The following is a 55,464-nucleotide window of genomic DNA, read 5'->3' as shown; positions in this document are numbered from 1 at the left end:
GCGAAATATTGTTGTCGTTATGACCAATATGCGACTAGAATCCGCGCTAAATCACAACCTCATATCGAGCTTCGTTCGAGTCACTATTTTTAAACTGCTTCACAAAATTGTGAGGCAGTTTTTAGTTGTAGGAAAGGTTACAAGCATGCCTAAAAGCCAAAACATCAACCAACGAATGTCTATCGTGGCATTAGCTTGGCCAATTCTTGTCGAAATTTTGCTACGGACGGCTTTAGGAACCAGTGACGTGTTCATGCTGAGTGGCTACTCAGACAAAGCCGTATCCGCTGTTGGTGTGATCACGCAGATTACCTTCTTTTTAATCATCGTTTCGACGTTTGTCAGTAGCGGTACGGGGATTTTGATTGCCCAATACAATGGCGCTGGACGCGAGCAAGAGTCAGTGAGCGTTGGTGTTGCGAGTATTGCGTTGTCTGTGCTCGTCGGTGTGCTATTGAGTGTGATTGCCGTGCTTGGTGCGATATATCTACTCCCGTATTACGGCTTGGAAGCGCAAGTCGAGCAGTACGCTCATGAATATCTGCTGATAAGCGGTGCGATGACGTTTAACGTTACGATTGGCGTTGTTTTTACAACTATTCTGCGTAGTCATGGTTATTCACGTTCCCCAATGGTGGTGAATTTGATCTCGGGTGTGTTCAACATCATTGGTAACTATATTGCGCTTTACCAGCCATTTGGTTTACCTGTGTATGGCGTGCAAGGCGTGGCAATAGCAACCGTCGTCAGCCAAGTCATCGGTACGTTAATGTTATGGTTTATTCTCGCGCGCAGCAGCATTGAGCTACCAATGTCGACCATGAAACAAGTGCCCGCAGAGATTTACAAAAAGATCTTAAAAATCGGCGGTATGAACGCGGGTGAAGTGCTGTCTTACAACGTGGCGCAAATCTGCATTGTGTACTTTGTGGTGCAAATGGGGACGGCATCGTTAGCGGCTTTCACTTATGCGCAAAACATTGCCCGTTTCTCGTTTGCTTTCGCGTTGGCAATTGGTCAGGCAGCGCAAATTCAAACTGGTTACTACATCGGTAAAGGTTGGGTGAGCAGCATTTTAAAACGCGTACAAATCTACTTCTTAGTGGGATTTGTGGCATCAACGGCGGCAACCACACTGATTTACCTGTTTAGAGAAGAGATTCTGCGCGTATTTACCGATCAACCAGAGATACTCGCATTGGCAGGTTCGTTAGTCATGGGCTCAATTTTGCTCGAGGCCGGACGTGTGTTTAACCTGATTTTTATCGCGGGGCTCAAAGGCGCGGGTGACATCAAGTTCCCAGTGCAAATGGGGATTTTGAGTATGTGGGGACTAGGCGTGCTTTTCTCTTACATCTTTGGCATCCACTTGGGTTATGGCGTTTTAGGGGCTTGGATGGCAATCGCACTCGATGAATGGGTACGTGGTATCATCATGGCAAGGCGTTGGCGCTCTCAGGTGTGGACCAAGTTTAAGGTGAGCTAACGGTTTTCGGTATCGCGCATCACGCTTATTCTGTTGTTAGAAAACAAAAAAAGGCACTGATAGTCAGTGCCTTTTTGTTATTTAAAATCGGGAAGACGTTAGAATTCGCACTCAGCTTGGAACACCATACGCTCTTTGCTGTATGGATGATCCAGCTCTAGCATCTCAGCATGCAGGTGTAAGCGATTCGATTTTTCGCCGTATAAACCATCACCAACCATCGGCATGTTTAACCCCATGTGATGAGCACTGTGTACACGTAGTTGGTGAGTTCGCCCGGTTTTCGGATACATGTATACCTTGCTGCGTCCATCTTTGACTTCAATCAGTTGCCAGTAGGTTTCTGCATGTTTCCCGTGTTCAAAACACACCAGTTGACGTGGGCGGTCGTCTGGGTCACCACGCATTGGCAGTGAAATTTCCCCTTCAGGCTCGTTTAATACGCCTTCGAGCAGTGCCATATAACGTTTTTGTACGCCGCGAGCCATAAACTGTTTTTGCAGACTTTTGTTCGCGCGCTTAGTTAAGGCAAACACCAAAATGCCAGAGGTCGCCATGTCGAGACGATGAATCACAAACGGCCCTTCCACATCAGGGTACATCGCTTGTAGGCGCGTATAAGTAGAGTCCTTGATAGTTTTACCAGGCACTGAAAGTAAGCCCGAGGGCTTGTTGACGACGACCATAGCGTCGTCTTGGTAGATTATCTCTAGCTCTTTGTCTTCTGCCCAATTCTCCGCCAATGGGTTAGGTTCGACATCCAGCCCTTGCATCATATGGCCCAAAATCGGCTGACATTTGCTGTTGCACGATGGGTAGAATTTTTTGTGTTGGCGAACCTCAGACTTTGGCGACACACCCCACCAAAATTCTGCCAGCGCCAGCGGTTTGAATCCGTATTTAAACGCGTACTGGAGCAGTTTTGGCGCAGCACATTCCCCTGCACCTGCTGGTGGTACTGGGTTTGTGGTGTCCGCAAAAATGTCCACCAAGTCGCGTGTTTTGCCATGGTTGTTTAGAAAGCGGTATTGTTTATGCAATTTGTGCTGCAAAGCGTTGGAGAGCGTTTTGCGCTGTTCTTTCAGATGAGCAAGTTGCTGCTCTAACTCGGCCAAGCGCGCCTCTTTGATTGCAAGCTTTTCATCCCACGCTTGCTTTAAGTATTTGAGAACGTTTTTCTCGGCGACACTTTGCTTACCCAACTCATCCAATAAGATTTTGAGGTCATCGGCATTGAGTGTTTGCTCGCCCTGTTGACGCTGTCGTTTGCGTGCGGCGCGGCCGTCAATCATCACTTGGCGCTGTGTTTGCTCTTCTTGTTGATAAGCGGCTCGGTCGGCTTGTATTTGCGCTTTAAGATCTGCCAATTCCGGATTCGCGGCACAGGTTTTGTACTCCGCATTGGCGGCGTTGATGGCATCCGTTTCTGCGCGGAAGAAACCTTCATCGGTCAGCATGTCATACACAGGAGGGACAAACCCTGGAATCAAGTTTTGGTCAGCAATTTTGCCAGAAAACGCACTTAAAAATCCGAGTTCGCCTTGAGGGTTTTCTACCAGCAATACGCCAAACATTTTGCCTCGCCCCGTTTCTTCATTAACCAAACCAAAATCGTGTTCGAAGTCGGTTTGCGCTAATAAGTGCTGTTGCAATTGCTTTGCGGCCATAACGCAAAGAGGATGTGGCGTGTAGTAGAACGGAAACGTAAACTGCGTTGGCAATTCATAGTCAGAAGTATCAGCAGTAAAACGAGTAAAACAATGTTCAGGCGAGTGCATGGTGGGTATCCGCGCGAGTAAAAAATCGAGCGAGGATTGTACCTGTTTGAGTCAGGATTGCCATGTCGGTGTTGGCACTCGCTCTTGGATTAAGAACAAGAGCGAGTGGGGAAGAGCTTATTGCAGTTTTTGTAATGCAAGCTTCCACTGTGCCGGTTTGTCGTAGTAGGTCGAGTGCGGCAAGGTCAAGTACTCGCCATTTACTTCTGCAATCAGGGTTGGATAACCACCAACGTGTAACTGTCGCATCAATTGTCGGCTAGAGCGAATTCTCTCATCTAGTTCGGCTTCGCTTAACGCCATGTTTTGCTCCCACGCATCACTTGTTAAACCTAGCGATTCTGCAATGGCTTTGAGCGTCGATGCTTCATTCACTTTTAACCCGAGCTGATAATGCGCAGATTGGATGGCCTTTAGCATGTGCCATGGATTCAGCCCCATTTTCTCCGCACTCAAGATCGCTTGTGTGGGTAGATAAGAATCAAGAACAAACGCATCTTCGCTTTTCACGCGTTGTAGATATGCTTCACCAAACGTTGCTCCGGTTTCGGTTGCGATACGAGCGTCACTGTTGATGATGTGCTGACGAAATTCAGGTTCAATCGCGCGTTTCTCAATCATACCGCCGGGATGAAGCTCTACCTTAAATTGAGAGGTGTCCATCAAGGCTTCGATGAGTGGTGATGCCCCGTAGCACCAACCACACATGGGATCGAAGAAGTAATGCACGGTTACCATGACATTTCACCAGTATGCACTTTCGCACCGATTTCTAGCGCGATTGGCAATTGAGCTTCTGGGTATTTCGCAGACATGGTGTCAATGAGTTGAACGCTGTTATTGCTGTGTTTTTTCGCTTGCTGAAAATCCTGCAAGTATTGTTGCGAGTAGCGAATGGTGTCTGCGTTCAGCTTTGTGCCTGCTTTCATGTGACCAGGAATGACCACTTGAGGTTTAAGCGCAAGCATCTCGCTAAGTTGCTGCTCCCAAGCATTGATGGCGGTCTGGTCAGCGGCATCTGCCATCCACAAATGTACGTTTGAGTACACGGCTACGTTACCTAGAATCGCTTTGTTATCTGGAATCCATAGGTAAGGGCGGTGTGCTGATGTGCCATGGTTACCACGAATTTCAATCTTATGACCTTCTAGCTCCAATGATGCTTTATCGTACGCGACAGGGATCACTGGTTTTACCGGTGCGTTTGCGCCAAGCTTTGGTCCCCAGTACGCCAGCTTTCCAGCCAATTTCTCTTTAATAATTTTTTGAACCGCAGGCGTTGTGATGATCTGCGCATCAGGGAACTGTTGGTGTAAGGCCTCTGCGCCAAAGTAGTAGTCTGGGTCCGCTTGGCTGATAAAAATGGTTTTAAGCGTTTTGCCTGAGTCCAGCACTTTAGCGGCAATGCGCATCGCGTCAGCTTTGGTGAAGCCAGTGTCGATAACCATGGCGTCAGTCTCACCGTATACCAAGGTTGAGTTTACGTGGAAGCTGTTACCGTCGGCGTTGTAAACCTCAAGAGTAAGGGGAGAGTGGTTTGCCGCTAGAACAGGGCTTGCCATTAAAATGGATGCAGCAATCAAAGTGAATTTTTTCATAATAAGCTCCTAAAGAATTTGGGGCCAAGCGACCATGGCTTGGGAACGGGAGCTATATTAGGAAATTGATACGCTCGGAAAAATACACAATAATGTGCATCACTATTTCTTATTTCGAGCAAATGTATGGATAGAGTAACGGCAGCAAAAGTGTTTGTGGATGTGGTGTATTCTGGCAGTTTTACCGCGACCGCAGAGCGGTTAGACATGTCTCGGCCAATGGTGACTCGTTATGTAGAGGCTATGGAGAACTGGCTGCAAACTCGTTTGTTACACCGCACCACGCGCAAGGTGTCCCTCACCACCGCAGGGGAGCGCAGCTTGCCTCAGATTGAGCGCTGGTTAAAACAGGCCGATACATTAACGTCGAACATTGCCGCTGATGGTGAGCTGTCCGGAAAAATCCGTCTTGCGTCTAGTACTTCATTTGGATTCTCACAGTTGATCCCCGTAGTAAACAGTTTTATGCAAAAGCACCCCAAAGTGCATATCGACATAGATCTGCAAGATTCAGTGAGTGATCTAACCGAACAACGTATCGATCTGGCGATCCGAATTGCGTCAGATCCCGATCCTTCTTTGATTGGTAAGCCGATTGCGGTGTGCGAATCGGTGTTGGTAGCATCACCGCAATATTTACAAACTCACCACGCGATCGCGCATCCGCGAGATTTATCTTCACACGACTGTTTGGGATACAAAAACTTTGAGCGTCACGTATGGCATTTGTCTCAGGGCGACCAGTTCGAATCGGTGGGAATTGAGTGTCGCCTAACCAGCAATGAGGCCACGGCGTTATTGCATGGCGCTTTACAAGGCATGGGTATTTCGATGTTGCCAACTTACTTGAGCAATATCTATCTCAAATCGGGTCAGCTTGAGTCGGTGTTGCCGGATTGGAAGCCAAATGATCTCAACATTTACGCGCTGTATTCATCACGTAAACACTTGTCTCCTGCGGTGAGAGCTTTCATCGATCACAGTGAAGGTTACTTTAAACAGCATCCTTGGTAATAGCGAAAGGCGTCGTCATCCCGACTTGAGATTCATACAAGATCCTGTACCTTACATGGATATATTTTCGCAGCGTCATTTAGAGTTTTAGTTAATGTCACAAGTTTGCATCAAATTTATTGCTTCCGATATGGATGGCACATTGCTTGACCAGTACGGTCGTTTGGATCCAGAGTTTTTCGATCTGTTTTTGCAACTGGAAGAGCAAGGCATTTTGTTCTCCGCTGCGTCTGGTCGTCAGTATTACAGCCTGCGAGACACGTTCGCGCCAATCAAAGACAGACTGTTGTATGTGGCTGAAAACGGCACCTTGGTGATGTACCAAGACAAAGAGCTCTACAGTTGTACCATTCCTAAAGCGGAAGTGTTGGAGATTGTGAAAGCGGCTCGTGAAATTGACGGAGCGAACATCGTATTGTGTGGCAAGCGCTCGGCGTACATCGAAACGCATGATCAGCAATCGCTGGAAGAATTTCAAAAGTACTACCACCGCTGTGAATATGTGCCGGATTTGCTTGAGGTCGAAGACGAGTTTATTAAGGTAGCAATTTGTCACTTTGACGGTTCGGAAGAGCTCCTGTTCCCGACCATGAACGCAAAGTTTGGCGCAACGCATAAAGTCGTGGTGAGTGCAAAAATCTGGCTGGATGTGATGAATGCCGAGGCCTCTAAAGGTGCGGCCATTCAGCATCTTCAAGAGACGATGAATTTTACTCCGGCAGAAACTATGACGTTTGGTGACTACCTCAATGACCTCGAAATGCTGCAAGTCAGTGAGCATTCGTACGCGGTTGCCAACGCGCACGAAGAGATTAAGAAAATTGCTCGTTATTCTGCGCCAAGCAACCAAGAGGCTGGGGTACTCAAAGTGATTAAAGAGAAAGTATTAGCGAAGTAACGCTCATTCTTTCGATGTTATTTTCTTCTTCACGTAAAAAGCCCCGCAGTGTATGCGGGGCTTTGTTTTTTTTGTGTGTGTGGTGGGAGGGGGTAGTAAGGTTCCCGTTTTAGCGTACGTACTTGGCGGTTGCACTGACTAAAAAGTGTTGCAATTTCCCGTCTGATTTTGGCACCCACAAGTCGTTATGATAATGGTAAATACGGCCATTGACGGTCACAGACAAGGTATTATCACCCGTTTTCTCCATGCGAATAAACTGATCCGAAGTGACCAAAAACGGCTCTTGCTCTTCAATGCTCTGGCCCGTTGCCAATACGAAGTAGCCGAATCGGTTGCCAGCATCCGGATCGGTTGAGTAGATTCGATGTCCAACGAGGCTGTAGTCGTCGTTGAGTGCCTGCTCAAGCGTTTTTTGCCCGATGGTTTCGTGCGATGGAATAAATACCCAAGCCAACACACCTGCCGCAATGACTGCCAGTAGAAGCAGTACTTGCATGAACTTTCTCATCATATATACCGTTTAACGTTGAAATTTCATTTTGTACATGCGCTTATCCGCTATGCTGATAAGAAAGTCAACATTGTCACTGTCTTTAGGGTATTGCGCTAAGCCCATGCTTGTTGAAAGTGTTGAGACTTTATCGGAGTTTAATATTTGTGCATCAAAGACGGTATTTATCTGCTCACGTACGTTCTCTTCATTGAGATGTTCACCTTCAAGGATAACCGCGAACTCATCTCCTCCCATGCGATAAACAGTAAAATCATTGAGTGCCATAGAATTAAGCCGCCTAGCGATTTCCCGCAGTACAGTGTCGCCAACTTGGTGTCCGTGTGTGTCGTTGACTTCTTTAAAACCATTTAAATCTAGAATCCAGAGAGAAAAGGGCCTTTTTTCTTGAGTAAATTTGTTTAGGGTTATGAATAGTGCATTGCGGTTCCCTAGGTTCGTCAAAGGGTCACTTAGCGCCAATTTTCTATGAAAATGGGATTCACGATAAAAGAAATAAGTTAGAGAGATAATCGACAAAACGAACGTCGCAAACAACATATATTGTGCTTGCATTAAGCGCTGGGTTTGACCTTTTTGTGCTTCATAAGCTTTACTGCTTAGGCGGAAGTTTTGATTAACGAAGTCTATTAAGCCTAAATATAGTGTTTGAGTTGAACGATAAAATGCAGCAGCAGCTTGGCTGTCACCTGTTCTAGCTTCTACTAGTTGTTTTTCTAGCTCTTTGAACTCTTCAAAAAGATTAATGAAGTAAAGGTGCATGTTGTTCCGAGAAAAGAACTTATTGGCTTTCGTGCTACTGGTCAATAAGTCAAAGCGACTCCACGCTAACTCGTATTGAAGCTCTGCACCATCAATATTCAATACGTTTTCATCTAACCGTCTGGCCTCGCCGACAAGTTCTGATAGTTCTTTGGAGAGTTGGAATAAAAACCAAGTCGCTTGTTTTTGTTCGTTATTAAAATTTTGTGAGAGTGAACGTGTTTGCTGTAAAAGCACGACATTCGCGAGAAGCAAAGAAACGGCAAACACCACCAGCAGCATTTTGCTGGTGGTAGAATATTGCAATATTCTTTGTTTCTTAGAATAGGGTTCTGATAACTTCATTCTTATTATTTTTCTTTTATTTCATTTACTTGCCATACCATTTGCGCATGATATTTATTGTAGTTTAGCTCTGGATAGAGATTGAGTGGATATATCACCCAGAAAGGGCCTTTATTCCTGACTTTTATGTAATTCTGATCTTGTTGATAAGCCAGTATTGGTTGATATCGAAGAATATCTTGTCGGGACAATGTCGAGTGATAGTCGTTTAAGCTGCTGATATCAACCTGCTCTGGTACCTTTCCGTAGACGTGTGTAAGAAGCGTGCTGAGTTTAACGCCTAAAAACTCTGACGAGGCAGGAAGCCAAGGCAATGTCATCGTGTAGCTAGTGGTAGGTAAAGCTTGGATCTCTTCCAGTTCCAGTATGACACTAGGCTGCTGGCTACTACTAAATACGATCGTATTTGCAGACAAGAATGGCGCAACAAAAAACAGACCTAGCGCGACTATCTTTTTCATCATATGCCCTTTTGAGTTTTATTCTTTTTTCTTAGCTAGGACAAAGGTGCTAGCGGTAATTTATTTATAATTATAGAGCCAACCGGATGAGATTTTATAATACGTTATGTTTCAAAAATAACTGTCGGTTTACGTCACGTCAAGGTTATTAAGTTGCTTCTTAATTAAAAGCTCAGAGTCTTGGGATGATAGTAGAGTTTCGTAATGATTTCGCGGTATTTAATTGGTTTTTAGTGCAACTTTGTTTCATTTTTAATAAAGATACTGTGTCGGAAATGAGAATTTAATAAGGCGAGAAATGGACGTCGAATTTGTTCTTAAGTTACATTATTTTACATATTTAAATCATCGATATTCAGATATGTATTTGTTAGTACGTAAAGAAAATAAAGTCACCTAGTTTTGGTGACTTTATTTTTTATTTCATGAGCTTACTTAAGTTAACTATGCAAACAAATATTTTGCATGGAAGTTGAGGTGCTCTTCAATAAAGCTTGAGATGAAGTAATAGCTATGGTCATAGCCTGGTTGCATTCTCAAGGTTAGGTTTGAATCGTGTATTTTTGCCGCAGCAATCAGCGCTTCCGGTCTAAGCTGCTCATTTAAGAAGCCATCAGCATCACCTTGATCAACCAAAATTGGTAATGGTGATTGTTGTTGTTTTAGAAGTTCACTTGCATCGTATTGCTTCCAGCTTTCAAGCTCCTTGCCTAAGTAAGCAGTAAAGGCTTTTTGTCCCCAAGGGCATTGCATTGGGTTACTGATTGGACTGAACGCTGAAATAGAACGGTACTGTTCTGAATTTTTCAGACCAATGGTGAGCGCTCCGTGGCCGCCCATGCTGTGACCCGAAATCGACTTCACGTCAGAGACAGGGAAGTTACTTTCGATGATCGCAGGCAACTCCTCAGTCACATAGTCGTACATGCAGTAATGCAATGACCAAGGTGCTTGCGTCGCATTAAGGTAAAAGCCAGCTCCTTTTCCTAGGTCATAGCTTTCGTCGTCAGCGATACCTTCGCCTCTCGGACTTGTGTCTGGTGCAATGATCGCAATGCCAAGCTCGGCCGCCATACGAAATGCGCCCGCTTTCTGCATAAAGTTTTCATCGGTACACGTTAAACCAGAGAGCCAGTATAGCGCGGGTACGGGATTCGATTTCGTTGCGTTAGGTGGCAAGAATATCGCGAAGCGCATGGTGCAGTTTAGGGCATTGGATTCGTGTGTATATTGCTTGTGCCAACCGCCAAACACTTTGGCTTGGCTTACATTTTCAATGGTCATGAATAAACTCTCTAATTAGCAGAAGGAATTCAGGCTCCCCAAAAGGAGAGCCTGAGGCAGCATTATTGATCCATATGGATAACTGTTCGGATGCTCTTACCTTCATGCATCAGATCAAACGCTTTGTTGACGTCTGCTAATCCCATTGTGTGGGTAATGAACTCCTGTAAGCCGAATTCACCAGCCATGTAACGGTTCACGATTTCTGGAAGCTCAGAGCGACCTTTAACGCCACCGAAAGCGCTGCCACGCCATACACGACCAGTTACCAGTTGGAATGGACGAGTTGAGATCTCTTGACCTGCACCAGCAACACCAATGATGACTGACTCACCCCAACCTTTGTGACAGCACTCAAGTGCTTGGCGCATCACGTTTACGTTACCGATACATTCGAATGAGTAGTCAACACCACCGTCTGTCATTTCAACAATCACTTCTTGAATTGGCTTGTCGAATTTTTGTGGGTTGATTACGTCAGTTGCACCAAGTTGTTTCGCTAGGTCGAATTTGCTTTCGTTGATGTCTACACCGATGATGCGGCTGGCACCAGCCATGCGAGCACCGATGATTGCAGAAAGACCGATACCGCCGAGACCAAAGATTGCCACTGTGTCGCCTTTTTCAACTTTAGCTGTGTTTAATACCGCACCCATACCAGTGGTTACGCCACAACCTAGAAGACAAACTTCTTCAAGTGGTGCTTCTTTGTTTACTTTCGCTAGTGAGATTTCTGGAAGAACCGTGTACTCAGAGAAAGTAGAACAACCCATGTAGTGGAAGATAGTTTCGCCGTTGATAGAGAATCGGCTTGTGCCATCTGGCATTAGGCCTTTACCTTGCGTTTCACGAACGGCCTGACATAGGTTCGTTTTGCCAGATTTACAGAACTTACACTCACCACATTCAGCAGTGTAAAGTGGGATAACGTGGTCGCCAACTTCAACGCTTGTTACGCCTTCGCCAACCATTTCAACGATACCGCCACCTTCGTGACCAAGGATTGAAGGGAAGATACCTTCTGGATCGTCACCTGATAGTGTGAATGCGTCAGTGTGACAAACACCAGTTGCTACGATGCGTACTAGCACTTCGCCGGCTTTTGGAAGTTGTACATCAACTTCTTCCATTTTAAGCGGCTCCCCTGCAGCCCAAGCGACCATTGCTTTTGATTTTATGTGAGTTTGACCAGGTTTGATTTCAAGCGACATTGGATGTTTCCTTTATATTTTCAGTATATGGAGTGACGTAATAAGCGTAGTTAAGGTTTGCTTACCGCGCTGCGTCGTTTTGTTGGTGCTCATTTTAGGTGTTTCAGTAAAAATGATAATCCGTCCATTTTGAAAATGATTTTTACATATGCGTAATAATGATAAGGTGAGCGTGTAAAAAGAGTGCGATGCCTCCTTAAAGCGGAAGGGAAATGGAAAAGGTGATTGACCTGAAGTTAGATAGAGGAGCTAAAGTAGAAAGCAGTCAAACCATCAGCTAAGTAAGAGTGATTATGAATAAGACGGATCTGAGTGCCTATTTAACCAAGCTAGGCTTGCCTAGTGAATTGCCCGCCGATTTGGAGTCATTGCACAGAGTTCACGTGGCGCAGCATCGTTGCCTGCCGTTTGAGAATTTTGACATCGCATCTCAGCGAGGCGTCTCTGTTGAGATTGAAGATATTATTCAAAAAACCGTGTACCACTCTCGCGGTGGTTACTGCTTTGAATTAAATGGTTTAATGCTTGATGTGCTCAACACTCTTGGGTTTGAAGCGCGAAGTTTGCTAGGGCGTGTACATGTGTCTGGTACACCAACAGGTCGTAGTCATCAAATCACGTTAGTGACGTTCGAGGAACAAACATGGATTGTAGATGTGGGTTTTGGCTCCAATACCCCTCGAGCGCCATTGCCATTTATCCTTGACCAAGTGATTCAGACGGATTTACAAACCTTCCGTTTTGTCAAAGATGCTCAGTTTGGTTATTTCCTCCAAGTGCTTTCAACCGATGGAACGGACGTGTGGAGCAATCTATACAGCTTTGACCTAGAGTTCGTGTGTGCTGGTGACATTGCATGTAGCAACTTCTTTACCTCGACTTCGCCTAATTCGCGTTTTACTAGCGCAAGGGTCGCTGCTAGAGCGACAGAAAGTGGGTTGGTGACGCTGCTTAACTACACACTCAGATGCACCAATCATGAAGAGCTAACAGAAATAGAGCTAGAGCCAGGTCAAACCTACCTGGATGCGTTGAAAGAATATTTTGGCATTGAGCTTGATGCGCAATACGACGAACTTCGTCCGTTACCTGACGCGTAAAGTTTTCCAGTTTTCAAAGCGTAGCGCGACGAGAACAATGTAATCACTATTTGTCTAGAAGAGGTCGACAGGAATACAGCATGGCGAATTGGGAAGGAGTCAGCGAGTTTGTTGCCGTAGCGGAAACTAACAGCTTTACAGCTGCCGCGGCTAAACTGAAAACGTCAGTGGCACAAATCAGTCGCCGTGTATCGGCACTTGAAGAGCGTCTTGCGGTTAAGTTACTGCATCGCACGACGCGAAAAGTTTCTCTGTCTGAAGCTGGACAGCTTTATTATCAGCAGTGCAAACACTTGGTCGAAGGGCTAGAACTAGCTGAGCTTGCTGTAACGCAAATGCAAACCGAACCGCGAGGTTTGCTGCGTGTGACAGCGCCTGTGACCTATGGGGAAATGAACCTCGCACCGCTCTTGCATCAGTTTTTGGAGAAGTACCCGCGTGTGGACCTCGATTTAGTTCTGACCAATCAAAAACTGGATTTGATAGAGCAAGGGGTAGACGTGGCGATTCGTCTTGGCCGCCTGCAAGATTCCAGCATGATCGCAAAGCGTCTTTCGTCGCGTCAAAATTACGTGTGTGCTAGCCCTATGTATTTGGAGCGATTTGGTGAGCCTCACACATTATCCGAACTGGCTCGACATCAGTGCCTAGTTGGTTCGGTCGATTATTGGCATTTTAAGGAAAATAAACGCGATAAGTCTTTGCGTGTGTCGGGGAGGATTAAATGCAATAGTGGTTTTGCGCTAATGGGCGCCGCCAAGCGTGGTTTGGGTTTAGTGCAGTTGCCGGACTATTACGTTCAAGAAGCTCTAGATAACGGTGAGCTAGTCGAGGTGCTGACCGATTACCGAGATGACCGTGAAGGCATTTGGGCACTGTATCCACAAAGCCGAAATTTATCGCCCAAAGTGAGGTTGTTAATCGACTTTTTAGCGCAGGAACTAGCGGATTAGAGTTTTCATGAACTTTAATACAACTGAAGTTGCTAAAACGCCCGGTGATGCCGGGCGTTTTTATTAGGATGAGAGCTGGAATCGAAAAGACATGAATCACTATTGGTTGGATTCCGCGTCTTCACGTTTAATCACTTTGTGCCCATCTTCAGACACGCCTTGCTTCCAATAGCTGCTGATGTAGATATTCTCGCGATCGACTTCTTTTTCGTTGCGGAAATATTGGCGCAGCGCGCGCATTGAATCGAACTCACACGCACACCATACCGAAGCGTTACCATCTAACCATTCCAGTTCGCGAACGCTATCAGCCAAGGTTTGCTGTTCAGTTAGCCAAATCAACTCCATGCCTGCTGGCGCGTGTAGGGGTTGGATGTCGTCTGGAGACATCACGCTGATCACAGCGTAGCCTTTGGCCTCTTCTGGCAGCGTACGAATTTTCGCAGAAAGCGCTGGAAGTGCGGTCATATCGGCAGCCATGAAGAACCAATCCGCCTCCGTATTTAAGTTGGAGATGCTACCTGGCCCTACGATGCTGATCGTGTCGCCTTTTTGCGCGGCCATTGCCCAACGTGCGGCAAATCCGCATTGCAGATCTTGCGTTACGTGTCGGACGAAATCCACTTCGATTGAACTGGTTTCTGGATGAAAGCGTCGAATTGTATAGGTGCGCATGATTGGTCGGTCGTCTTCTGACAGGATGCTCAGATCCGCGCCGCCCATATCGTTAAACAGTAATTTGATGTAACTGCCTTCGCAGTCACGAGGAAAGTGGCTCAGCGCCTCACCTTGCAAGGTAATGCGCTGCATGTTTGGAGTGATGGTTTCTGTGTCTGTGACAACAAGCGTTTTAGGTTGAGGCTTCTTTTTCATTGTTACTTTACTCGATAATTATTCTCTTTCTCATTTAAAGATTATCAAGTTCCCTAACAAGAGGGTAGCGTCTTTAAACAAATTTACACTGTGAATTAACGCCAAAGCCTCAAGCAAAATGCAGTATCTGTCCTTTCCCAATTACGTAAAGTGAGTCGTTTTTAACCCCAAATAGACTTATATCATTGGAATCGTAGACAAAAGCAACAGCGCAGCCATGCTGTAGTTGAACCCCTTAACGCGTTTATCGGTGGTCAACCAACGCTGCAATTGCATACCTGCCGCCGTCCAAAATGTTACCGATGGCAAGTTAGCTAAGCAGAAGATACCGGCGATAAAAGTCAGTTCGAGCCATGCACCGCCACTGCTGTATACCGTAATGGCCGTCAACGCCATCGACCAACCCTTCGGGTTCACCCATTGGAATGCGACAGCCCCTAAAAAAGACATTGGGCGAAAATCGTGTTTTGCTTCGGTTTTGTCGCTGGTGGCGATTTTGTACGTCAAGTACAGCAAATAACTCAAGCTCAACACTTTCAAAATGGAGTGTGTAATTGGATATGCGTGGAACAGGCTCATCAAGCCAATGCCCACCAAAATTAGCATGGCACCAAAGCCAAAGGTAATGCCCAACATATGTGGGATAGTGCGTTTAAAGCCGACATTTGCCCCTGAGGTCATCAACATAATGTTATTGGGACCCGGCGTAAAAGTGGAGACAAAAGCGAACAACGCCAAAGCGCCCAGTTGATGATATTCCATAGATTGTTCCTTGAATCAGTTCTCGATAAGTTGAGAACAACTATAAGTAGAACTGAGGTCAATATTGTGCTTTTATTTGATGATTAGAAACTAAATAAGCAATGAAACATCATGATGGATAGATTTGACGAAAGAATATTGCAAGTGCTCAAACGAGACGGAAGAATCTCCAATGTGGAGCTGTCGGAACGCGTTGGTTTATCTCCATCTGCAACCTTACGCCGAGTGCAAGATTTAGAGCGTAAAGGCGTGATCAAAGGCTACCGAGCAGTACTGGATAATCAGCAACTTGGCGTGGGTTTTGTCGCTTATGTGTCGATTGGTTTGGCCTCGCACTCTAAGCAGGCACAGCTGGGTTTCGAAGAGCATGTGCGTTTTGTAAACGAGGTGGTGGAATGTCACAACATCACTGGTGCGAACGAGTATTTGCTGCGTGTGGAAACGCAAGATCTCGCCGCTTATAAAGCGTTTCACGCTGATGTGTTGGGGGAGTGCGAACACGTCAAGTCGATCACAACGATGGTGGTGATGGACACACCAAAAGACGAGCGATAGCCAAACGAGAGTGACAGTTTTTGTGGCACATGAATTTGAAGTGACTCGAAAGAGTCAGTCGAGTATGAGAATGGTTCACAACAAATGCTGGAAAGCAGATGGCACTCTTACAATTTCCATATTTATTCTCACCTTCTAAATAATCCCATCCTGCTAGTTTTGCTTAAACCGCTTGTGTTTCAGAGCGGCGAGTCAGCAAAATTAAGGATGAACGATGAAATCACATGTAACACTTCCTCTTTTGAGCTTAAGCGCTGTTGCCGCATTGAGCTCATTTAACGTCAACGCCCACGGCTGGGTAGAATTTCCAAGCGCTCGTCAGAATACGTGTTATTTAGACGGTGGTTTTTGGACCAACGAGATCCCTAACCAAGCGTGTAAAGCGGCTTTTGAAGAATCTGGCGCGTATCCGTTTGTGCAACGCAGCGAAATCGCGGCGAACGTACCAAATTACCGAGATATGGAGCATGTGAAAGCCGTGGTTCGCGACGGTGAACTGTGTTCTGCCGGCGATGCGGCTAAGAAAGGCTTGAACATTCCTTCTCCAAACTGGCAGCGCACCAATGTTACGCCAGATGCAAACAACCAGATTGAATTGGTGTTTTACGGCAAAGCGCCGCACAACCCATCGTACTGGGAATTCTATCTCACCAAGCCAACTTATGATGATTCAAAGCCTCTTACTTGGAGTGATTTAGAGCTGATCGACACCGCAGGTGATGTGTATGTTGATGCGGAAAAACGCTACCGTATTCAGGTGACTTTCCCTGCTGATCGTTCCGGCGATGCGGTGCTTTATACTCGTTGGCAGCGCATTGATGTCGCTGGGGAAGGTTTCTACAATTGTAGTGACATTACGTTAAACGGAACGAGCACGACGCCACCGACTGACCCTGTTGATCCAACCGAACCGGGCAACAATCTGACATCTCTAGGCTACTTTGTTCAGCAAGGTTTTGGGCCAGTAGAAGCGGGTGACACCATTCGTTTCCGTACGTTTAATGCGACAGGCAATGAAATTGTCGATATTTCACTACCAATCAGTGCAAACAATACGGCGACTTGGGCGGCAGAAATTGCGGATCAATTTAATGCGCAGCAAACGGGTGATTGGTACGTGGGCATTTGGCATCAAGAGATGAACCACTACATGTTCGATAGTAACAACGTGAATGCAAACCAAGTATTAGCGCCAAGCGCAGACTTCAGTTACGCGTTGTCACTGATCAAAGCGGATGTCACGCCACCAGCTGAACCAACCAACTTGTGGGACAAGACAGCCGTTTACAACCAAGGTGATGTGGTGACACACAATGGTAAAGAATGGACTGCCCAATGGTGGACGTCTGGTGAGGAACCAGGCACAACGGGTCAGTGGGGTGTATGGCGTTAAGCCATTTATTCGGGCCCTGAACAATAAAACCCTTCTCACATGAGAAGGGTTTGTTTTTTCAGTCTAAAACGACCACTTTGGTTGAGTGGCTGTCTTGAAAATCAGAGCACATATCGTTATTCGCTTGCTCTCCACTCGCTCCAGTTGAGCATCGCGTAGTCTGCCAGTTTTAGCATCGGAATGTCTTCGTGTGTATCACCGTAGGCATAAACAGACGCAAATTCGTCGAGCGAAAACGTGGCCCTAACGCGCGAGACTTTTCTTTCTAAACTGCAATCACCTTGCTGGTAAAAGCCACTCAGTTTTGGCTGTTCTGAGATCAGTTCACTGCACAGCAAGTGGTAACCGTTCGCCTCACACCAAGGCTTGAGATACGCATTGAGTGATGCCGACACCACTACGATGGTATCGCCTCTGTGCTGATGCCACGCCAACCTTTCCATCGCTTCTGGCCGTAAGTACAGCGGGATCACTTCATGGGCAAACTGAGTGCCAATCGCTTCAATTTTCTGCGTTTCTTTCCCTGAAAATGCAATAAAACTGCTGAGAGGACGCATAACACGAGCGGGTAACACTCCGAGTTTGTACAGCGCATAAAATGGCATGATAGCGACCTTTCCTACGCGTTTGCGCAGGCCATAAGCAGAATAGTGGAGGAAAAGGCTAAACATATCCTCTCGGGTGATGGTGCCATCAAAATCAAACAGTGCCAGTGACGGCTTAGTAGTATCGAGCAAATTCAGCGCCTATTTTTTGGTTTAAGATCGTTTTGTGTTTATTGATAAAACACCGCCAACCAGATGGTTTCTTGCGTTGGGTCAGTCCAGCTCACTTTGTGTTTGGTATGAGCTGGAATCGTAACGTGATCGCCTGCCTCAAGTCGTTGCACTACATCTGATTCAAAAGTCAGCTCTCCAGCTCCTTTAAGAACCAAGACCCATTCATGTTCTTCTTGATCGTACCAGCCACTTTCGGGCGAGGTTTGCCCCGTTGAGACAATGCGTTCTATACGCAGGTTTTTGTGGGTCAGCAGGTCTTCGAACACTTCCTCGTCGAGGTTATTCGGTAAGTCTTTAAACAGGTTCATGGCCTTTCCTTAGAGAATGATCAGTCCAAAAGGCTCAAGCAATTGCTCTTGTTGCCAATCACAAATTTTAACACCAAACAGAGAAACGCGGCGAACATCCAGCCCGTCTAGTTCGACATGAGTCAGATCACACTGCTCAACGTTAAAGGTTCCCCATTGTTCTGGCGAGAATTCGCAGCGAGATAAATCCGAGCCTTTGAGAGTTGCCCCTGCGAGGTTCGCACCGTTCCAACGGTTTTCAAAGAGGTCACATTTTTCTAGTAACACTCGCTCGAAGTTACAGTAGGTGAGGTTGCAGCCAGTAATAAAAGCAGAACAGAAAAACATGGTGTTACTGACGCGATTAGCAAAGTTCGCACCTTGGAAGTTTGCCCCTTTGAGATCGCACTTACGCAGCTCCAAGCCCATACAATTTGCGCCGTTAAACAGGCTCATCGCCAACATACAGTTCGTGAAGCTAGCATCTTTTAAGTTCGCGAAGCGAAAACTACACCCTTCTAGCGCTTTGGATTCGATAAAGCGACAGTCGATGAACTTAGCATCGCGCAGATCGGCATGGTCGAAACTGCACATATAAAAGTGGCAGTTTTTAAAGGTGGCATTCTGAAAATCGTGATGAGAAAAGTTTTCTCGTTCAAAAATGAGATCGGTTTTTAACATGTCTTCTCCTTAGCTGCGAGCAGACTAGCACTCCAAGTGACTGATTTTCCAGAAAAATAACTTCTTGTATTTCAGTGTTTTACAAACCCCTCAAATCGCGATTTTAAGGGGGCAAACGAGCGTTTTAAGTGGGTTGTTTTTTGAAAATAGAAGACGTAGAGGAAGAAAAAAGTTTTTGCTGGCTACGAGCCTTAGCGAGAGGATTCGTGTTTTTGAGTAAGCATGGCTTCTCACACGCACAGTTTGCATTACAGAATTGTATCCGATTTGCATAATTTGTTGATCGGTATGGCGTTTCTCTATACAAAAAACCTATATTTTTCACAAATTGATTTCCATCAAAATAGTAGGGTTTCTATGTGCTAGATTGCGCACAGCTCAAAAAGATATAGATACCCGTGTGCTTCAAGGCGCTGAGTTTACTTGAAATCTCAGATCAGTTAGTAGGCACCCCTTTGGGTACGACATAACGAAGCCCTACGAAAGGAAATAAAAATGAAAAAAACAATCTGCAGTCTAGCAGTGGTTGCTGCACTCGTGTCACCAAGTGTTTTCGCTCATAAACAAGGTGACTTCGTTCTTCGTGTTGGTGCGGCGTCTGTCGTTCCAAACGACAGCAGCGATAAGATTCTTGGTTCTCAAGAAGAGTTAGAAGTTGACTCAAATACGCAGCTTGGTTTGACGTTTGGCTACATGTTCACAGACAACATCAGTTTAGAGCTTCTAGCAGCAACACCATTCAGCCACGACATTTCGACAGATTTGGTTGGTAGTGATATCGCGAAAACCAAACATTTACCACCAACGCTAATGGTGCAGTACTATTTTGGCGAGTCTCAAAGTAAGTTCCGTCCATACGTTGGTGCAGGTCTGAACTACACCATATTCTTTGATGAAGATTTCAATAGTACGGGTAAAGGCGCTGACCTGTCAGATTTGAAATTAGATGATTCATTCGGTCTAGCAGCGAATATTGGTGTGGACTACATGATCAACGATCAATGGTTCCTCAACGCCGCTGCGTGGTACGCAAACATTGAGACAGAAGCAACTTATAAAGCAGGTGGAGTGAAGCAAAAAACCGACGTCAAAATTAACCCTTGGGTATTTATGATCAGCGGCGGTTACAAGTTCTAAGAAAAACCAGTAGTTACACGCACATTACTATTATTGGCATGACTTTGGGGGCGGTTACGGGGACTGCCCCTCTTTTTTATCCTCGTTTTGATTGCACATCATTTACTCCACTTAGCAACATGCAAAATTGGATCTTTACCTTGCAGATCATTTTATTGTCGGAAGATCGAAAAGTCCTACACTGATCACATAATTGAACAAGTGGACAATATAAATGAGCGACGACATCGCAAAGCATTCCTCCTCCAGATCTAAGCTGGTAAAAACTCTTTTCTTTACTCTCTGTGTTATCGCATTTGGTGCGATGTATTGGTCTTGGCAGTATTCAGACAGTCACCCAAGCACAGAAGATGCCTATGTTAGGGCAAAAATTTTGTCGGTAGCGCCTCAGGTAAAAGGCCAAGTGGTTTCTGTAGATGTCAAAGACTTCCAATCTATTAACAAAGGTGACCTACTGCTGAAGATAGATTCACGCCCATATTTGTTGGCAGTGAAGCAAGCAAAAGCGGCATACCAATTGGCGGTCCAGCAACATGACGTTGCCGATAAGCAGGTAACTGAAGCTGTTGCGGGCTTAGATGCGGCGCGCTCTAACCTGATAGAAGCGCAAGTAGAGTACAAACGTACGGATTCCCTAGTGAAACGCAAACTGGCGTCGGACCAAGATTTAGATACTGCAAAAAACAAACTAGCCAATGCCCAAGCGAGCCTGGAGCAAGCGCGCGCGACGGTAGAAAAAGCCATTGCGAACCGTGGTGAAGAAGGCGCAGAGGCTGCGGTTGTTCGACAAGCGGCAGCACAGTTAGCGCAAGCAGAGCTGAACTTGAGCTACACCGACATTACGTCACCAGTGGATGGCATTGCCGGTGAGATCAATACGCACGTAGGCTCGGTTGTTAGCGTGGGTCAAACGCTGTTCCCTGTGATTTTAAAAGACAGCTATTGGGTACGCGCGAACTTTAAAGAAACCGATCTTACTCACATCAAACCTGGTATGCATGCGGATGTGGTGATTGATATGTACCCAGACGTGGTGTGGAAAGCAACGGTAGAGCAGCTGTCGCCTGCGAGTGGTACATCGTTCTCCTTGATGCCACCAGAAAACGCAACGGGTAACTGGGTTAAAATCAAACAGCGTTTCCCTGTACGTTTGGCATTAGAAGTACCGGCCGATGCGCCGCAACTTCGCGTGGGTGCGAGCTCAGAAGTCACCATTGATTTGCAAAGTCGCGTGCAATGAGCCACCAAATTACGGCAGACAAACGGGGAATTGCCACCGTCGCCGTGATGCTTTCTGCCATCATGGTGTTAATCGATATGACCGTTGCGAACGTGTCGCTATCGCACATGATGGGCGCGCTGGGCGCAACGGCAGACCAAATTACTTGGGTGCTGACGGGTTACAGCATGGCGGAAGCGATCTTCATTCCGATGACCAGTTTCTGGGTGTCGCGCTTTGGTGAACGCAAAGTCATGCTGGTTGCCGTGGTCGGTTTTGTGATTGCCAGTGCGCTTTGTGGGCAAGCACAGTCTCTTGAAGAGATGGTGCTATTTCGCATTATCCAAGGCGCTTTCGGCGCGTCGGTGATTCCATTGGCGCAGTCGACGTTAGTGCAGATTTATCCGTATGAGCAAAAAGGCAAAGCGATGGCGATTTTCTCCATCGGCATTTTGCTTGGTCCTATTTTGGGCCCAGTTGTGGGTGGTGTGATCACCGACAACATTAACTGGCGCTGGATTTTTTACATCAACTTGCCATTCGGTTTGATCTGTACCTCTTTGATTTATCGCTATATCCATATCGATAACAAATCCAAACCTAACTTTGACTGGTGGATCATCGGTTACATGGCGTTAGGTGTGGGCGCGTTGCAGTTTGTGTTGGATAAAGGGAATGAAGACGACTGGCTCGACTCACGTATGATTCAGACGGCGATATTGCTCGCAGTCATGGGATTGGTGATGTGGATCTATCGCAGTTGGAAAACCAAAAGTCCAATAGCGCCATTGTGGCTACTGAAAGACCGAAACCTTATGGTCTCGTCATTGATGATTGCCGTGGTGTCGATGGCGATGTTTGGTCTGACGACTCAACAACCAATGCTGTTGGAAAGCTTGCTGGATTATCCGGTCTCAACCACTGGTTTATTAATGGCACCGCGAGGGTTGGCGTCGGCGGCGATGTTGATTTTGGTGATTAAGCTCAATCCGCAATTCGATCCCAGAATCAAAATAGTCTTTGGCTTGAGCTGCATCGGGATTGGTAGTTATTTGATGACGCAATACTCACTGCAGATCGATACATTTTGGATTGTGATGCCGAGTATGATTCAGGGGATGGGGCTTGGTTTAACCTTCTCGACGCTATCCACCTTGGCGTATTTAACGATTCCGAAAGAGCAATCTGTTGCGGCGGCGAGTATTTACAATCTGTTCCGTACCATTGGTAGTTCGTTTGGTATCTCTATCGCCACCACGTTCCAATATCGTGATAGTCAGCAGCAATGGCATGCGCTGGGAGAGGGTATTAATCCTTATAATCCTAACTTGCATGACTGGGCGGCCAATCAGGGGCTTTCTATTACCGACCCGGTTGCGTTAGACCAATACCAACAGATGTTGCAGCAGCAATCGCAAATGGTCGCGTTTGTGCACACCTTCCAGCTTGTGGGAGTGATGTTCGTGATCATGATGCCGATGCTGGTTTTCATTCGGTCGCGTGAATAACATGAAGTTCCGGTGAATAGTGTAAGAGAACGCCTCCCAAGTTGTGTCAGCTTGAGAGACGTTTTTTATTGGACAGTGCCAGTGAAAGAAGGACGTTTACTCAAACGTCACTTCGTCAAAATGTGGATTGGTTTTGAGCGCGCGCATTGCGACTAATTGTTCAGTCGGGAAGGCGGTGTGCTCACCATCCATATCTAAAAACAAGCACTCTTGTCGCTGCATGTCGTAGCCTGTGTCGAACGCGTTGCCCTGATGAGTTTCACCATTTTTTAGTGTGATCTCGATAGGGAGCTTAAACATACAGGCGATTTCAATAAAATCGTATTGGCTGCAAGTCACCATAGTTTTCTCCTTTCAAACCGACGCAGTATTCAGAAGGTTTGAGAACCGTATCCTTAAATAGAAGACGTTTGATTGAAACTGAATCTTCATCTTACACCTCATTTTGGTCACGAAATAGACATACACGCACGTTTTAATAAACCTACTGTTGAGCGTTCACAAGCGAGACAAAATAACGATATGTCTGAGACGATACTTAAGCGCACATACCTAACGAGTGAACAAAAGACACAAAAGCCAAGTTCACTGATTCCGCCTCAAACCTACCATGCGCAGTTGGCGCACCGTGTTCACCACTCGCCTCAATTTGAAAACGGCCGCGTTAAAAACGAGATGCCAAATGTCCCTAGTCCGCAATCATTCTGGCAGGTGTGTTGGAGTTATCTTGGTGGTAGAACGCCGTTGAGCCCTAACGAACATCTGCCACATTCCCCAATTCAACCTACGCAGTTTGCGCAGCGAAGTGAATCGATGCGCCTTACTTGGCTGGGCCATTCCACCATGCTGGTGGAGGTCGATGGCATTCGAATTCTGACTGATCCGGTATTTGATTACGCTTCTCCGTTCATCGCAAAAGCGTGGTTTGAACGCAATATTCCCAATACCCATGCCAGAGATTGTTTGCCGATTCCTGAAATTATCGTGATTTCGCACGATCATTACGACCATTTAGAAGCATCGACCATACGTTTCTACGCCGATAAACCCGTGACGTTTTATGTACCCTTAGGGGTTGGCAAGCATCTGATAAAGTGGGGCGTTTGCGCAGACAACATCGTGGAATTCGATTGGTGGGATAGCGTGCACTATGCTGGAATCGAACTGATTTGTACGCCTGCTAACCATAATTCGGGTCGTACTTATTTCGATAAAAACGCGACCCTGTGGGCTTCTTGGGTCATCAAAGGAAAAGAAGAGACGCTCTATTTTAGTGGCGATTCAGCTTACGATTCGCATTTTTCCGAGATCGCACTGCGATGTGGACCAATCGACATTGCCTGTTTGGAAGTGGCTGCCGATGTGAAAGGCCAAGGTTATCCGGTCGAAAACTGGGGGCACATGCAGGCTCATCATACCGTGCAAGCGTTTCGCGATTTAAATGCGAAAAAACTGCTGCCAGTACATTGGGCTACATACGAGCTATTTACTCACCGTTGGGACGAACCGATTTTAGATTTGCTTGCCCATTGTCAAAAAGAACATATAACGCTGCTGACGCCAATGCCGGGGGAGAGTTTTTACGTTCATAAAAAACAGATAAATAAACAGTGGTGGCGAGAAAAAGAAATAGGTGATCCAGCTAGAGTTTTGACTTAATAATATGTTCTTACTTCAACAATTATTTTAGAAATTAACCTTGTTATTTTCAGAATATAACAAGGTTTTTACTCGCTTACTCATCAATCACTTGAGGTTTTAACTCGACGACATTTCCTTCCGGATCATGAATATAGAGTGAGCGACCGAATCCTTGTGCGCCGTAGCGTTTCGCAAACTCTTCGGTTTCAATGCCGTTCGAACGCAGATATTCCAGTAATTCATCCTCGGAAAAAGGCGCCAATTGCAGGCAAAAATGGTCAATATTACGACCATTTTGAACTGGTGGCTTACCGCCGAGTTGGCCCAATTCGCTGTCTACCGTCACTACATCAATCAATGCGTTACCTGCCCTAAGTTGAGTTAAACCAAGTTCCGTTACTTCGCGTTCGACAGGGCAGCCCAAAATGTCTCGATAGAAATGCAACATAGCATCGAGGTTACAGGTCCTTAAAACAATATGATCAAGCGCTTTGATGGCGATTGGATTTTTGGTGGGCATACTTCACTCCTTTTTGCATTGTGTTGAGGTAAGTATAAAGTGACCTTAAAAGTGGTGAGAGAAATGATCAAATTCCAGATGTTTTTTTGCTAGAGCGAGTGCAGAAACACTGCAACTCAAAGCAAACAAAAAAAGGCTAGCGTATTGCTAGCCTTTTGGAATATGGATGGGGCTATTACTCGTAATCAGAAGCGTAAGTTTCTTCGTAAGTGTGTGAGTAAAGCTCGAATAGGTTGCCGAATGGGTCTTCTAGGTAAACCATTTTCGCAGGCTTATTATCGTCTTCTGGGTGGTAACGCATGATGTCCATGCGAACTTTGCCACCTAGTGCTTCGGTGCGTTTGATAGCACCTTCAAAATCGTCTGTCTGCAAACAGAAATGGAAGATACCGATGCGAGAAAAATCCACTTCATGGCGCTCTTGACGCTCTTTCATTTCGAATAACTCAAGGCCGATGCCATCACTTGTCACAAGGTGCGCAATGTTGAAGCCTTTAAAGCCTTCCCCAAAGACCGCAATACACATTCTGCCAATTGCCGTTTCGCGTTCTTCAATCACTTTCGTGTTGCCCATAACGACTTTTAGACCTAGCGCTTGCGTGTAAAACTCAACCGCTTTGTCCATATCTCCGACCATAATACCGACATGATTCATTTTCATTTGTTTGCTCCCAACATGTGTGTTTGAACGTTGTCTTGTTTCGATGTGGGAGAGTATATGGCGTGATGTTGATTACATGAAATTATCATAAATTATAAAAATGATAATTTTATTTAATGCTGTGAATGTTGGGATTGAGTTAGTGAGCTAAGGCCTCAACAGCTTGCCTCACCGAGGTGAAATGAATCTTGATAATGCACCGTTGCGCGAGGCTGAATTCATGCGATTGGATTAATGACGTAACCTCTTCTACGGACAGCGTTCGTTCTTTTAGATGTAAAAGAGTGGTGTTCGAACCATTGTTTTTCAATTCAAACGTGTTGCCATTTGAGTCAATAACGTAATCATCTTGCCCAAAAATGAGGGCTTCGCATTCAGAGTCTAAGTCGGACTGGGAATGCGTGTAGATCAGCTCATCGTCGCCGTCTAGTTTTAGCAAGCATGGCCAGCATACTGCGTGGTCTCTCATGGTTAACTCATTATTCATTGTTATTTAGAAACTTGACCCAGGTTGTTGCAAAAACGCTAACTCTTCGGGAGTGCTCTTTCTTCCCAGTATCGCATTGCGATGAGGATAGCGCCCAAACTGGTCGATGATGGCTTTGTGTTTTAGCTCAAAATCGTAGTTATTTTCAAGCCCTGATGCGCGAAACAATTTTTCAGCTTCGACATGAATGAGGCGAGATTCGCTATGCATAAATGGCATGTACAAAAAACTTAGCTGCTCAGGCGCTAATTCTTTGTCGTGACCTAACCGAATTGCCTCTTGAGCCAATGCTAATGCGAGTGGGTCTTGTGCAAACGCTTTTGGGGTGTTGCGATACACATTACGTGAAAACTGGTCGAGGACGATGATTTCGGCCAATCGTCCTTGTGCGCTGTCACGCCAATTAAACAGTTCACAACGAGCGGCTTGTTCTAATACCGAGGCAAATCGCGATGCAATACGCTTGTCCAGTTCTGGGTTGTTTTCAAACCAATTTTGGGGCGATAGCTCCTCGAACCAAAATTTGATGACTTCTTGGTACATGGATCTTCCTTCCTATTGCATTAGCTAAAGAATAAAAAGCCAGAAGGCGAGCTCCTGGCTTTCTGCGTGTTATCGACCGTAAGTCTCTACGATGTAACGTTCAAAATCGTCACACATTTGTTCGTCAGAGATGGTGTTGCTTGCCAGCTCTTTACTGCCGTCGACGACTTTAATCGCGGCGTTCAGTGAAGCGACTGATGCTCGTTCTCGCGTCGCAAGTGAGTCGATTTTCTTCTGCTGCACTTCCCATGCCTGTTCTGGCGACAGGTTACACACGTCTGCAAGGTATTTGGCATTGAAGCCTTCGCCAGTCAGGCTGACAATGGTTTCGTTGTGCGACAAGTGATTGCCTGCGTGCCAGTAGTGTTTTGCCAGCAGTGGGCCAATTTCTGGGTTATCCGTCAGGTAACCAAACTTCTCAAGGAAGTATGCACGGGTCTGATACACCGCCATGTGCGCGAGTAGATAACCTTGATACGCACAAGCTGCTTCGTCGGATAGCAAATGTGGAATCGCCATCAGTGGGCGAGGGCTGCATTCCAAACCAAGGATCTGTTTTTCACAATCGCGAGCGAGCTTAGTGATGCGCTCTGGCGTTAACTCGTCATCGCTCAATTGATACAACGCGCGCTCAAAATATGGCACAACCAAGATGCTACGTTCTTCATAAGCTTTGAATGGCTGACGGCTGTTGATCATTGCTTGAATAATCTCATCAGGCACAGAATTCCCTTCATCATCCAGTGCGTACTGTTTTAGCCAATCGGCATCGGTTAACAGGCTATCACAGAACATCGACTGAGTTTCTGCATAAGCCATTGACGTCGGCGCAAACTCCTGCGAGAAACAAGGCGCGTTCATTTTTACGTTCGCAAAGTGTGCTGCGTGGCCGCCTTCGTGGAACAGCGTGTTAATGCCATCGTAGCCGCTGCCCACTTGGTCTGGTTTGGCATTACTGGTGAAGTTCACCTGCGCTGCGACCCATTCGCCTTGATTATAGAAAGAAGGAATAGGGCCGTGGCAGAACCCATTCGGGTACTTACCTTTGCGATCTAGTAAATCCAGCGTTAGCGTCGCACCAGAGTACTCAATATTTAGGCGACCAAATGATTCTACCCAGCGTCTCAGAGATTTTGAGAACGGCACGTATGGGTCAAGGTCACGCATAACGTCACCCGCGAATGAGTAAACAAAGTTGTAGCCTGCTAGTGCGCTTGCGCCTTTCTCTTTCGCCAAGTTTTCTAAGCTGTTTAGATGCGCATCTCGCGTGCGTTGTTCGAAATCTTCCAAAATCTCGAATAGCTGTTCAGAGCTCATCTTTTCCGTTTTTTGCACGGAGTAATCAAAGAAAGTCGCATAACCGAGTGAGCGAGCGAACTGGTTGCGTAGTTTGATCAGTTCTATAAAGCCGTTTTGCAGTAGCCATTGTTCAAGGTTCAGCAACGCTTGATGAGCCGATTGGCGAACTTCTTCATGATTGTTGGTGCGAATGGTTGAGCTCAATACTGGCAGTGAACCTTCCACTTGCTCGCCGTTTTCATCGGTAAACGTTTGTACGTGGTTCTGTTTTTTCTCGAACAGCTCAGCTTCAAAGGCAATGAGCTGATTTTTCAACGCTTGTGCCTTTTCGCCCTCGATTGCGTGAGATTCAAACATCGCCAGCCAACCAGAAAGACCCGTAATGGTTTGCTGTTTCTCTTGTGGGTCGGTAATTGGGTCCGCGGCTTCAAGCTGTTGTTTGATGGCAGTAATTTGCTCGGCGTTGCTTAAAAAGCTTGTCCATGCGGTTTGTGCTTGCGTCGAGCCATCATGGTCATCGCTGATCCCCATGTAAGTTTCCCAAAAGAAATCTTCTTTGGTGCGGTGAATCGCAAGGTAACGTTGATTGAGGTCGTTGAGATAATCCGTTGCGGTCATTTTGATCCTTCAAATGGTTTCGTTATGTAGACAGTTGATTATTGCACGCTTGGCCGCGAGAAAGGAACGCTAATCTCATTTGTCGATTTTGCATCGCGTAAAGGTGATTTTACTATTTGTTTACATTTGGGTGGGTTAATAGGAGTTCTGAGCTTGCAGTGTTAAGACTGGTATGGAGTTTACAGTTTATTAAGTAATTAATCTGCGGTGCGCTATCGATGATCCTTATCAGGTGTAATAAGATTTCCATATCGTGGCGATACAGTTGGAAACGATATGATAAATAAGACAAAAGTTACGTTATTGGCGGTAGGTACGATTTTAGTTGGATGTTCCACAGTCGCGCCACCAAGAAATGATGCGGTTGAAAGCATTCAACAAAAGTGTTCTGTGATTTTAAGCAATGATGTTGCGGGCGACCAGCGCTGGCAGACGTACAACGGCTTGCTTGTAGAATATGCCGTGCATGGCGTTAAGAGTCAGGCACAACTGGAACGTTTTGAAGCGTTTGTGCAGAGAGTGCAAGATGATGAGTCTGGACAGTTAGTTACAGAGTTGATTGAGGTCACCGACTGGGGATGCTCAAACGGCAATTATCTAGAAGAGATGAGCTTGTTTATTCAAGAAGTTCAAAAGTAAAAAACCGAGCGTTAAGTCGCTCGGTTTTTCTGTTTGTGGAACGCTTTTGTGCGCTGGCTCATCAGGACGTTTACTCCTCTGGATACTCGCCCATACCTTGCGTTTTACCTTCCGCTTTCCAATGCTCTCCAGGAGCAAATGCTTCATCGCATAAATCTACGGTGTAGCCCATTTCTGTGATTTCCTTCAAAGTGAGGTTATCAGCAATATTTGCAACTTCCCCCGATTTATTCCGTAACTCCATGTTGATCTCTCCTCTGTAGGTAGACGAGTGGCATCAATGCACAGTGAAGAATGCATTGGTAACCTTTGTTCTAAGTATATAACCCGCTGCTAAAAATGAAGGTTTAATCCACTTTTTAAATATGGGTAATTGGATAATGCTTTGAGCTGCTTCCGTTATTTAGAACCGCAGCATCGCGATAGTTTGCCATTTGTGATTTATTGAGTGATTAAACGGTCAATTTGGAAACTCGAAATGGTGATTCTCGACCACGCTTTAGCACAACAAATTGTTGATCGAACCATGTCCATCATTGGTCACAATGTGAATGTGATGAACTCGGCAGGCATCATCATTGGCAGTGGCGACCCTAAACGTGTTGGGCAAGTGCATGATGGCGCGGTACTGGCGCTGAATCATGGCGATTCGCTAGAGCTTAATGAGCAGCAATGTTTGACGTTGCAGGGTGTCAAACCCGGTATCAATATGTTGTTGAAATTACATGGCGACGTGGTCGGTATTGTTGGCGTCACAGGCGAGCCGGAGAAAATCCGAGATTTTGCAAAACTGGTTAAAATGACCGCTGAACTGACAATCGAGCAAGCCGCGCTGGTGGAAAAATTTCAGTGGGACAGACGTCATCGCGAAGAGTTTATTCTGGCTTGGATCAATGGGAAATTGACCGATGAAGAGCTGAAAGATTGGGCGATGCGTCTTTCTATCGATGTTACTCAACCACGGGTGGCAACGGTGATTGAAGTCTCGACGCCGTCCGCCTCGAAAAGCATGAAGAGTGTGCGCAATATTGTTGAGCTGCTTGAATACCCAGAGCGTAACAACCTAGTTGCGATTGTCTCAGTGAATGAAATTGTGGTGTTGAAACCGTGTCATTCCGCCAAGCAGTGGGATAGCCAAGTTGAAAGTGAGCGCATTGATAAGTTGATGTCGCGTTTAAGCGATCACGATTCGCATACGTTTCACATTGCGCTAGGGCAGCTGTTTAATGAGCCTAAAGATGTCGCGTTGTCATACCAAAGTGCGAAGCAGGTATTAGCTATTGGCAAGCAGTTCTACCCAGAGAAACGTAAGTACCTGTTCGATGAACTTCGTTTGCCTGTTTTGTTAGCGCCGTTGGCGGATATTTGGCAAGGTGAACAAATTATTGATGGTGTGAAACGGTTGAAAGAGAAAGACAAATCTGGGCAATTATTGAAAACCCTAGATGCACTGTTTGAATGCAATGGCAATGTAACAGAATGCTCTAAAATGCTGTTTATTCACCGGAACACTCTGCGCTATCGGTTAGAGAAAATCACCGAGATAACAGGGCTACCAACAACCAATTTTGTGGGGTTAGCGGAGCTTTATATTGCGACTCGGCTCTCAAAAATGTCGTGATGTTGTGCATTTGCACAATACGCGTTATTTTTTGACCACATCATTTGTCACTCCGCCTAAAGGAATTCGAAAGCAAACGATTAATAATTCATGCGTCCCTACATGTTGAGTGAGCCAACACGGACTCGCTCAGCAAAATAAGAATAAATGGAGTTATCATGAACCTTATATTAATCCTGCTCGGGGTGATCGCATTTATTGTGCTCACGACCACCAAATTCAAATTACATCCCTTTTTAGCGCTGATCATCGCGGCGTTCCTTGCGGCATTTGCTTACGGCTTACCGGCAGATAGCATTGCCAAAACCATTGCTTCTGGCTTTGGCGGCATCCTTGGTTACATTGGTTTGGTTATCGTTTTAGGTACCATCATTGGTGTTATTTTGGAAAAAAGTGGTGCGGCGATCACCATGGCCGATACGGTCATCAAAGTGTTGGGTGAGCGTTTCCCAACATTGACCATGAGTATCATAGGTTACATCGTTTCTGTTCCGGTATTTTGTGATTCAGGCTTTGTCATTCTGAACTCGCTCAAAGAATCACTCGCGAAGCGTTTAAAAACCTCAAGCGTTGCGATGAGTGTGGCGTTGGCAACTGGCCTATACGCAACGCACACGTTTGTGCCGCCAACTCCTGGCCCGATTGCCGCTGCGGGTAACTTAGGCCTGGAATCTAACCTTGGTTTAGTGATTGGTGTGGGTGTGTTTGTTGCAGCGGTTGCGGCGTTAGCGGGGATGTTGTGGGCGAACCGATTCCAACATGTTGAACCAGATGGCATTGAAGCCGCAGAGGAAATTCAGCATGATTGGCAAGCACTCAAAGCGTCTTACGGCAAATTGCCAACGGCGAGCCAAGCATTCGCTCCTATTTTTGTTCCAATCTTATTGATCTGTTTTGGCTCTATCGCGAAATTCCCAAGCCTACCGCTGGGCGAAGGTTTTGTGTTTGATGTTCTGACTTTCTTAGGACAGCCACTAACGGCATTGGTGATTGGCCTGTTCCTTTCTGTTCGCCTACTCAAGTCAGACAACAAGATTGAAGAATTTGGCGAGCGAATCAGCCAAGGTATTACGGCTGCTGCGCCTATTCTTTTGATTACCGGTGCTGGTGGCGCATTTGGCGCGGTATTAAAAGCCACGCCGCTAGGTGAATACTTAGGTACGACGCTATCGGCGCTGGGCGTGGGTATTTTCATGCCATTTATCGTTGCGGCTGCGCTAAAGTCGGCGCAAGGTTCATCAACGGTTGCATTGGTGACCACATCGGCTTTGGTTGCGCCTATGCTTACGCAATTGGGGCTCGATTCAGAAATGGGCCGCGTATTAACGGTGATGGCGATCGGTGCTGGTGCGATGACGGTTTCTCATGCAAACGACAGTTTCTTCTGGGTAGTTTCGCAGTTTAGCCGCATGTCGGTGGGCTTAGCGTACCGCGCGCAAACCATGGCTACGCTCGTTCAAGGTGTCACGGCAATGGCATTGGTGTACATTTTGAGCCTCGTTCTCTTATAAGTCTCTGGAAATACGTATGAAAGTGGTAATTGCACCTGATTCATTTAAAGAAAGCTTAACCGCCAAACAAGTGAGCGAGGCGATCAAAACGGGTCTTGCTCGCGTATGGCATGATGCCGAGTTTGTTACGGTTCCGGTCGCAGACGGTGGCGAAGGCACGGTTCAATCTTTGATAGATGCAACTCAAGGCGAACAAGTCTTCACAACAGTGACTGCGCCATTAGGGAATGATGTTGAAGCGTTTTATGGCATCCTCGGCGACGGCGAAACTGCGGTTATTGAAATGGCGGAGGCCAGTGGGCTACACCTTGTGCCGAGTGACGCTCGCGACCCAAAACTGACCAGTAGCATTGGTACCGGACAGCTGATCAAACACGCGCTAGACAGAGGCATTCAACGTTTAATCATTGGTTTGGGCGGCAGCGCTACCAATGATGGTGGCGTGGGCATGTTGACCGCGTTGGGGGTGGCGTTTCTTGATGACTCTGGTCATGCAATTACCCCAAATGGAGGCGGGTTAGCGGCGCTTGCGTCCATCGATATTTCTGGTCTTGACCCTCGTTTAGCAACTTGCGAAGTGTTGGTAGCGTGCGATGTTGATAACCCACTCTGTGGTGACAAAGGCGCGTCGGCTATCTTTGGCCCTCAAAAGGGAGCGACCGTATCAGACGTCACTCAGCTCGATAACGCATTGCGCAAGTTTGGCGAGTTGACGGAACAAGCGACGGGTAAGCATGTACTGACTCGTGAAGGGGCGGGTGCTGCTGGTGGTATGGGCGCGGCCTTGCTCGGGTACACGCCAGCACGTTTGCAACCAGGAATTGAGATTGTGCTTGAAACGGTCAAACTTGCTCAGCATGTTGAGGATGCGGATATCGTATTTACAGGCGAGGGTCGAATCGATCATCAAACCGCACATGGCAAAACGCCGATGGGCGTTGCTCAGGTGGCCAAGCAGTGTAATTTACCAGTCATTGCATTAGCAGGCTGTGTGGGCGACAACTATCAGGCGGTTTATGAGTGCGGTATTGATGCGGTGTTTGCTTGTGTACCAAGGGCGATGAGCTTACCTGAGGCCATGAAAGAGGCCGACGTCAACGTTGCTAATTTAGCCGAAAACGTCGCGAGAATGTGGCAAATTAAGTCGCACTGAAAGCGATGACGATATGAAAAACTCCACCTTTGCGTGGAGTTTTTTGTTGTTACCTGTTTGCGTGTGTCGGCATAAGTTCATTTAGTAAGAGCGAGTTAACAGGCATGCTTTGCTATCAATTTTGCCAGTGTTTGCATCGCGTGACTCCAATCGGTTTCATGACCAAAGTTTGCCACGCTGAGGCGTACGCAATGCCGATATTGCCCTTGAGTGCCAAATACGGTGCCGGGAAGTAGGCTGATTCTGTGCTTATTGCATGCTTGATACAACGCATAGCTGTCCGTGTCTTCGGGCAGTCGCAACCAAAGCAAGAACGAACCTTGCACGGCGTTGATCTGGTATCGATTTTTTAGAGGTTCGTATTCATCCAAGTATTGATGAAGCATCTGGATAAATCGGCGCATGTTGTTTTGATAAACCCGACCCATTCGCGCAGTATGCGTTCGATACTTGCCTGACGTTAGAAACGTTGCCACGGCGGATTGCATCAGGTTCAAACTGCCCATGTTCTCACACAGTAGGTATTGCTCAATCTGATCTCGATATCGCCCCGCCAACATCCAACCAATTCTCAAACGCGAATCGAGCGTTTTGGATAACGAATTCACGTAAATTACGCGTTGCTTGTCATCGAGCAATCTCAAGCTTGGTAACGGCTTGTCATAGCTTAACCCGCCAAACACATCGTCTTCGATAATAGGAATATTGCCAGATGCCAAGAGCAATCGCTGGCGCTTTTCTAGCGGCATCATGGCACCAGTTGGATTGGTGAAGTTTGGCGTTACGATGATCGCTTTTATGTCCCATGTCGCCATTGCTTTTGCTAAGGCTTCGGGGCACATACCGTCGCGTGGGCAACTCGGAATTTCCACCACTTTGAGGCCGAGTGATTCTAGCATCAATAAGTTGCCAAAATAGCAAGGGGACTCCACCGCGACGATATCGCCTTTTTGTGTGGTTGCGCGCAGCGCTAGGCTAATGGCTTGTTGCGCGCCGTGCGTCACCATGATCTCATCCAACTTGGCTGGCGTGCCCAAATCTTGTGTGATTTTCGCCAGTTGTTTGATTAAGAGGTGATCACCGGGTGGTAATTGGTAATGGCTCGGTACATGCGTTTGCTGGCGGCTGTGGCGGCCGATCTCGGCGTACAAGCTTTTGATCGCGGGGGAGTCAATGTTTGGGTGGGCAGAACCGGTAGGCAAACGCTCTTGGTATTCAGGATAAGTAAGGATTTCTTTGCAGATCGAGAGCAAATCCACACGAGTCGGATCCGGAATTGAGCGAGAGGTCGGCAAGGCGATTTTAACTCGATAACCCGATTTGGGAACCGAGTACACCAAGTTTTGCGCTTCCAACTCTTGATACGCACGAATCACGGTGTTTTTGCTGACGCTTAATTCTTGGCTCAACGAGCGAATGGAGGGCAGTCGATCATCCGCCTGATAAACGCCATCATTAATGGCTTGTTTGAGGTGTTTTTCCACCACGAGGTACTTATTCCCTTCACCGCTTCCCAATAAATCTGTACCCATAAAAACACTTCCATCTGTCACTTTTTGAAAACACTGTACCTAATTACATTAGCAGTATCTCAAAACATAAAACAAGCGTGAGTGAGGCGATCATGTTAATCCGAGCCATCCCTTTTGTATTTGTCATCCTTTGGGCTTCTGGATTCGTTGGTGCGCGTTTTGGTTTGCAATATGCCGAGCCAGCGACACTACTTTCTATCCGTATGGCATTCAATGTCTTATTGTTTTTGGTTCTTGTGGCGGTATTGCGTAGAAGGTTGCCGACAGGAAAAGATTTTTGGCACAGCTGTGTGGTTGGTGCGTTGATCCACGGTTTCTATCTGGGCGGTACTTATTTCGCTATCGCCTTGGGTATGCCTGCTGGGTTGAGTTCGTTGCTGGTGGGTATTCAACCGATTTTAACCGCGGCTTTGCTGGTGGCGTTTGTTCGTGAGGAATTTAAACCCTCGCAATGGTTGGGTTTGGCTCTTGGTTTTGTCGGTATCGCTATGGTGTTGATGGGCAAAATGGAGTGGCAATCCGAGCAGCATAAAGTGTTGGCCATCGGTTTGTGTTTATTGGCTTTGGTTGGTATCACGCTAGGGACGCTGTATCAGAAAAAACATTGCCAACAAGTGGATATGGTGGGTGGTGCGACGGTGCAATATTTGGCCGCGCTCGTCATGTTTCTGCCCGTTGCGATGCAGTTTGAAACCATGCAAGTGCAGTGGGAACTGGAGTTTATTTTGACTGTGTTGTGGTTGGTCGTCGTGCTCTCTTGTGTAGCTATTCTACTGCTGCTGTACATGGTTAAGAACGGTGCTGCATCGAGCGTAGCTTCTGTATTCTACCTGGTGCCGCCAACGACGGCGATTCAGGCTTGGCTCGCGTTTGGAGAGTCATTTGATTGGATGGGGATTTCTGGTTTCGTACTGGCAGCTACGGCGGTGTATTTGGTGGTTAAAAAGCCGGATCTGACGATAAAGAAATCGATTCAAACAGAATATACCTAAATTGGGTAGGGACATTTGCGTATCAGTGGGTACAATCTGCTTCATCTTAATCCGTGGAGCAGAATGATGAAGGTAAAGCCAGATCGAATGACCGCCATGCGTAGCATCATCGAGCAAGTAAAAGCGGAACTACCAATTTATGAACCAGAAACGTTTGTATGTGGACCAGAAGGGCAGTGCATTGGCTGTCCGAAGAAATTGTTGGAAATGGTCGATTCAGAAGTCACTTATTGGGAGTCAGCCATGGAGCGCGGCATTGTTCCGCAGTTCGATGAGATTCGTCGTTTTGGCAAAATGTGCACGAATGTTCGTCGTGGTCTGGTGCGAAATAATGTGCCTTTACTCAGTAACTAGAGAGTAAAAACCGTCTAATATCTGACACATAGCGTCGTTTTGTTACACTGCTCTTTGGCTGCTGTTCTCAAGTTTGAGTGGTGTTTGTCTCTTCTTACCCCTTAAGCCTTTAATCGTAAGAAATTGGCGATATATTGGCTCGGTCTCACATGGATGTGGGGCTATTGTCTTGGGCTAGTTGAGATAAGAAACGTGAAATCAAAGGGATTTACGCTGATGGAAATCACCATAGTGCTTACCACTTTGGCTTTCATCGCATTAGCTGCTTTACCAGTACTACTCGATATTCATCGCCAAGCATACGCTGCGATGCTGCACAGTTCTCAGTCTTCTTTGGGTACGGCTCTCAAATTCTTTCATGCTCAATCAGTGATTGATAACGCTTACGGCCAAGAGCACGTTCACTACATTGACCGACATGTCAAAACACGCAAAGGCATGCCAGAAGCGAGTGCCGATAGTATTCGAGCTTTGTTAGAAATCGATCTACCAACCAGAGGTTATTCGAAAATTGACGTGCCGTGCAAAGGCAGTGATTTTTGCATCATCGGTCAGCAGCACCCAAACAGTGCTCATTTTGTCGCTATTCCTGATTATCAGTTCTTAGATAAATCGGGTGTTGATCGCGTGGTGTACATTTGGCCGCAAGGTTACACACTGGCAGAAGAGGCATGCTATTTCTACTACGTGAATCAAGCCTCTAACGATTCAATTGTTCGAGGGCATGTGACGCAAGGGTGTTAACCCCGAATAAGTGTTGCGAACAACGGTTATCGTGAGTCTACAAATCTGGGCTTTTCGAACGGCTTTGCGCTTTATACAATATCATTTTTTGACTCATCAAGACTTTACCATTTGGCAAGGTCACTTCCCCAAGTTCCCCCTGATGTTCAAATCCAAACCGTTCATACAAAGCAATCGCTGGTGTGTTGGTTTTGTATACGTAGAGTGCGATTTGGTCGTAACCAAATTCCCAACCACGTGCGATCGCGACAGCCAACAGTTTTCGCCCCAATCCTTTGCCTCGGTAGTTTTTGTCGATGTGAATACCAAGAATACCGACGCGAAGGCGTTGCTCTCTTTCGTAACCGCACATCTCAGCTGGGTAGATTTCAACACTACCGATAAGTTTTTGGCGGTCAAACGCGACAAACTGAGGGATGGACTCGTTTTCCACACGTTGCAGGATTCTGCGAAGCGTTGCGTTATCGGGTGCTGGAGAAATCAAAAATTCCCCTTCGGAGTACACTCGATTCCACAGCGCGGTGAAGCGCGCGATATCGCTCACCTTGATGGATCTGATTTGCATTCATCTTCCTTGATTAGTGCAGGTTAGTAACGGTTAGGGGATAAGCTCAGATAAACAACGAATTTGGTTAGGAATGGCTTCGGCTGGTGCATCAGCGCCCGTTGGGTTAAACCAAATTGTGTTTACGCCCGCTTTCATTGCAGGGTAAATATCTTTGTGAGGTAAATCGCCAACCATGGTTATTCCACTCACGTTAACCCCTAACTGTTTTGCGATGGCGAGATAAAACTCAGGTTGGTTTTTAGCGATGCCGAGGTTGGCAAAACAAAAATAGCCATTTAAGTATTGGTCTAAGTCGACGCGAACAAATGCACGCTGAACCTCTTCCATGTTGGAATCAGATGCACTGGTCGCAATGTAGATGGGATGATTTTGGGAAAGTATTGCTAGTGTTTCTCTGGCTTGAGGAACTGCTTCTACGTGTTCCCAATCGCACATTTTTCCTTGTGCCTCAGGGAAATCTACCATCAAGGTGTTCCCCCAATCGAAAAGATAAATCATGTTCGAATCTCCTTATCCGCACATCATATCGTCTTTTTCTAAAATTAGGGGGTAAATTGCATCGATAAATACGATTTAGGTGGGTTTAGTCGTGAAAAGCGCTTAATTGTCGTTATCGTTACAAATGTTTCAGCATAATGCGTGAGTTAGTTTTAAAACCTTGATTATCGTAAAAGCGCTGTGCTGGCTGATTGAATTCCATCACTTCCAATCGAATTTGTGTGGCATTGGCGTCGCGCGCCCATTGCTCACAGGCTAGGAGCAGTTGGCGGCCGATTCCTTGCTGCTTTTGCGCTTCATCGACAACAATTGTTCCCACGCGACAAATTGGGTCTTTGATCAGAAAACTGACGGTGTCGTTTTGGGTGATCATCGCGGTTAAGAAGCCGAGAATTTGCTGTTCGCGTTCGGCAATCAAAAAGAGTCGCTCTTTGTTCTCTAGTGCTTGTGCAAGAAATTCTCGATCAGCTTCTGATGGCGCAACAAAGGCTTCTGGCGCATTCGCAAAATGCAGTGAATTAATTTGAAAATTAAGCTGAAAAATTTCGTCTAAATCATCGGGAATCGCTTGTCGGATATGGACTTGCATTCTATCTGCCCCCTGCAATATCGATAAATGATCCTGTGACATAAGAGGCTTCGTCACTTAATAGCCAAGCGATCGCATTTGCTACTTCTTCTACCGTGCCACCGCGTTTAAGAGGAATTTGAGGGCTGAGTCTATCTACTCGGTTTGGTTCTCCGCCGTCGGCATGCATATCAGTGTAAATGAAACCAGGTCGAACGCCATTGACGCGAATATTGCGCTCTGCCAACTCTAGCGAGAGCCCTTTAGTTAAGGTATCCATCGCGCCTTTTGATGTGGCGTAATCGACATACTCAAATGGCGCGCCTGAGCGCGACGCTCCAGAGGAGACATTCACAATTGCACCGCCTGCACTGAATCGCCTCGCCGCTTCTCGACAGCAGAGAAAACAGCTATTCACATTGGTGTTCATTACTTTCTGAAAGCGTTCCAAGCTGATTTCTGACAAAGGCGATTGAGTAAATAGGATGCCAACGTTGTTGACCAAGTGCGTCACTGCACCAAATTCACGTTCTGTTTCATCAAACAAGGAGAGCACTTGCTTCTCATCGGCTACGTCTGCGGCGATGGCAATCGCTTTGCCACCGTTTGCTTGTATTTCTGCCACAACTTGGTCGGCGGCCTCTTGCTGAGTGCGGTAATTAACGCAAACGCGATAGCCTTGCTCGGCCAGCTTTTTTGCCGCTGCGGCTCCAATGCCTCGGCTTGCGCCGGTAATGATGACTACTTTATTCAAAATACGTCCTTATTTATATAGTGAGTAGATTTTATCGGCGTAGGGTTTGCCACCAATTTGGTATGCGTCTGGAATGACCTCAATGAGTTCGAAACCACATTTTATCAGGACACGCTCTGACGCAATATTGCCTTCAGTGACCGTCGCGGAAAAGTGGTTGATGTTATGTGTCGAGGTTGCCCAATATAGAAGCGCTTGAAGAGTTTCTGTTCCAAACTGTTGGCCATGAAATTCCGGCAAAAGTAAGTAACCTACCTCTGCCTTACCGTTTTCAATAGCAAAGCCAGTGATGCCGATGGGTTGCTCAGATTGCTTATCGAGTATTACAAGGCAAAGCCAATGCTGGCTATTTGGGGTCCATGGTAATAATCGCGAAGCAAATTTTTCTCTTATTTCTGTTTCGCTGGGACGATCGAAACAGAGCGCAATAACCTCTTGTTCGGAGAGTAATCGTTGAAAGAGTTCCCAGTCACTGGCTTTGATGGGTCTTAATTGGCTTCTGTGTGTCTCGATATAAACTGACATGCGTGTCCTTACTGCATCAATGTGGAGATTCAGTCTCTCATCCTCTTATCTGTTTAATCAAATAGTTGCATTCATAAAAGTGATTTATGTGGTGAATGGTTGGCTGGGTAATGGATTATTGCCATATATTCATCTTTGAGATGCAAATAACAAAATTTCATACTTGAGGCATACAGAGCAACACGGAAATGATGTGGATCAAGAGAGGACTACCCATAAAGTAGTAATTTGCGACCTATAATTACATTTTATTTGGAAGTGTTGCTAATTATGTCAATAAAAAAACGATATGTTGCACTGCTGGTTGCTGCCGGCATTGGTGTGGGCTGGTTAACTTTGGGGGGGAGTGCGGCAGTAATGCATTACACCTCAGATACTGAATTTTGTCTCTCGTGCCACTCTATGGAAACCCCTTACAAAGAGTACCAAGGCTCAGTGCACTTCAGTAATGCGAAAGGCATTCGCGCGGAATGTTCTGACTGTCATATTCCTCAAGAACCAATGGATTACCTGATCACCAAAATTCGCGCGTCGAAAGACATCTACCATGAATTTGTGACAGGTAAGATCGACACGCCAGAGAAATATGAAGCACATCGTAAAGATATGGCTGAAACGGTATGGGCTCAGTTCCGTGAAAATGATTCAGCGACGTGTCGTTCGTGTCATGATTTCGATGCAATGGAAGAGTTTGAGCAATCACGTGATGCGGCGAAGATGCACGCTTACGCGAAAGCAAACGATCAAACGTGTATCGATTGTCATAAAGGTGTGGCGCACTTTGCACCAGAAGCAGAGCTAGACAGCAAGGCATTTGAAACGTTGATGAGCTTCACCACAAAAACATCACCTGGTGCCAAAGTCGTTTACCCTGTGACTGAAATCGCAATGGGTGAGATGGGTAAAATTAACCCAACGACGAAGTTGGAAGTAATCAGCTCTGAAGGCGACAACCGCACTGTTAAGTTGAACGCATTCCAAATGAAAGGCGCAGAGCAAGTGCTTTACATGGGAGAAGGTCAACGTGCCATCGTAGCAACGCTAACAGAGCAAGGCCAACAAGCGCTTGAAACTGGTGAATTTGAGGCAGATGTTTACGGCAACGAATGGCGCGCGGTTTCTTTAACTGGCGCTATTGATTCTCCAGTTGTTGACACGCTTGAACCAGTATGGTCATACGCAGAAGAGTTGGACAACGTTTACTGTGCAACTTGTCACGCGAAAATTCCTTCAAATCACTTCACAGTGAATGCATGGGGACCGGTAGCGAAAAGTATGGGTGATCGAACTGATATTTCAGCCGAGAACCTAGAAATTCTAACCAAGTTCTTCCAGCACCACGCGAAAGATGTGGTTGGTCACTAACGATAAATAGAAGGATAAGATTATGACTAATATGACCCGTCGCGGATTTCTAAAAGGCACTGGTATGGCGGCTGGTGCAATGGCATTCACTTCATTTGCACCTATGTCTGTTGCGTCTTCTAATGCTCGCGGCAAAGGCATTCTAACGGCGGGCCGCATGGGCCCAATGCTGTGTGAAGTGCAAGACGGTAAGCTGGTTTCAACCACGAATGCATTGCCACAAACGGTACCAAACAGCCTACAAAGCACCGGTCCTGACCAAGTGCACACTAAAGCGCGTGTTAAGTACCCAATGGTTCGCAAAGGTTACTTGGCAAACCCATCGTCGCCAGAAGGTGTGCGCGGTAGTGATGAGTTTGCGCGTGTGTCTTGGGATGAGGCTTACAAGCTGATCCACGAACAACACATGCGAATTCGCAAAGAATATGGCCCGGCTTCTGTGTTTGCAGGCTCTTACGGCTGGCGCTCAAGTGGCGTGCTGCACAAAGCACAAACCTTGCTGCAACGTTACATGAGCATGGCGGGCGGCTATTCAGGCCACTTGGGTGACTACTCAACGGGTGCTGCGCAGGTCATCATGCCGCACGTTGTGGGCTCTATCGAAGTGTATGAGCAACAAACCACGTACCCAGTGGTACTAGAGCACAGCGATGTGGTTGTGCTTTGGGGCTTAAACCCGATCAACACTCTAAAAATCGCGTGGAGCTCAACAGACTGTGCTGGTCTTGAGTTCTTCCATCAGTTGAAAAAATCAGGCAAGACGGTTATCGCTATTGACCCTATTCGTTCTGAAACCATCGAGTTCTTTGGTGAGAATGCGGAGTGGATTGCTCCTCACCCAATGACCGACGTGGCAATGATGATGGGTATCGCACACACCTTAGTGAAACAAGGTAAGCACGATAAAGCCTTCCTCGATAAATACACCGCAGGTTACGACAAGTTTGAAGCGTACCTGATGGGCGAAGAAGACGGCGTAGAAAAATCAGCAGAATGGGCATCACAAATCTGTGGCGTACCTGCGAAGCAACTTGAGCTACTGGCTGACATCTTCAGTAAAAACCGCACCATGCTGATGGCGGGTTGGGGCATGCAGCGCCAACAATACGGTGAGCAGCGTCACTGGATGCTGGTTACACTGGCAACGATGTTGGGTCAGATCGGTTTACCGGGCGGTGGTTTTGGTTTCTCTTACCACTACTCAAACGGTGGTAACCCTGCTCGTGATGCTGGCGTGCTTCCTGCGATTTCGGCATCACTGGGTGGTGGCTCTTCTGCGGGTAACGACTGGGCGGTGTCTGGCGCGGTGCAAAGCTTCCCTGTGGCGCGTATTGTCGAGGCGTTGGAAAACCCAGGTCAATCCTACCATCATAACGGTCATGAACTGACGTTCCCGGACATCAAGATGATTTGGTGGGCAGGTGGTGCGAACTTTACTCATCACCAAGACACCAACCGCTTGATTAAAGCGTGGCAAAAGCCTGAACTGATCGTGATTTCAGAGCCTTACTGGACGGCGGCTGCGAAGCATGCGGACATCGTTCTGCCAATCACCACATCGTTTGAGCGTAACGACTTAACGATGACAGGTGACTACAGTAACCAACACTTGGTGCCAATGAAGCAAGTGATTGAGCCGCAAGGTGAAGCGCGTAATGACTTCGATGTATTCGCGGACATGGCAGAGATGCTAGCACCGGGTGGCCGTGATGTGTACACCGAAGGCAAAACTGAAATGGAATGGCTGTACGGCTTCTACAAGGCGGCGCAACAAGGTGGCCGTGGCTCTCGCGTAGCAATGCCGAACTTTAGCAAGTTCTGGGAAGATAACCAACTGATCGAGATGAAGTGGAACGAGAAGAGCGCACAGTTTGTTCGTTACGCGGATTTCCGTGAAGACCCGATCATGAATCCACTCGGTACACCAAGTGGTAAGATCGAAATCTTCTCGAAAACCATTGAAGGTTATCAGTTGGAAGACTGTCCTCCACACCCAACGTGGATGGCACCAACCGAGTACACTGGCAATGCAAAAGACGGCGAGTTGCAGCTAATGACCGCGCACGCAGCGCATCGTCTACACAGCCAGTTTAACTACGCGAAGATTCGCGAAGAGTACGCAATTGCAAACCGTGAACCTATTTGGATTCACCCTGAAGATGCGAAAGCGCGTGGTATTAAAACGGGCGATTTAGTTCGTGCGTTTAACAACCGTGGCCAAGTATTGGTTGGTGCAGAAGTGACTGACCGAATCAAGCAAGGTTCAGTGTGTATTCATGAAGGCGGCTGGCCGGATCTGGATCCGAAAACCGGCATTTGTAAGAACGGCGGTTGTAACGTGTTAACGTTGGATATTCCGACCTCTCGACTTGCAAACGGCTGTGCGGCGAACTCGGCACTGGTTCGTATTGAAAAATACACTGGCCCAGAATTAGAACTAACAGCGTTTGAACCACCAAGAAATGGTTAGAAAAAAGTAGCGTTTTAAAGCAAGAAGCCAGCGAATCGCTGGCTTCTTTTTTATCTAGTAATCGTTCACATTAGCGCGAAGCAAGAGAAACAAACGGCATCTGTTTTTTAATCTGAAATGTCGGGAGTAAAGTAAATACAATCGCGACAAACAAGACTGAGCCTATTAAATCTTCAGGGCGATGCATACCCAGCCATAAGCGGCTATATGAGACGCTCATTCCCCACATCCATAATGACAGTGCAGAGATATAGCACTTATTCTGTAAGAACAACCCGCCAAAGAAAGCCAAACAAATCGAAACGAAAATCGTATGGCCGGATGGGAAAGAATAGTCTTTTTCGCCTTGCCAATGGCGCGTTCGCCAATCACTGACGTGTTCAGAAATCTGGTTAATTACGTTGGCTTGCTGCTTTGTATCCAACTGATAAAACGCGTCTGGGTGCTCAATCAATTGTTCTGCTGCGAGCAATTCCGTGTAGGGACGCGGGCTTTCTGTCATCAGTTTTAGCCCCGTTTTGCTGGCAAAACCAATCACCAGTAACAACCCTAACATTGAGAGTTTTTGTATCCACTCAATGCGACTTGGTTTAAAGCGAAATAAAGAAAGCAGTAGCAGTGTTAACGTAATTAAAAAGCCTTTGCTACCAGCAGAATCTGTGAGCAAAGTAAAAGTAATACCCAGACTTTCAGGCACTTGTGAAGTGAGATTGTGATAAGAGCCAAACAGCGACATTGGGATGATGCCAAGAACAAACAAGGCGAGCATCATCAATCCATATTTTTTGGTTTTCATTGAGAGCGTTTTGTTTTTATTGAGGGTTATTCAACCACGTTAAAATAAGGGGCTTATCTTACGTTATCTGGCGTGAAAAACTTATCAACGCTCTGTCAATTCGAGCGTGAAAGTGACATTGCAGCTCTTCGTTGTGAAAGGAGAGGTTGTTGAAAGTACTGAAAGGCAAACGCGCTCATCCATAAGCGCTTTGTTCAGGCGTGAGCAAGGTTAGCTCATCAACCCTAATAAATATTCCGATGCGGCTTTTGGATCTTCTGCGTGGCAAATCGCTGAAACCAAAGCTAAGCCATGAACACCAGTGGCGCTGAGTTGCGGAATGTTACTTTCGTTAATGCCGCCAATGGCAACAATCGGCAGTGAAGTCGTCTCTAACGCCATCTTCAAGCCATCAATACCCCAGAACTTCTTGGTGTTGGTTTTGGTCGGCGTCGCGAAGATTGCGCTCAAGCCGATGTAATCAATCGGAAGAGAGTCCGCTTCTGCAAGCTGCTCTTCATTTTCGATGGATAAGCCGAGGATTTTGTTTGCTCCAATCAACTCACGAGCGATATTTGCTGGCATGTCTGATTGCCCGAGGTGAACCCCATCAGCATCGACAGCCAGTGCGACATCTACGCGGTCATTGATGACTAAAGGCACATCGGTATCTTTAAGGATGTCTTTGACGGCTTGAGCACGTTCGATAAACGCACGCACATCGCCGTGTTTTTCGCGAACTTGTACCATAGTCACGCCACCTTCCACGGCTTTTCTCACAACACGCTTTAGTGTGGCTAAATCTTGTTGGTCATCGGTGACCAAATATAAACGATAGGCGTTCATTGGGTTTCCTTTAAGCCTCTCATTGAAAGAGGATTGAGAGGCTAGTGTTAAAAGAGAGAAAAGCTTAGCTCACTTGCAGTTTTAGGCGTTTTGCCAGTGTTTTTTCATCCAGTTGGTAAAGCTCATCCAAAAGATGCATTTGCAAGCTACCTGGCCCTCGCGCTTGCTCAGCCGCAATTTCACCCACAACGCCAAGCACCGCTGCCGCAGCAAGTCCGGTGTTATCACCAACTGCAGCAAAAGCACCCGTCAGTGCCGTTAGTGTACAGCCCATTCCGGTTACGTAAGGCATCATCTCATGACCGTTGTTTAGCTGCACGGTTTGCCCTTTCGTGACGATGTAATCAGTCTCGCCAGAAATCACTACGCTCGCGCCGTACTCTAAGACTAAGAAGTTCGCTGCGCCAAGTGCTGCGTCGCTGCTGTCTAACGCATCGACGCCTTTGCTTTGTGCTTGCTCGCCAGCGAGTGCAATGATTTCTGAGGCGTTACCACGAATGATCAGCTTGTTTGCAAGGCGTGCGATCTCACGTGATGTCTCGGTACGTAGTGAGCTTGCTCCGCAACCGACAGGGTCGAGTACAACGATTTTACCATTGGAATTGGCTTGCTCTACGGCATAGCTCATGCGCGGTGTCCAAACGCTGTCTAGGGTACCGATGTTGATAACCAGTGCGCCAGCGAACGACATCATCTCTGCCATCTCTTGTTTGGAGTGCGCCATGATTGGAGAAGCGCCGATCGCTAATAGTGCGTTTGCTGTGTTATTCATCACCACGTAGTTAGTGATGTTGACGACTAACGGCTTTTGCTGGCGTACTGCGGTTAATGCTTGGGTGATTTGTTCAATTAACATGAGACTCTCCGATTAATCTTGCTGAGCGTTTAGACCTTGTTGCCAGAATGCCACTTCCATACGCGTTGCAGTTTTGAATACCTGAATCAGGTTTTGACCACGCTGACTATTGATATCGATTTCCGCCAATAACTGATTAAAGTGTTCTGCACCTTTTGCGACACCAGATTGGAATTCCTCACCACCGTAGAGGTTGATCCAACTTGCGTATGGGTTACCTTCGAGCACAGTGCTTTCGTCTTCAATCAGCATCTTACCGATTACGGCATAACCGATAGAGCATGGTGCTAGTGCCGCGTATAGATCAACAAGATCGCCCGTCATGCCAGCATCTAATACGTAACGGGTGTAAGCCACAGTGCCGAAATCTTCTGGCTCGTTTTCTAAGTCGGATTCTGTCAGTCCCCATTGCTCACAGTAAGTCACGTGGTGGGCGATTTCAGAATCGAGCAATGCGTGTACGCTTGGTAGGGCACGGCGCATGTCATCCAAAGTACGTGCTTTGTAGATCGCTAATGCGTAAGCTCGTGCGTACTGCTTTAGGAAAAGAAAATCCTGCTTTAGGTAATGCAGAAAACAAGGCTGAGCCAGAGTGCCTTGCGCCAATTGCTGCACGAAAGCATGCTCAGTGTATTCTTGCCAATCTTGGCGGCAAGCGTCGATCAAATCTTGGTATTTCATTATGAGTATCTCGTTATCAAAAGACCCTAGGCTTAGATCCTAAGGTCAGTAGAATTAGTCAAAGCTCGGTACGTAATCTTTCGCTTTTGGCAGTGTTTCGATGATGTTTTGTGAATACATGAACTGCGCATAATCATCGTAGCGTTTCAGATCTACTGCGGATGGACGAAGAGCGAAACGAGTTAGCGTGTCGTTCCAAGCGCGTTGGTTAAGCTCGTTGTTGAGCGTGTCTGGTGAATAAGCCACGAACTCTTTCCACGACTCTTTTGGATGGTTAACGATGTAAGTGGTCGCTTGCTCTAGTGCTTTGTTGAATGCCTTGATGGCTTCTTTGTCGTAGTTTTTTGCATTGGCTACGAAGACTAACTCGTCATACGCTGGCACGCCGTGTTCTTCAGGGAAGAAGGCCTTAGCTTTATAACCTTCTAGTGCCAGTTGGTTGGTTTCGAAGTTACGTAGACCGCCCCAAATCGCATCCACCTTGCCAGACGCAAGAGACGAAGACAGCGCCCAACCTACGTTGATGATTTGTACGTCAGAAAACTTCACGTTTTCTTGCGCTAGCATGGTGCCGATTGTCGCTTCTTCGTTGCCTGCGATCGCAATACCGATCTTCTTGCCTTTCAAGTCGCCAAGGTTTTCATTCTTACCGTTATCCAGCACCATCAACGTGTTGAGTGGCGTAGCAATCAAAGTCGCAGAGCGGATTAGTGGCAAACCCGCCGCGACATCGATAGTTAGGCTTGGTTGGTAAGAAATCGCCATGTCGACTTTACCCGCCGCGACCAACTTAGGTGGCGTGCTTGGATCTGCCGGCTCTTGAATGTTGACCTTCAAACCTTGTTCTTTGAAGTAACCACGCTCTTTGGCAATCACGATAGGACCATGATTTGGGTTGACGAACCAATCCAACATCAGTGTCATCTCTTTTTCTGCTGCAAGCACATTGGTTGATACCACTGAAGCGAGTAGAGCAGCAGCGCTCATAAGTTTGTTTTTATTCACGGGGTTCTTCCTTTTCTTTCCCAATTTTCTTTGGTTATTTTCTGTAATTATTTGCTTTCCCAAGGGATGGCTTTTTTCAATAATTTATCGGTGATGAAGTAGAGTGAGATAGACAGCACGGCTAGGATAAACAGCGCCGCAAACATCTCATCAATGATCATGCGAGCATTAGCTTGGAGCATCAGATAACCCAAGCCTTCACTTGAACCTACCCACTCACCGACCACTGCTCCAATCGGCGCAATAACGACGGCAACACGAATGCCTGAGGCTAAAGTTGGTAGGGCGGCTGGCAATTGAATATGACGAAGTAACTGCCATTTAGACGCGCCCATGGTCTTGGCAAGGTCGAGGTAACCTGTTGGTGTATTACGTAAGCCGTCGTAGCAACATGTGGTGACGGGGAAAAAGATGATGATCGCCGCCATGACGACTTTCGATGCAATGCCGTAACCCAGCCAAAGCATGAGTACTGGCGCGATGGCGAACACAGGGATCGCTTGGCTAGCAATCAGAATGGGCAGTAACCAACGCTTCAGCGGTTCGAACATCAGCATTTGCAATGCGAACAGCAAACCCATTGATAATCCAAGCGCCAAACCAAGTAAAATCTCTTGCGCGGTAACCCAAGTATGTTTGAGCAAGACATCGTAACGAGTGACCAATCTATCCAGCACTTCAATTGGTGAAGGTAAGATGAAGCTTGGCATGTCGAATACCACAACAATCAACTGCCACAATCCCAAGATCACCGCTGTGCTAATGACCAAGCGCAGAGCCGGATGGGTCACGCGTTCTTTTTTACTAATGCGTGCCGAAACGGAGTTGTACTGAGTCATATCACTCATAGTCTTTCTCCAGTTGATCCAAAATCGCTTGTTGTAACGCCGCGCACTCTCCATCGAGAACTCGGGGCGGCTTGGAGTCTGGAACGACCAAGTGCTGAGCTTGCGCAGGTGTGCCTTGCAACACATAGAGTTGGTGAGCTAATCGCACCGCTTCTTGTGGGTCGTGGGTAATCAGAACAACCGTCTTATCTTTCAGCAATTCGGCAGACAAGGTTTGCAACTTATGACGAGTAACCGCGTCCAGTGCAGAGAAAGGCTCATCCATCAGAACTAGAGGCTTGTCTTGCATCAGAGTGCGAGCAAGGGCAACACGTTGTCTCATGCCGCCAGAGAGCTGAGCTGGCTTAGCATCCGCGTAATCGGCGAGTCCCACTTGGCTTAGTAAAGTCAGTGCACGTTGTCTATTTTGCTCTGGTGCTTGCACTTGAGAAAATCGAGAACTGAGGCAGACGTTGTCTAACACATTCAACCACGGTAGCAATAAATCCTGCTGAGCCATGTAAGCGATACGGTCATGCAGTGCAGCGCCATCCGTTGTGATGAGTTCGCCATGCCAGTCAACTTGGTCATCCAGTAGGCCAGCTAAGTAACGCAATATTGTGGTTTTCCCGCAGCCACTGCGACCAAGTAACACTGTCCATTGATTAGCAGGAATAGTCATACTCAACCCTGCTAGCGTTGGTGTTTGGCTGTCTTTGTATCGCAGACTAGCATCGGAAAGCTGAATGCCAATCGCGTTAGCGAACATAAGTATGACCCGCAAAAAAGTGGTTCACAGGGCCATGGCCTTTACCTACATCCAATTCATCAGCGTGTGCGATAGCTTGGCTGATGTACTGCTTACCCAGGTGCACCGCTTTGTGTAGGTTGTTGCCTTGGCCAAGATAAGACGCAATGGCGGAAGAAAGTGTACAGCCTGTGCCATGAGTGTTTTTGGTTGGAAATCGCTTGGCGCTAATTAACTCGGCACTGTCTTGCATGATAAGCAGATCGTTGCTGTTTTCATTTTCTTCAAGGTGACCGCCTTTGAGCAGAATAGCTTTGGCGCCAAGCGCACGAAGGTCGGTAATCATATCGTTCATTTCAGATTCTGATTGAGGCATTGGCTTACCCGTCAATGCTGCGCCTTCGGGTAGGTTAGGGGTAATGATGTCTGCGAGCGGAATCAATTCTTCTTTTAAAGTGCTGATTGCCGACTGTTCCAGTAATAGATCGCCGCTGGTGGCCACCATCACAGGGTCAATCACGAGGTGTTTTGGCTGGTATTGTTTAATTTTGTCTGCAACGACTTTGATGATGTTGGAATCTGCCAGCATGCCCACTTTGACTGCAACGATGTTGAGGTCGGTAAATACTGCATCAAGTTGGCTCTCTACATGGTCGAGAGGAATGGGGAAAATCGCAGAAACGCCTTGGGTATTTTGCGAAGTAATCGCCGTGATTACCGAGCAAGCAAAACTGCCGGTTGCGGACATCGCTTTGATGTCGGCTTGAATACCTGCACCGCCACCACTGTCTGAGCCCGCGATGGTCAATACGATAGGGGTAGGCAAGGCTGGCGTGTGATGTGAATGAGGTTGTGATTGCTGCGTCATGGTCGCTCCTACTACAAGACGTATAGGAACTGACTTGGCCATTGAAGATCGGTGTATGGATCCGTAGAGGCTAGCTGCGTCGATACAGGTTTGAGGCAGGCTAGTGGCAAAGTGATGATAGTTCCCTACGTCAGTGCTAACTGAATCAGGTTCAACGGGTCTCGAATTTCGATCTCAGCCGACGCATTCACTGCATGGGCCCCCCGACTATTTCGTCAAGATAATAGCAGTTCACTCAGTTACGGTGCACGTGTTTTTTCCGGCCAAGAGGGGGCAATCGATTAAATATGAGACTTGAGAGCAGTAAAGAGAGACCAGAATTTAGCGTAAATAACGTGCTGCATTGAAACTGGCAGTTCAAGACACTATCTAATAGTGAGATGTCGACATAATACGTAACGAATCGTTCTTTGACTTAGCAAGGATTAGCATAAAACAAGGTTAAAAAAGTGTTAATATTTAACGCGTTGCCAATATGCTTTTGAGTCATCCAATTTAAGTTGTGACTGTTATAAACAGAGTCTAACTCAAAGGTGGGGAAGGCTAGGACGATCAACGAGCAAGGAGATTTCATGCTTAATTCTGTAACAGCGAAAGCGGTGATCGATCATGCCCTCTTTTTAGGGGCTGATTTCGCTGAGCTATTCGTTGAACACCATCAAACCAACACTGTCCAGATCGCATCTGGCGAGGTAGATAAGGTAAACTCGGGTATCGATTTTGGTATCGGTATTCGTCTCTTCTTCGGTCATAAAGTGCTTTACGGTTACACCAACAGCACCGATGAAGCCGAACTTAAACGCGTAACCTCACTGCTTGCTGCAAAAGATAAGCGTGAGCAAATCGCGTCAGCAGGTTCTCTCAATCTGAACCGATACCCAATTCAACACGGTTGTCGTATGCCGCTTGGCAAAGACGCTAACCTAGATTCTAAAATTGCTTTCCTATTGCAAGTTGACCAAGCTGCACGTGCAGAGAGTGAACATATCAGCCAGTTCATTGGCAGTGTGCTTCAGCGTGAACAACAAGTGTCTATCTTCAATTCAGAAGGTCTACACGTTGACGATACTCGTCACTACATACGAGTTGCTGGTAATACTGTCGCTCAAAAAGGTAATGAGCAGTCTTCTGGTATGGAAGGTCCTGGCGCTCTTGCTGGTTGGGAATTCAGTGAACAGCTTGATGCGAAAGAGCTAGGTCAAACTATCGCGCAACAAGCGTTGGTAAAACTTGGCGCAGATGCTTGTCCATCGGGTGAAATGCCAGTGGTAATTGGTAACGGCTTTGGTGGCGTAATCTTCCACGAAGCTTGTGGCCACTTGCTAGAAACCACTTCGGTTGCGAAGAAAGCGTCAGTATTCCACGACAAGATGGGCGAAATGGTTGCTCACACCGCAGTGAATGCGGTCGATGATGGCACCATGACCAACGAATGGGGCTCGATTCATGTTGATGACGAAGGTATGAAGACTCAGCGCACTCAATTGATCAAAGACGGTAAGCTAACCAGCTTTATGGTCGATAAAATGGGTGGCATGAAGACAGGTTACGAGCCAACGGGTTCTGGTCGTCGTCAAAACTACAAGTTCGCACCAACCTCGCGTATGCGTAACACCTTTATCGAAGAAGGCGAGCATTCACTTGATGATATGCTGGCAGGCATCGAACGTGGCATCTATGCGAAGAAGATGGGCGGCGGCTCGGTTCAACCGGGCACGGGTGAGTTTAACTTTGCTGTTCGTGAAGCTTATCTCATTGAAAATGGCAAAATCACCAAGCCTCTGAAAACAGCAACGCTGATCAGCACAGGTCCAAAAGTGTTGAAAGAAATCAGCATGGTTGGTAAGGACATGGCGCTTGCGCCGGGCATGTGTGGTTCCGTGAGTGGCTCAGTGCCAACAACAGTCGGTCAGCCAACGCTGAAAGTCGATAACATTCTGGTAGGAGGCGGTAACTAATGAGCCAAGAACAACAACTTCTTAATGCGGTTGATTACGTCCTATCAGAAGCAAAACGCCAAGGTGCAGAAGCGGACGTCATTGTAAACCGCAACAGTAGCTTTTCTCTGAAAGCGAACCAAGGAAAGCTGGATGAGTACAAAGTAAGCTCAAGCCAAGTTCTGGGTGTTCGTGTTGTGAAAGATGCGCGTGTTGCAACGAGCTATTCTGAGTCGTTAGAGCAACCAAGCTTAGATTTGATGCTGACTAACGCACTGCAAAGCGCTCGCTTTTCCAAGCAAGATGAACATCAGACAATTAGTTGCGTGAACAGCCAAATTGCGACTGATGTTGCTGAGATTTCACAAGAAGATACGACTTCTGTTGATGAAAAAATTGAGCTGTCTCTCGCACTTGAGCAAGGCGTAGTCGCTCTACCTCACGCTTCTAGCGCACCTTACAATGGTTACAGCGATGGCGAAACACAACTGATCATTGCCAATACTCAAGGCACATTGTGTCAACACTTCGAGCGCTCGTTCACTTGTTACGCGTATACCTTGTTTGAAAAAGACGGCAAACAGTCAATGGCGGGTAGAATGTCACTGGGTCGCCGTTTTGATGAGTTGAATCCAGCTTACTGTATAGAAGGTGGCTACAACCTTGCTCGTGATCTTCTGGAAGGCGCTCCGGTTGCGACAGGTAACTACCCTGCTATTTTCCACATCAATGCGCTAGCAAGTTTATTCGGTGCTTTCGGCAGTGCTTTCTCTGGCGTAAGCGCGATGAAAGGCATTACGCCACTGGGTGACAAGCTTGGTCAACGTGTTGCGAGTGATTTAATTACCTTTACTGATACGGCTTACATGCCAAATGGTATGGCAATCGCGAGTTTTGATAGTGAAGGCTTCGCTACTCAAGATAATGTCATGATTGCTAATGGTGAGTTGAAAACCTTGCTACACAACAGCCAGACCGCAAGTTACTTGGGCGCAGTCTCGACAGCAAGTGCCGCTCGCGGTGCAAAATCGAGCCTAGACGTATCAGCGAATCACAAAGTGATTGCGACAGGCAACAGCAGTGCATCAGAAGTAAAAGCGGGAGAGTACCTAGAGTTAGTCGAGCTTCAAGGTGTCCATTCTGGTGCGGATGCAGTGAGTGGTGATTTCTCATTTGGGGCGAGTGGCTTCTTGTGCCGTGATGGTGAGCGCATTCAACCAGTACGTGGTATTACAGTAGCGGGTAACTTCTACAAGATGCTGCAAGAAGTTGAGGCAGTGGGTGATACTCAGTTAATTAACGATAGCCGCACTTTCTTCTCGCCAGACGTTCGCTTTGCACGCTTGAGCATTGGTGGTAAGTAAACGTAGCATTCCTATAGAAACAAAAAGAGGACTCAATGGAGTCCTCTTTCTTTTATAGAGTGATTAACTCGCGAGAATTAAAATTCGCGAATGTCCAACTCATTGTGGATCAATACCACACACTGAGAAGCGAAAAGCATCTTAGGACCTAAGCTGATTTTCTCTGTGCCAAGGCGCTTCAAGCTGTTAAAAGACTTCTTCGGCATCGGTATATGGTCAGTTAGCAAGAAACATGGATTTTCACCAATTTCTGCATCACGAACAAATTCGCCTTTCTTATCCAGCATATATAGTTGGTGATCTTCTGCCAGCTCTTGTACTAGGCGTTCAAAGCTCACTGTACGAACGGTAATACCAGGTTCGACTTCACGAAGTTGCTCTTTGCCCATACCAACCGAAGCATCCAAAGCGCGAGCCACTGCTGCAATCAAGGTTGACTCATGGAAGCCGCCAATGTTGGTGATGTCGTTAGAGCGAATAGTAATGGTGCGTGAGAAATCTTTTGTGCTTTCTAAAACCAAGTGAACAACCACATCTTCACGGTGTGATTGAGCAACGAACATCGTGTTCATCATGGTATGAGCAAGAATCTCTGTATGCGCTTCATTACCAACACCTTCTAACAGTGCTTTGCTGGTGGTTGGCGCCGCGCGAGCTCGTAAAACAAAAGAGCGCATGAATTTAGCCTCTATATAGGAAGAGTGAATGCGCGGAAGTATATACCCAAGCAGGGAAGGGATGCGAGTTTAATAGCAAATGTGAACTTACTTACAAAGCTTCGATTGTGGAGCTGGGTGTGCTGGTTAGAATAGGAGGCAACCCTGTTAGGAGTGGTATATGGAAATCAAACAGATAAATAAAGACATTTATAAAAAGAAAGTAAACCTTGTGATTGGCGGTTTTGTTGCGTTGCTCGCCATCTCCTCTCTTGCCTTTAGTACCTTGTTGATTGTTTTGTTTGGCAACACTGAAGTCGTACCAGAACAATCAACGGGCAATTTCCATTGGAATTTGATTGGTGTCGTTCTCGCAGTTGCAACTTCCCTCTCTTTATTGAATCAAATTAAAACTCGACCATACATGGAAGAAGTGCTGTACGTTTGGAAACTCAAGCAGCTGCACAACAAGATCTTTCGTAAACTAAAAAGCATTAAAGCAGCCGCGAACAATGGCGATGTAAAAGCGCTGACGATCCTTAAGTTCTACTATACGACTCAAAGTCAGGTGTTTGAGCTAGACAACAACACACTGACGATGAGCAGTGTAAATAAAGAATTGGAGGCTATCGAGCAAATCGAAGCGGCGCAATCAATGAGTCTCGATATCACAGGCTTTGAAGAGTCTTGGCTAGACACATATTGATTGCCTATTTGCTACTTGAAGTTAACAACTGAGTGCTAAAATTAAGCGTTTGAGTGAGATTTAATCATTCGACGCTTTTTTTTGATTTTTTTTCTGAAAAGGGGTTGCCAAGAAAAATCATCTCCCTATAATGCGCCTCCGTTGTCAGGGCAAAGCGGAAACGCAAAAGCGGTTGGCAAGAAGGCGAAAGAAAACTTCTAAAAATTAATTTAAAAAAGTGTTTGACACTGAAAATTAATTCCTTAGAATACGCCTCCGCTTCGATAGCAAAGCTTACGAAGCAAGCTCTTTAACAATATAGACCTATCAATCTGTGTGGGCACTCGTTGATGATAATCCAATTAGAAGCTTCGGCTTCAAATTAGGTTTCAATGAAACGAAGTGACCATTGAGTCGAAAGACTCAGCACAGTCAATTCAAACATTACTTATGTAATGTTCAGTATTCATTGAGCCGAACAAAATCTTAAATTGAAGAGTTTGATCATGGCTCAGATTGAACGCTGGCGGCAGGCCTAACACATGCAAGTCGAGC

At 46.6% G+C, this 55,464-nt stretch carries 58 protein-coding genes, 1 rRNA gene and 1 riboswitch; of the genes, 24 read left to right on the top strand and 35 right to left on the bottom strand.

Annotation, left to right across the window (positions count from 1 at the left end; translation table 11 throughout):
* Positions 1-145 precede the first annotated feature (145 nt).
* The gene (locus R7Q47_RS00295) at positions 146-1,486 is read left to right on the top strand and encodes an MATE family efflux transporter (RefSeq protein WP_025768746.1); all 1,341 of its coding nucleotides are present in this window, start codon (positions 146-148) and stop codon (positions 1,484-1,486) included.
* A gap of 98 nt (positions 1,487-1,584) precedes the next feature.
* Here R7Q47_RS00295 and R7Q47_RS00290 read toward each other — a convergent pair whose 3' ends face one another.
* The 3 genes from R7Q47_RS00290 to R7Q47_RS00280 form a co-directional block, all read right to left on the bottom strand.
* On the bottom strand, positions 1,585-3,264 hold the full coding sequence (locus R7Q47_RS00290) for an RluA family pseudouridine synthase (protein WP_154204119.1): 1,680 nt from the start codon (positions 3,262-3,264) through the stop codon (positions 1,585-1,587).
* A gap of 117 nt (positions 3,265-3,381) precedes the next feature.
* Positions 3,382-4,002: a DsbA family protein gene (locus R7Q47_RS00285; RefSeq protein ID WP_047102496.1), complete on the bottom strand. Its 621-nt coding sequence runs from the start codon at positions 4,000-4,002 to the stop codon at positions 3,382-3,384.
* Entirely contained in the window at positions 3,996-4,862 is an 867-nt protein-coding gene (locus R7Q47_RS00280; RefSeq protein WP_017633829.1) for an MBL fold metallo-hydrolase, read from the bottom strand. Before R7Q47_RS00280 ends, R7Q47_RS00285 begins: the two co-directional genes overlap by 7 nt.
* 126 nt (positions 4,863-4,988) lie before the next feature.
* On the opposite strand from R7Q47_RS00280, the gene R7Q47_RS00275 reads away from it, so the two are divergent.
* A complete protein-coding gene (locus tag R7Q47_RS00275; protein ID WP_248486048.1) occupies positions 4,989-5,876 on the top strand; it encodes a LysR family transcriptional regulator in 888 nt (295 codons plus the stop codon).
* A gap of 94 nt (positions 5,877-5,970) precedes the next feature.
* On the top strand, positions 5,971-6,774 hold the full coding sequence (locus tag R7Q47_RS00270) for a Cof-type HAD-IIB family hydrolase (RefSeq protein WP_042522338.1): 804 nt from the start codon (positions 5,971-5,973) through the stop codon (positions 6,772-6,774).
* A 109-nt stretch (positions 6,775-6,883) separates the two neighbouring features.
* Here R7Q47_RS00270 and R7Q47_RS00265 read toward each other — a convergent pair whose 3' ends face one another.
* The 5 genes from R7Q47_RS00265 to R7Q47_RS00245 form a co-directional block, all read right to left on the bottom strand.
* Positions 6,884-7,273, bottom strand: a complete 390-nt coding sequence (locus R7Q47_RS00265) for a hypothetical protein (RefSeq protein ID WP_005374387.1) — start codon at positions 7,271-7,273, stop codon at positions 6,884-6,886.
* A gap of 24 nt (positions 7,274-7,297) precedes the next feature.
* Positions 7,298-8,395, bottom strand: a complete 1,098-nt coding sequence (locus R7Q47_RS00260) for a GGDEF domain-containing protein (RefSeq protein WP_005383270.1) — start codon at positions 8,393-8,395, stop codon at positions 7,298-7,300.
* Between the two features lie 5 nt (positions 8,396-8,400).
* A complete protein-coding gene (locus R7Q47_RS00255; protein WP_005374384.1) occupies positions 8,401-8,856 on the bottom strand; it encodes a hypothetical protein in 456 nt (151 codons plus the stop codon).
* Between the two features lie 444 nt (positions 8,857-9,300).
* Positions 9,301-10,140 (bottom strand): S-formylglutathione hydrolase, encoded by an 840-nt coding sequence (fghA, locus tag R7Q47_RS00250; protein WP_005374382.1) that lies wholly within the window; start codon positions 10,138-10,140, stop codon positions 9,301-9,303.
* 62 nt (positions 10,141-10,202) lie between these two features.
* A complete protein-coding gene (locus tag R7Q47_RS00245; RefSeq protein ID WP_017633834.1) occupies positions 10,203-11,351 on the bottom strand; it encodes an S-(hydroxymethyl)glutathione dehydrogenase/class III alcohol dehydrogenase in 1,149 nt (382 codons plus the stop codon).
* A gap of 293 nt (positions 11,352-11,644) precedes the next feature.
* On the opposite strand from R7Q47_RS00245, the gene R7Q47_RS00240 reads away from it, so the two are divergent.
* Together R7Q47_RS00240 and R7Q47_RS00235 are read left to right on the top strand one after the other, a co-directional pair.
* A complete protein-coding gene (locus R7Q47_RS00240) occupies positions 11,645-12,451 on the top strand; it encodes an arylamine N-acetyltransferase (RefSeq protein ID WP_318088464.1) in 807 nt (268 codons plus the stop codon).
* 80 nt (positions 12,452-12,531) lie between these two features.
* Positions 12,532-13,404, top strand: coding sequence for a LysR family transcriptional regulator (locus tag R7Q47_RS00235; RefSeq protein ID WP_017633836.1), 873 nt, complete (start codon positions 12,532-12,534; stop codon positions 13,402-13,404).
* Positions 13,405-13,503: 99 nt separating this feature from the next.
* Here R7Q47_RS00235 and R7Q47_RS00230 read toward each other — a convergent pair whose 3' ends face one another.
* Positions 13,504-14,277, bottom strand: coding sequence for a siderophore-interacting protein (locus R7Q47_RS00230; RefSeq protein WP_213969204.1), 774 nt, complete (start codon positions 14,275-14,277; stop codon positions 13,504-13,506).
* Positions 14,278-14,454: 177 nt separating this feature from the next.
* Entirely contained in the window at positions 14,455-15,039 is a 585-nt protein-coding gene (locus R7Q47_RS00225; RefSeq protein ID WP_062730858.1) for a LysE family translocator, read from the bottom strand.
* A 114-nt stretch (positions 15,040-15,153) separates the two neighbouring features.
* Between R7Q47_RS00225 and R7Q47_RS00220 the strand changes: the two genes are divergently transcribed.
* Together R7Q47_RS00220 and R7Q47_RS00215 are read left to right on the top strand one after the other, a co-directional pair.
* Complete coding sequence (locus R7Q47_RS00220; RefSeq protein WP_005482841.1) at positions 15,154-15,594, top strand: Lrp/AsnC family transcriptional regulator; 441 nt, start codon at positions 15,154-15,156, stop codon at positions 15,592-15,594.
* A gap of 214 nt (positions 15,595-15,808) precedes the next feature.
* A complete protein-coding gene (locus tag R7Q47_RS00215) occupies positions 15,809-16,987 on the top strand; it encodes a lytic polysaccharide monooxygenase (RefSeq protein ID WP_318088460.1) in 1,179 nt (392 codons plus the stop codon).
* A 116-nt stretch (positions 16,988-17,103) separates the two neighbouring features.
* Here the strand turns inward: R7Q47_RS00215 and R7Q47_RS00210 are convergent, their stop codons facing one another.
* From R7Q47_RS00210 to R7Q47_RS00200, 3 genes are read right to left on the bottom strand one after another with little or no spacing between them, the layout of a single operon-like run.
* Entirely contained in the window at positions 17,104-17,724 is a 621-nt protein-coding gene (locus tag R7Q47_RS00210) for an HAD-IB family hydrolase (protein WP_171345008.1), read from the bottom strand.
* 38 nt (positions 17,725-17,762) lie between these two features.
* Positions 17,763-18,074, bottom strand: coding sequence for a cupin domain-containing protein (locus tag R7Q47_RS00205; RefSeq protein ID WP_047725283.1), 312 nt, complete (start codon positions 18,072-18,074; stop codon positions 17,763-17,765).
* A 9-nt stretch (positions 18,075-18,083) separates the two neighbouring features.
* Entirely contained in the window at positions 18,084-18,734 is a 651-nt protein-coding gene (locus R7Q47_RS00200; protein WP_318088458.1) for a Qnr family pentapeptide repeat protein, read from the bottom strand.
* A gap of 495 nt (positions 18,735-19,229) precedes the next feature.
* Here R7Q47_RS00200 and ompW point away from each other — a divergent pair, with 495 nt between their 5' ends.
* The 3 genes from ompW to R7Q47_RS00185 all read left to right on the top strand — a co-directional run bounded on the left by ompW (position 19,230) and on the right by R7Q47_RS00185 (position 22,598).
* Complete coding sequence (ompW, locus tag R7Q47_RS00195; RefSeq protein WP_017634373.1) at positions 19,230-19,871, top strand: outer membrane protein OmpW; 642 nt, start codon at positions 19,230-19,232, stop codon at positions 19,869-19,871.
* A 214-nt stretch (positions 19,872-20,085) separates the two neighbouring features.
* Positions 20,086-21,111 (top strand): HlyD family secretion protein, encoded by a 1,026-nt coding sequence (locus tag R7Q47_RS00190; protein WP_318088456.1) that lies wholly within the window; start codon positions 20,086-20,088, stop codon positions 21,109-21,111.
* A complete protein-coding gene (locus R7Q47_RS00185; RefSeq protein ID WP_033907201.1) occupies positions 21,108-22,598 on the top strand; it encodes an MDR family MFS transporter in 1,491 nt (496 codons plus the stop codon). The genes R7Q47_RS00190 and R7Q47_RS00185 overlap by 4 nt, the downstream gene beginning before the upstream one ends.
* Before the next feature lie 96 nt (positions 22,599-22,694).
* Here the strand turns inward: R7Q47_RS00185 and R7Q47_RS00180 are convergent, their stop codons facing one another.
* Positions 22,695-22,940, bottom strand: coding sequence for a Rho-binding antiterminator (locus tag R7Q47_RS00180; protein ID WP_005374351.1), 246 nt, complete (start codon positions 22,938-22,940; stop codon positions 22,695-22,697).
* Between the two features lie 180 nt (positions 22,941-23,120).
* On the opposite strand from R7Q47_RS00180, the gene R7Q47_RS00175 reads away from it, so the two are divergent.
* Positions 23,121-24,257: an MBL fold metallo-hydrolase gene (locus tag R7Q47_RS00175; RefSeq protein WP_154204126.1), complete on the top strand. Its 1,137-nt coding sequence runs from the start codon at positions 23,121-23,123 to the stop codon at positions 24,255-24,257.
* A gap of 76 nt (positions 24,258-24,333) precedes the next feature.
* On the opposite strand, the gene R7Q47_RS00170 is transcribed toward R7Q47_RS00175, so the two are convergent.
* From R7Q47_RS00170 to R7Q47_RS00150, 5 genes are all read right to left on the bottom strand, one after another.
* Positions 24,334-24,759 carry a VOC family protein gene (locus tag R7Q47_RS00170; RefSeq protein WP_005383293.1) on the bottom strand — a complete coding sequence of 142 codons (426 nt, stop codon included), beginning with the start codon at positions 24,757-24,759 and terminating at the stop codon, positions 24,334-24,336.
* Between the two features lie 175 nt (positions 24,760-24,934).
* A complete protein-coding gene (locus R7Q47_RS00165; protein ID WP_005374344.1) occupies positions 24,935-25,420 on the bottom strand; it encodes a VOC family protein in 486 nt (161 codons plus the stop codon).
* A 139-nt stretch (positions 25,421-25,559) separates the two neighbouring features.
* Complete coding sequence (locus R7Q47_RS00160) at positions 25,560-25,889, bottom strand: DUF4144 domain-containing protein (RefSeq protein ID WP_017634368.1); 330 nt, start codon at positions 25,887-25,889, stop codon at positions 25,560-25,562.
* Between the two features lie 24 nt (positions 25,890-25,913).
* Positions 25,914-26,450 carry a DUF924 family protein gene (locus R7Q47_RS00155; protein ID WP_005383296.1) on the bottom strand — a complete coding sequence of 179 codons (537 nt, stop codon included), beginning with the start codon at positions 26,448-26,450 and terminating at the stop codon, positions 25,914-25,916.
* A 69-nt stretch (positions 26,451-26,519) separates the two neighbouring features.
* Positions 26,520-28,367, bottom strand: coding sequence for a M3 family metallopeptidase (locus R7Q47_RS00150; RefSeq protein ID WP_154204127.1), 1,848 nt, complete (start codon positions 28,365-28,367; stop codon positions 26,520-26,522).
* 276 nt (positions 28,368-28,643) lie between these two features.
* Between R7Q47_RS00150 and R7Q47_RS00145 the strand changes: the two genes are divergently transcribed.
* Positions 28,644-29,006, top strand: a complete 363-nt coding sequence (locus R7Q47_RS00145; RefSeq protein ID WP_017634365.1) for a hypothetical protein — start codon at positions 28,644-28,646, stop codon at positions 29,004-29,006.
* A 70-nt stretch (positions 29,007-29,076) separates the two neighbouring features.
* Here the strand turns inward: R7Q47_RS00145 and R7Q47_RS00140 are convergent, their stop codons facing one another.
* Entirely contained in the window at positions 29,077-29,250 is a 174-nt protein-coding gene (locus R7Q47_RS00140) for a hypothetical protein (RefSeq protein WP_005374332.1), read from the bottom strand.
* A 234-nt stretch (positions 29,251-29,484) separates the two neighbouring features.
* Here R7Q47_RS00140 and R7Q47_RS00135 point away from each other — a divergent pair, with 234 nt between their 5' ends.
* The 3 genes from R7Q47_RS00135 to R7Q47_RS00125 all read left to right on the top strand — a co-directional run bounded on the left by R7Q47_RS00135 (position 29,485) and on the right by R7Q47_RS00125 (position 33,291).
* Entirely contained in the window at positions 29,485-30,627 is a 1,143-nt protein-coding gene (locus R7Q47_RS00135; RefSeq protein WP_005374330.1) for a sugar diacid recognition domain-containing protein, read from the top strand.
* Between the two features lie 158 nt (positions 30,628-30,785).
* The gene (locus R7Q47_RS00130) at positions 30,786-32,138 is read left to right on the top strand and encodes a GntP family permease (RefSeq protein ID WP_021452774.1); all 1,353 of its coding nucleotides are present in this window, start codon (positions 30,786-30,788) and stop codon (positions 32,136-32,138) included.
* A gap of 16 nt (positions 32,139-32,154) precedes the next feature.
* Positions 32,155-33,291 (top strand): glycerate kinase, encoded by a 1,137-nt coding sequence (locus R7Q47_RS00125; protein ID WP_017634361.1) that lies wholly within the window; start codon positions 32,155-32,157, stop codon positions 33,289-33,291.
* A 95-nt stretch (positions 33,292-33,386) separates the two neighbouring features.
* Here R7Q47_RS00125 and R7Q47_RS00120 read toward each other — a convergent pair whose 3' ends face one another.
* Positions 33,387-34,823 carry a PLP-dependent aminotransferase family protein gene (locus R7Q47_RS00120; RefSeq protein WP_171345574.1) on the bottom strand — a complete coding sequence of 479 codons (1,437 nt, stop codon included), beginning with the start codon at positions 34,821-34,823 and terminating at the stop codon, positions 33,387-33,389.
* 92 nt (positions 34,824-34,915) lie between these two features.
* On the opposite strand from R7Q47_RS00120, the gene R7Q47_RS00115 reads away from it, so the two are divergent.
* The 3 genes from R7Q47_RS00115 to R7Q47_RS00105 all read left to right on the top strand — a co-directional run bounded on the left by R7Q47_RS00115 (position 34,916) and on the right by R7Q47_RS00105 (position 36,913).
* Complete coding sequence (locus R7Q47_RS00115; RefSeq protein WP_017634359.1) at positions 34,916-35,815, top strand: DMT family transporter; 900 nt, start codon at positions 34,916-34,918, stop codon at positions 35,813-35,815.
* 66 nt (positions 35,816-35,881) lie between these two features.
* Positions 35,882-36,169 carry a hypothetical protein gene (locus R7Q47_RS00110; protein WP_005374318.1) on the top strand — a complete coding sequence of 96 codons (288 nt, stop codon included), beginning with the start codon at positions 35,882-35,884 and terminating at the stop codon, positions 36,167-36,169.
* 153 nt (positions 36,170-36,322) lie between these two features.
* A complete protein-coding gene (locus R7Q47_RS00105) occupies positions 36,323-36,913 on the top strand; it encodes a type II secretion system protein (protein ID WP_282570049.1) in 591 nt (196 codons plus the stop codon).
* 37 nt (positions 36,914-36,950) lie between these two features.
* Here R7Q47_RS00105 and R7Q47_RS00100 read toward each other — a convergent pair whose 3' ends face one another.
* The 5 genes from R7Q47_RS00100 to R7Q47_RS00080 form a co-directional block, all read right to left on the bottom strand.
* On the bottom strand, positions 36,951-37,478 hold the full coding sequence (locus R7Q47_RS00100) for a GNAT family N-acetyltransferase (RefSeq protein ID WP_054575248.1): 528 nt from the start codon (positions 37,476-37,478) through the stop codon (positions 36,951-36,953).
* A 33-nt stretch (positions 37,479-37,511) separates the two neighbouring features.
* On the bottom strand, positions 37,512-37,979 hold the full coding sequence (locus R7Q47_RS00095; RefSeq protein WP_025768769.1) for an HAD family hydrolase: 468 nt from the start codon (positions 37,977-37,979) through the stop codon (positions 37,512-37,514).
* A 118-nt stretch (positions 37,980-38,097) separates the two neighbouring features.
* Complete coding sequence (locus R7Q47_RS00090) at positions 38,098-38,568, bottom strand: GNAT family N-acetyltransferase (protein WP_025768770.1); 471 nt, start codon at positions 38,566-38,568, stop codon at positions 38,098-38,100.
* A 1-nt stretch (position 38,569) separates the two neighbouring features.
* Entirely contained in the window at positions 38,570-39,301 is a 732-nt protein-coding gene (locus R7Q47_RS00085) for a glucose 1-dehydrogenase (RefSeq protein WP_017821007.1), read from the bottom strand.
* Between the two features lie 9 nt (positions 39,302-39,310).
* Positions 39,311-39,826 (bottom strand): GNAT family N-acetyltransferase, encoded by a 516-nt coding sequence (locus tag R7Q47_RS00080; protein ID WP_154204132.1) that lies wholly within the window; start codon positions 39,824-39,826, stop codon positions 39,311-39,313.
* 270 nt (positions 39,827-40,096) lie between these two features.
* Between R7Q47_RS00080 and R7Q47_RS00075 the strand changes: the two genes are divergently transcribed.
* Both R7Q47_RS00075 and R7Q47_RS00070 read left to right on the top strand, forming a co-directional pair.
* Positions 40,097-41,191 carry a NapC/NirT family cytochrome c gene (locus R7Q47_RS00075; RefSeq protein ID WP_017634357.1) on the top strand — a complete coding sequence of 365 codons (1,095 nt, stop codon included), beginning with the start codon at positions 40,097-40,099 and terminating at the stop codon, positions 41,189-41,191.
* A gap of 22 nt (positions 41,192-41,213) precedes the next feature.
* Positions 41,214-43,661, top strand: a complete 2,448-nt coding sequence (locus R7Q47_RS00070) for a trimethylamine-N-oxide reductase 2 (protein WP_248486036.1) — start codon at positions 41,214-41,216, stop codon at positions 43,659-43,661.
* Between the two features lie 70 nt (positions 43,662-43,731).
* On the opposite strand, the gene R7Q47_RS00065 is transcribed toward R7Q47_RS00070, so the two are convergent.
* The 8 genes from R7Q47_RS00065 to thiD form a co-directional block, all read right to left on the bottom strand.
* Positions 43,732-44,457, bottom strand: a complete 726-nt coding sequence (locus R7Q47_RS00065; protein ID WP_154204134.1) for a phosphatase PAP2 family protein — start codon at positions 44,455-44,457, stop codon at positions 43,732-43,734.
* 210 nt (positions 44,458-44,667) lie between these two features.
* On the bottom strand, positions 44,668-45,282 hold the full coding sequence (gene thiE, locus R7Q47_RS00060; RefSeq protein WP_154204135.1) for a thiamine phosphate synthase: 615 nt from the start codon (positions 45,280-45,282) through the stop codon (positions 44,668-44,670).
* A 64-nt stretch (positions 45,283-45,346) separates the two neighbouring features.
* On the bottom strand, positions 45,347-46,138 hold the full coding sequence (thiM, locus tag R7Q47_RS00055) for a hydroxyethylthiazole kinase (protein ID WP_154204136.1): 792 nt from the start codon (positions 46,136-46,138) through the stop codon (positions 45,347-45,349).
* A gap of 12 nt (positions 46,139-46,150) precedes the next feature.
* On the bottom strand, positions 46,151-46,819 hold the full coding sequence (gene tenA / locus R7Q47_RS00050) for a thiaminase II (protein ID WP_053304011.1): 669 nt from the start codon (positions 46,817-46,819) through the stop codon (positions 46,151-46,153).
* Positions 46,820-46,873: 54 nt separating this feature from the next.
* Positions 46,874-47,824: an ABC transporter substrate-binding protein gene (locus tag R7Q47_RS00045; protein ID WP_005374293.1), complete on the bottom strand. Its 951-nt coding sequence runs from the start codon at positions 47,822-47,824 to the stop codon at positions 46,874-46,876.
* Between the two features lie 47 nt (positions 47,825-47,871).
* Positions 47,872-48,672, bottom strand: coding sequence for an ABC transporter permease (locus R7Q47_RS00040; protein ID WP_154204137.1), 801 nt, complete (start codon positions 48,670-48,672; stop codon positions 47,872-47,874).
* Positions 48,665-49,420 (bottom strand): ABC transporter ATP-binding protein, encoded by a 756-nt coding sequence (locus R7Q47_RS00035; RefSeq protein WP_033907185.1) that lies wholly within the window; start codon positions 49,418-49,420, stop codon positions 48,665-48,667. The genes R7Q47_RS00040 and R7Q47_RS00035 overlap by 8 nt, the downstream gene beginning before the upstream one ends.
* Complete coding sequence (gene thiD / locus R7Q47_RS00030; protein WP_005383329.1) at positions 49,410-50,267, bottom strand: bifunctional hydroxymethylpyrimidine kinase/phosphomethylpyrimidine kinase; 858 nt, start codon at positions 50,265-50,267, stop codon at positions 49,410-49,412. The genes R7Q47_RS00035 and thiD overlap by 11 nt, the downstream gene beginning before the upstream one ends.
* A gap of 105 nt (positions 50,268-50,372) precedes the next feature.
* Positions 50,373-50,483: riboswitch (TPP riboswitch) on the bottom strand.
* A gap of 356 nt (positions 50,484-50,839) precedes the next feature.
* Between thiD and R7Q47_RS00025 the strand changes: the two genes are divergently transcribed.
* Both R7Q47_RS00025 and R7Q47_RS00020 read left to right on the top strand, forming a co-directional pair.
* Positions 50,840-52,225, top strand: a complete 1,386-nt coding sequence (locus R7Q47_RS00025) for a TldD/PmbA family protein (protein ID WP_005435311.1) — start codon at positions 50,840-50,842, stop codon at positions 52,223-52,225.
* Positions 52,225-53,568, top strand: coding sequence for a TldD/PmbA family protein (locus R7Q47_RS00020; protein WP_154202162.1), 1,344 nt, complete (start codon positions 52,225-52,227; stop codon positions 53,566-53,568). Before R7Q47_RS00025 ends, R7Q47_RS00020 begins: the two co-directional genes overlap by 1 nt.
* Before the next feature lie 77 nt (positions 53,569-53,645).
* On the opposite strand, the gene trmY is transcribed toward R7Q47_RS00020, so the two are convergent.
* Positions 53,646-54,245, bottom strand: coding sequence for a tRNA (pseudouridine(54)-N(1))-methyltransferase TrmY (gene trmY, locus R7Q47_RS00015; protein WP_017634347.1), 600 nt, complete (start codon positions 54,243-54,245; stop codon positions 53,646-53,648).
* 160 nt (positions 54,246-54,405) lie between these two features.
* Here trmY and R7Q47_RS00010 point away from each other — a divergent pair, with 160 nt between their 5' ends.
* Both R7Q47_RS00010 and R7Q47_RS00005 read left to right on the top strand, forming a co-directional pair.
* Positions 54,406-54,930: a DUF3087 domain-containing protein gene (locus R7Q47_RS00010; RefSeq protein ID WP_033907183.1), complete on the top strand. Its 525-nt coding sequence runs from the start codon at positions 54,406-54,408 to the stop codon at positions 54,928-54,930.
* Positions 54,931-55,397: 467 nt separating this feature from the next.
* A 16S ribosomal RNA gene (locus R7Q47_RS00005) occupies positions 55,398-55,464 on the top strand; the annotation flags it as partial.

This window comes from Vibrio sp. Vb0349, from assembly GCF_033338975.1.
The sequence above is the reverse complement of the archived record's forward strand: the minus strand, read 5'-3'. Positions and strand labels throughout refer to the sequence as shown.

Coding starts and splice junctions, on each gene's coding strand:
- R7Q47_RS00220 (WP_005482841.1), top strand. CDS start 15,154: ATGGATAGATTTGACGAAAGAATATTGCAAGTGCTCAAACGAGACGGA.
- R7Q47_RS00240 (WP_318088464.1), top strand. CDS start 11,645: ATGAATAAGACGGATCTGAGTGCCTATTTAACCAAGCTAGGCTTGCCT.
- R7Q47_RS00255 (WP_005374384.1), bottom strand. CDS start 8,856: ATGAAAAAGATAGTCGCGCTAGGTCTGTTTTTTGTTGCGCCATTCTTG.
- R7Q47_RS00215 (WP_318088460.1), top strand. CDS start 15,809: ATGAAATCACATGTAACACTTCCTCTTTTGAGCTTAAGCGCTGTTGCC.
- thiD (WP_005383329.1), bottom strand. CDS start 50,267: ATGACGCAGCAATCACAACCTCATTCACATCACACGCCAGCCTTGCCT.
- R7Q47_RS00260 (WP_005383270.1), bottom strand. CDS start 8,395: ATGAAGTTATCAGAACCCTATTCTAAGAAACAAAGAATATTGCAATAT.
- trmY (WP_017634347.1), bottom strand. CDS start 54,245: ATGCGCTCTTTTGTTTTACGAGCTCGCGCGGCGCCAACCACCAGCAAA.
- R7Q47_RS00270 (WP_042522338.1), top strand. CDS start 5,971: ATGTCACAAGTTTGCATCAAATTTATTGCTTCCGATATGGATGGCACA.
- R7Q47_RS00285 (WP_047102496.1), bottom strand. CDS start 4,002: ATGGTAACCGTGCATTACTTCTTCGATCCCATGTGTGGTTGGTGCTAC.
- R7Q47_RS00070 (WP_248486036.1), top strand. CDS start 41,214: ATGACTAATATGACCCGTCGCGGATTTCTAAAAGGCACTGGTATGGCG.
- R7Q47_RS00245 (WP_017633834.1), bottom strand. CDS start 11,351: ATGTCGCTTGAAATCAAACCTGGTCAAACTCACATAAAATCAAAAGCA.
- R7Q47_RS00200 (WP_318088458.1), bottom strand. CDS start 18,734: ATGTTAAAAACCGATCTCATTTTTGAACGAGAAAACTTTTCTCATCAC.
- R7Q47_RS00140 (WP_005374332.1), bottom strand. CDS start 29,250: ATGGAGTTACGGAATAAATCGGGGGAAGTTGCAAATATTGCTGATAAC.
- R7Q47_RS00165 (WP_005374344.1), bottom strand. CDS start 25,420: ATGAAAATGAATCATGTCGGTATTATGGTCGGAGATATGGACAAAGCG.
- R7Q47_RS00130 (WP_021452774.1), top strand. CDS start 30,786: ATGAACCTTATATTAATCCTGCTCGGGGTGATCGCATTTATTGTGCTC.
- R7Q47_RS00225 (WP_062730858.1), bottom strand. CDS start 15,039: ATGGAATATCATCAACTGGGCGCTTTGGCGTTGTTCGCTTTTGTCTCC.
- thiE (WP_154204135.1), bottom strand. CDS start 45,282: ATGAACGCCTATCGTTTATATTTGGTCACCGATGACCAACAAGATTTA.
- R7Q47_RS00160 (WP_017634368.1), bottom strand. CDS start 25,889: ATGAGAGACCACGCAGTATGCTGGCCATGCTTGCTAAAACTAGACGGC.
- R7Q47_RS00135 (WP_005374330.1), top strand. CDS start 29,485: ATGGTGATTCTCGACCACGCTTTAGCACAACAAATTGTTGATCGAACC.
- R7Q47_RS00110 (WP_005374318.1), top strand. CDS start 35,882: ATGAAGGTAAAGCCAGATCGAATGACCGCCATGCGTAGCATCATCGAG.
- R7Q47_RS00025 (WP_005435311.1), top strand. CDS start 50,840: ATGCTTAATTCTGTAACAGCGAAAGCGGTGATCGATCATGCCCTCTTT.
- R7Q47_RS00230 (WP_213969204.1), bottom strand. CDS start 14,277: ATGAAAAAGAAGCCTCAACCTAAAACGCTTGTTGTCACAGACACAGAA.
- R7Q47_RS00080 (WP_154204132.1), bottom strand. CDS start 39,826: ATGTCAGTTTATATCGAGACACACAGAAGCCAATTAAGACCCATCAAA.
- R7Q47_RS00190 (WP_318088456.1), top strand. CDS start 20,086: ATGAGCGACGACATCGCAAAGCATTCCTCCTCCAGATCTAAGCTGGTA.
- tenA (WP_053304011.1), bottom strand. CDS start 46,819: ATGAAATACCAAGATTTGATCGACGCTTGCCGCCAAGATTGGCAAGAA.
- R7Q47_RS00265 (WP_005374387.1), bottom strand. CDS start 7,273: ATGCAAGTACTGCTTCTACTGGCAGTCATTGCGGCAGGTGTGTTGGCT.
- R7Q47_RS00150 (WP_154204127.1), bottom strand. CDS start 28,367: ATGACCGCAACGGATTATCTCAACGACCTCAATCAACGTTACCTTGCG.
- R7Q47_RS00090 (WP_025768770.1), bottom strand. CDS start 38,568: ATGCAAGTCCATATCCGACAAGCGATTCCCGATGATTTAGACGAAATT.
- R7Q47_RS00125 (WP_017634361.1), top strand. CDS start 32,155: ATGAAAGTGGTAATTGCACCTGATTCATTTAAAGAAAGCTTAACCGCC.
- R7Q47_RS00290 (WP_154204119.1), bottom strand. CDS start 3,264: ATGCACTCGCCTGAACATTGTTTTACTCGTTTTACTGCTGATACTTCT.
- R7Q47_RS00275 (WP_248486048.1), top strand. CDS start 4,989: ATGGATAGAGTAACGGCAGCAAAAGTGTTTGTGGATGTGGTGTATTCT.
- R7Q47_RS00095 (WP_025768769.1), bottom strand. CDS start 37,979: ATGATTTATCTTTTCGATTGGGGGAACACCTTGATGGTAGATTTCCCT.
- R7Q47_RS00020 (WP_154202162.1), top strand. CDS start 52,225: ATGAGCCAAGAACAACAACTTCTTAATGCGGTTGATTACGTCCTATCA.
- R7Q47_RS00105 (WP_282570049.1), top strand. CDS start 36,323: ATGTGGGGCTATTGTCTTGGGCTAGTTGAGATAAGAAACGTGAAATCA.
- R7Q47_RS00155 (WP_005383296.1), bottom strand. CDS start 26,450: ATGTACCAAGAAGTCATCAAATTTTGGTTCGAGGAGCTATCGCCCCAA.
- R7Q47_RS00065 (WP_154204134.1), bottom strand. CDS start 44,457: ATGAAAACCAAAAAATATGGATTGATGATGCTCGCCTTGTTTGTTCTT.
- R7Q47_RS00115 (WP_017634359.1), top strand. CDS start 34,916: ATGTTAATCCGAGCCATCCCTTTTGTATTTGTCATCCTTTGGGCTTCT.
- R7Q47_RS00235 (WP_017633836.1), top strand. CDS start 12,532: ATGGCGAATTGGGAAGGAGTCAGCGAGTTTGTTGCCGTAGCGGAAACT.
- R7Q47_RS00205 (WP_047725283.1), bottom strand. CDS start 18,074: ATGAACCTGTTTAAAGACTTACCGAATAACCTCGACGAGGAAGTGTTC.
- R7Q47_RS00040 (WP_154204137.1), bottom strand. CDS start 48,672: ATGAGTGATATGACTCAGTACAACTCCGTTTCGGCACGCATTAGTAAA.
- R7Q47_RS00035 (WP_033907185.1), bottom strand. CDS start 49,420: ATGTTCGCTAACGCGATTGGCATTCAGCTTTCCGATGCTAGTCTGCGA.
- R7Q47_RS00185 (WP_033907201.1), top strand. CDS start 21,108: ATGAGCCACCAAATTACGGCAGACAAACGGGGAATTGCCACCGTCGCC.
- R7Q47_RS00145 (WP_017634365.1), top strand. CDS start 28,644: ATGATAAATAAGACAAAAGTTACGTTATTGGCGGTAGGTACGATTTTA.
- R7Q47_RS00075 (WP_017634357.1), top strand. CDS start 40,097: ATGTCAATAAAAAAACGATATGTTGCACTGCTGGTTGCTGCCGGCATT.
- R7Q47_RS00100 (WP_054575248.1), bottom strand. CDS start 37,478: ATGCAAATCAGATCCATCAAGGTGAGCGATATCGCGCGCTTCACCGCG.
- R7Q47_RS00010 (WP_033907183.1), top strand. CDS start 54,406: ATGGAAATCAAACAGATAAATAAAGACATTTATAAAAAGAAAGTAAAC.
- ompW (WP_017634373.1), top strand. CDS start 19,230: ATGAAAAAAACAATCTGCAGTCTAGCAGTGGTTGCTGCACTCGTGTCA.
- R7Q47_RS00280 (WP_017633829.1), bottom strand. CDS start 4,862: ATGAAAAAATTCACTTTGATTGCTGCATCCATTTTAATGGCAAGCCCT.
- R7Q47_RS00120 (WP_171345574.1), bottom strand. CDS start 34,823: ATGGGTACAGATTTATTGGGAAGCGGTGAAGGGAATAAGTACCTCGTG.
- R7Q47_RS00170 (WP_005383293.1), bottom strand. CDS start 24,759: ATGCCCACCAAAAATCCAATCGCCATCAAAGCGCTTGATCATATTGTT.
- fghA (WP_005374382.1), bottom strand. CDS start 10,140: ATGACCATTGAAAATGTAAGCCAAGCCAAAGTGTTTGGCGGTTGGCAC.
- thiM (WP_154204136.1), bottom strand. CDS start 46,138: ATGTTAATTGAACAAATCACCCAAGCATTAACCGCAGTACGCCAGCAA.
- R7Q47_RS00180 (WP_005374351.1), bottom strand. CDS start 22,940: ATGGTGACTTGCAGCCAATACGATTTTATTGAAATCGCCTGTATGTTT.
- R7Q47_RS00175 (WP_154204126.1), top strand. CDS start 23,121: ATGTCTGAGACGATACTTAAGCGCACATACCTAACGAGTGAACAAAAG.
- R7Q47_RS00295 (WP_025768746.1), top strand. CDS start 146: ATGCCTAAAAGCCAAAACATCAACCAACGAATGTCTATCGTGGCATTA.